Source organism: Synechococcus sp. Minos11, assembly GCF_014279855.1.
Classification (GTDB): domain Bacteria; phylum Cyanobacteriota; class Cyanobacteriia; order PCC-6307; family Cyanobiaceae; genus RCC307.
Genome location: NZ_CP047953.1, coordinates 2,212,837 through 2,266,279, shown reverse-complemented (window position 1 = coordinate 2,266,279; position 53,443 = coordinate 2,212,837). Strand labels below are relative to the sequence as shown.

At 60.8% G+C, this 53,443-nt stretch carries 55 protein-coding genes (2 of these 55 running past the window's edge); 27 read left to right on the top strand and 28 right to left on the bottom strand.

All coding sequences use genetic code 11. The features are described 5' to 3' along the window. Positions 1–220, bottom strand: partial view of a shikimate dehydrogenase gene (locus SynMINOS11_RS12690; protein ID WP_186548948.1) — the beginning only. It extends 677 nt beyond the left edge of the window; the window shows 220 of its 897 coding nt (coding positions 1–220); its start codon is at positions 218–220; its stop codon lies off the left edge, out of view. A gap of 91 nt (positions 221–311) precedes the next feature. Here SynMINOS11_RS12690 and dnaK point away from each other — a divergent pair, with 91 nt between their 5' ends. Further along, a complete protein-coding gene (gene dnaK, locus SynMINOS11_RS12685; protein WP_186548946.1) occupies positions 312–2,216 on the top strand; it encodes a molecular chaperone DnaK in 1,905 nt (634 codons plus the stop codon). Positions 2,217–2,282: 66 nt separating this feature from the next. On the opposite strand, the gene pstS is transcribed toward dnaK, so the two are convergent. The 3 genes from pstS to psbQ form a co-directional block, all read right to left on the bottom strand. Then, positions 2,283–3,275 carry a phosphate ABC transporter substrate-binding protein PstS gene (gene pstS / locus SynMINOS11_RS12680; RefSeq protein ID WP_186548944.1) on the bottom strand — a complete coding sequence of 331 codons (993 nt, stop codon included), beginning with the start codon at positions 3,273–3,275 and terminating at the stop codon, positions 2,283–2,285. Positions 3,276–3,340: 65 nt separating this feature from the next. Further along, entirely contained in the window at positions 3,341–4,318 is a 978-nt protein-coding gene (locus tag SynMINOS11_RS12675) for an NAD(P)/FAD-dependent oxidoreductase (protein ID WP_255445422.1), read from the bottom strand. A gap of 59 nt (positions 4,319–4,377) precedes the next feature. Next, on the bottom strand, positions 4,378–4,848 hold the full coding sequence (psbQ, locus tag SynMINOS11_RS12670) for a photosystem II protein PsbQ (protein WP_255445421.1): 471 nt from the start codon (positions 4,846–4,848) through the stop codon (positions 4,378–4,380). A gap of 86 nt (positions 4,849–4,934) precedes the next feature. Between psbQ and SynMINOS11_RS12665 the strand changes: the two genes are divergently transcribed. Genes SynMINOS11_RS12665 through SynMINOS11_RS12655 form a run of 3 tightly spaced genes read left to right on the top strand, consistent with a single transcriptional unit; the run spans position 4,935 to position 8,727 of the window. Further along, positions 4,935–6,527 (top strand): GMC oxidoreductase, encoded by a 1,593-nt coding sequence (locus tag SynMINOS11_RS12665; protein ID WP_186548942.1) that lies wholly within the window; start codon positions 4,935–4,937, stop codon positions 6,525–6,527. A gap of 39 nt (positions 6,528–6,566) precedes the next feature. Continuing rightward, positions 6,567–7,421, top strand: coding sequence for a formyltetrahydrofolate deformylase (purU, locus tag SynMINOS11_RS12660; RefSeq protein ID WP_186548940.1), 855 nt, complete (start codon positions 6,567–6,569; stop codon positions 7,419–7,421). Positions 7,422–7,434: 13 nt separating this feature from the next. Further along, positions 7,435–8,727: an O-antigen ligase family protein gene (locus SynMINOS11_RS12655; RefSeq protein WP_186548938.1), complete on the top strand. Its 1,293-nt coding sequence runs from the start codon at positions 7,435–7,437 to the stop codon at positions 8,725–8,727. Here SynMINOS11_RS12655 and SynMINOS11_RS12650 read toward each other — a convergent pair. Further along, on the bottom strand, positions 8,645–10,225 hold the full coding sequence (locus SynMINOS11_RS12650) for a B12-binding domain-containing radical SAM protein (RefSeq protein ID WP_186548936.1): 1,581 nt from the start codon (positions 10,223–10,225) through the stop codon (positions 8,645–8,647). The two genes, SynMINOS11_RS12655 and SynMINOS11_RS12650, sit on opposite strands and share 83 nt — an antisense overlap. Before the next feature lie 115 nt (positions 10,226–10,340). Between SynMINOS11_RS12650 and SynMINOS11_RS12645 the strand changes: the two genes are divergently transcribed. Next, positions 10,341–11,162 (top strand): hypothetical protein, encoded by an 822-nt coding sequence (locus tag SynMINOS11_RS12645; protein ID WP_186548934.1) that lies wholly within the window; start codon positions 10,341–10,343, stop codon positions 11,160–11,162. Here the strand turns inward: SynMINOS11_RS12645 and acnB are convergent. Continuing rightward, the gene (acnB, locus tag SynMINOS11_RS12640; RefSeq protein ID WP_186548932.1) at positions 11,159–13,762 is read right to left on the bottom strand and encodes a bifunctional aconitate hydratase 2/2-methylisocitrate dehydratase; all 2,604 of its coding nucleotides are present in this window, start codon (positions 13,760–13,762) and stop codon (positions 11,159–11,161) included. The genes SynMINOS11_RS12645 and acnB overlap by 4 nt on opposite strands. A 93-nt stretch (positions 13,763–13,855) precedes the next feature. Between acnB and SynMINOS11_RS12635 the strand changes: the two genes are divergently transcribed. Both SynMINOS11_RS12635 and SynMINOS11_RS12630 read left to right on the top strand, forming a co-directional pair. After that, entirely contained in the window at positions 13,856–14,911 is a 1,056-nt protein-coding gene (locus tag SynMINOS11_RS12635; protein WP_011936919.1) for a 3-deoxy-7-phosphoheptulonate synthase, read from the top strand. Positions 14,912–14,994: 83 nt separating this feature from the next. Beyond that, positions 14,995–15,324, top strand: coding sequence for a hypothetical protein (locus SynMINOS11_RS12630; protein ID WP_011936918.1), 330 nt, complete (start codon positions 14,995–14,997; stop codon positions 15,322–15,324). Here SynMINOS11_RS12630 and SynMINOS11_RS12625 read toward each other — a convergent pair. The 5 genes from SynMINOS11_RS12625 to SynMINOS11_RS12605 all read right to left on the bottom strand — a co-directional run bounded on the left by SynMINOS11_RS12625 (position 15,321) and on the right by SynMINOS11_RS12605 (position 21,028). After that, on the bottom strand, positions 15,321–15,959 hold the full coding sequence (locus SynMINOS11_RS12625) for a diacylglycerol/polyprenol kinase family protein (protein ID WP_186548930.1): 639 nt from the start codon (positions 15,957–15,959) through the stop codon (positions 15,321–15,323). The genes SynMINOS11_RS12630 and SynMINOS11_RS12625 overlap by 4 nt on opposite strands. Position 15,960: 1 nt before the next feature. Then, positions 15,961–16,929 carry a sigma-70 family RNA polymerase sigma factor gene (locus tag SynMINOS11_RS12620; protein WP_043737528.1) on the bottom strand — a complete coding sequence of 323 codons (969 nt, stop codon included), beginning with the start codon at positions 16,927–16,929 and terminating at the stop codon, positions 15,961–15,963. Positions 16,930–17,154: 225 nt separating this feature from the next. After that, positions 17,155–19,287, bottom strand: a complete 2,133-nt coding sequence (ppk1, locus tag SynMINOS11_RS12615) for a polyphosphate kinase 1 (RefSeq protein ID WP_186548928.1) — start codon at positions 19,285–19,287, stop codon at positions 17,155–17,157. A gap of 33 nt (positions 19,288–19,320) precedes the next feature. After that, the gene (locus SynMINOS11_RS12610) at positions 19,321–20,535 is read right to left on the bottom strand and encodes an MFS transporter (RefSeq protein WP_186548926.1); all 1,215 of its coding nucleotides are present in this window, start codon (positions 20,533–20,535) and stop codon (positions 19,321–19,323) included. A gap of 1 nt (position 20,536) precedes the next feature. Beyond that, positions 20,537–21,028 (bottom strand): nucleoside deaminase, encoded by a 492-nt coding sequence (locus SynMINOS11_RS12605; RefSeq protein ID WP_186548924.1) that lies wholly within the window; start codon positions 21,026–21,028, stop codon positions 20,537–20,539. Positions 21,029–21,078: 50 nt separating this feature from the next. Between SynMINOS11_RS12605 and moaC the strand changes: the two genes are divergently transcribed. Both moaC and SynMINOS11_RS12595 read left to right on the top strand, forming a co-directional pair. Next, positions 21,079–21,570: a cyclic pyranopterin monophosphate synthase MoaC gene (moaC, locus tag SynMINOS11_RS12600; RefSeq protein ID WP_043738505.1), complete on the top strand. Its 492-nt coding sequence runs from the start codon at positions 21,079–21,081 to the stop codon at positions 21,568–21,570. Further along, complete coding sequence (locus tag SynMINOS11_RS12595) at positions 21,563–22,816, top strand: molybdopterin molybdotransferase MoeA (protein ID WP_186548922.1); 1,254 nt, start codon at positions 21,563–21,565, stop codon at positions 22,814–22,816. Before moaC ends, SynMINOS11_RS12595 begins: the two co-directional genes overlap by 8 nt. A 1-nt stretch (position 22,817) precedes the next feature. Here SynMINOS11_RS12595 and SynMINOS11_RS12590 read toward each other — a convergent pair whose 3' ends face one another. Both SynMINOS11_RS12590 and SynMINOS11_RS12585 read right to left on the bottom strand, forming a co-directional pair. After that, positions 22,818–23,264, bottom strand: a complete 447-nt coding sequence (locus SynMINOS11_RS12590; protein WP_043738501.1) for a molybdenum cofactor biosynthesis protein MoaE — start codon at positions 23,262–23,264, stop codon at positions 22,818–22,820. A 4-nt stretch (positions 23,265–23,268) separates the two neighbouring features. Beyond that, complete coding sequence (locus tag SynMINOS11_RS12585) at positions 23,269–23,517, bottom strand: MoaD/ThiS family protein (RefSeq protein ID WP_186548920.1); 249 nt, start codon at positions 23,515–23,517, stop codon at positions 23,269–23,271. Positions 23,518–23,554: 37 nt separating this feature from the next. Between SynMINOS11_RS12585 and moaB the strand changes: the two genes are divergently transcribed. Genes moaB through hrpB form a run of 3 tightly spaced genes read left to right on the top strand, consistent with a single transcriptional unit; the run spans position 23,555 to position 27,291 of the window. After that, positions 23,555–24,058: a molybdenum cofactor biosynthesis protein B gene (gene moaB, locus SynMINOS11_RS12580; protein WP_186548918.1), complete on the top strand. Its 504-nt coding sequence runs from the start codon at positions 23,555–23,557 to the stop codon at positions 24,056–24,058. Continuing rightward, positions 24,055–24,768: a sulfite exporter TauE/SafE family protein gene (locus SynMINOS11_RS12575; RefSeq protein WP_186548916.1), complete on the top strand. Its 714-nt coding sequence runs from the start codon at positions 24,055–24,057 to the stop codon at positions 24,766–24,768. The genes moaB and SynMINOS11_RS12575 overlap by 4 nt, the downstream gene beginning before the upstream one ends. Before the next feature lie 3 nt (positions 24,769–24,771). Next, positions 24,772–27,291, top strand: a complete 2,520-nt coding sequence (gene hrpB / locus SynMINOS11_RS12570) for an ATP-dependent helicase HrpB (protein WP_186548915.1) — start codon at positions 24,772–24,774, stop codon at positions 27,289–27,291. On the opposite strand, the gene SynMINOS11_RS12565 is transcribed toward hrpB, so the two are convergent. The 3 genes from SynMINOS11_RS12565 to SynMINOS11_RS12555 form a co-directional block, all read right to left on the bottom strand. Next, positions 27,249–27,620: a hypothetical protein gene (locus SynMINOS11_RS12565; protein WP_186548913.1), complete on the bottom strand. Its 372-nt coding sequence runs from the start codon at positions 27,618–27,620 to the stop codon at positions 27,249–27,251. The genes hrpB and SynMINOS11_RS12565 overlap by 43 nt on opposite strands. Positions 27,621–27,690: 70 nt before the next feature. Continuing rightward, positions 27,691–28,743: a GTP 3',8-cyclase MoaA gene (moaA, locus tag SynMINOS11_RS12560; protein WP_186548911.1), complete on the bottom strand. Its 1,053-nt coding sequence runs from the start codon at positions 28,741–28,743 to the stop codon at positions 27,691–27,693. Next, positions 28,740–29,309 (bottom strand): molybdenum cofactor guanylyltransferase, encoded by a 570-nt coding sequence (locus SynMINOS11_RS12555; RefSeq protein ID WP_186548909.1) that lies wholly within the window; start codon positions 29,307–29,309, stop codon positions 28,740–28,742. The genes moaA and SynMINOS11_RS12555 overlap by 4 nt, the downstream gene beginning before the upstream one ends. Before the next feature lie 209 nt (positions 29,310–29,518). Here SynMINOS11_RS12555 and SynMINOS11_RS12550 point away from each other — a divergent pair, with 209 nt between their 5' ends. Both SynMINOS11_RS12550 and SynMINOS11_RS12545 read left to right on the top strand, forming a co-directional pair. Further along, positions 29,519–31,078 carry a NarK family nitrate/nitrite MFS transporter gene (locus SynMINOS11_RS12550; RefSeq protein ID WP_186550887.1) on the top strand — a complete coding sequence of 520 codons (1,560 nt, stop codon included), beginning with the start codon at positions 29,519–29,521 and terminating at the stop codon, positions 31,076–31,078. A gap of 65 nt (positions 31,079–31,143) precedes the next feature. Beyond that, positions 31,144–33,363, top strand: coding sequence for a molybdopterin oxidoreductase family protein (locus SynMINOS11_RS12545; protein ID WP_186548907.1), 2,220 nt, complete (start codon positions 31,144–31,146; stop codon positions 33,361–33,363). Here SynMINOS11_RS12545 and SynMINOS11_RS12540 read toward each other — a convergent pair. After that, positions 33,344–33,799 carry a nitrate reductase associated protein gene (locus tag SynMINOS11_RS12540; RefSeq protein ID WP_011936900.1) on the bottom strand — a complete coding sequence of 152 codons (456 nt, stop codon included), beginning with the start codon at positions 33,797–33,799 and terminating at the stop codon, positions 33,344–33,346. The two genes, SynMINOS11_RS12545 and SynMINOS11_RS12540, sit on opposite strands and share 20 nt — an antisense overlap. 241 nt (positions 33,800–34,040) lie before the next feature. Between SynMINOS11_RS12540 and SynMINOS11_RS12535 the strand changes: the two genes are divergently transcribed. Continuing rightward, a complete protein-coding gene (locus tag SynMINOS11_RS12535) occupies positions 34,041–34,244 on the top strand; it encodes a hypothetical protein (protein ID WP_186548905.1) in 204 nt (67 codons plus the stop codon). Here SynMINOS11_RS12535 and SynMINOS11_RS12530 read toward each other — a convergent pair. After that, entirely contained in the window at positions 34,235–35,296 is a 1,062-nt protein-coding gene (locus SynMINOS11_RS12530) for an anthranilate phosphoribosyltransferase family protein (RefSeq protein WP_186548903.1), read from the bottom strand. The genes SynMINOS11_RS12535 and SynMINOS11_RS12530 overlap by 10 nt on opposite strands. A 194-nt stretch (positions 35,297–35,490) precedes the next feature. Between SynMINOS11_RS12530 and cynS the strand changes: the two genes are divergently transcribed. Further along, on the top strand, positions 35,491–35,973 hold the full coding sequence (gene cynS, locus SynMINOS11_RS12525; RefSeq protein WP_011936897.1) for a cyanase: 483 nt from the start codon (positions 35,491–35,493) through the stop codon (positions 35,971–35,973). A 49-nt stretch (positions 35,974–36,022) separates the two neighbouring features. Here the strand turns inward: cynS and SynMINOS11_RS12520 are convergent, their stop codons facing one another. From SynMINOS11_RS12520 to SynMINOS11_RS12505, 4 genes are all read right to left on the bottom strand, one after another. Continuing rightward, complete coding sequence (locus SynMINOS11_RS12520) at positions 36,023–36,766, bottom strand: hypothetical protein (protein WP_186548902.1); 744 nt, start codon at positions 36,764–36,766, stop codon at positions 36,023–36,025. A gap of 3 nt (positions 36,767–36,769) precedes the next feature. Further along, entirely contained in the window at positions 36,770–37,651 is an 882-nt protein-coding gene (locus tag SynMINOS11_RS12515; RefSeq protein WP_186550885.1) for a formate/nitrite transporter family protein, read from the bottom strand. 57 nt (positions 37,652–37,708) lie between these two features. Next, positions 37,709–37,843, bottom strand: coding sequence for a ferredoxin--nitrite reductase (locus SynMINOS11_RS12510; RefSeq protein ID WP_186548900.1), 135 nt, complete (start codon positions 37,841–37,843; stop codon positions 37,709–37,711). A gap of 81 nt (positions 37,844–37,924) precedes the next feature. Continuing rightward, positions 37,925–39,472: a ferredoxin--nitrite reductase gene (locus SynMINOS11_RS12505; RefSeq protein ID WP_186548898.1), complete on the bottom strand. Its 1,548-nt coding sequence runs from the start codon at positions 39,470–39,472 to the stop codon at positions 37,925–37,927. Between the two features lie 402 nt (positions 39,473–39,874). On the opposite strand from SynMINOS11_RS12505, the gene SynMINOS11_RS12500 reads away from it, so the two are divergent. From SynMINOS11_RS12500 to SynMINOS11_RS12460, 9 genes are all read left to right on the top strand, one after another. Next, a complete protein-coding gene (locus SynMINOS11_RS12500; RefSeq protein ID WP_370586168.1) occupies positions 39,875–40,501 on the top strand; it encodes a hypothetical protein in 627 nt (208 codons plus the stop codon). Next, a complete protein-coding gene (gene cobA, locus SynMINOS11_RS12495; RefSeq protein ID WP_186548894.1) occupies positions 40,498–41,310 on the top strand; it encodes a uroporphyrinogen-III C-methyltransferase in 813 nt (270 codons plus the stop codon). The genes SynMINOS11_RS12500 and cobA overlap by 4 nt, the downstream gene beginning before the upstream one ends. Positions 41,311–41,501: 191 nt before the next feature. Continuing rightward, positions 41,502–42,692 (top strand): agmatinase, encoded by a 1,191-nt coding sequence (speB, locus tag SynMINOS11_RS12490; protein ID WP_011936890.1) that lies wholly within the window; start codon positions 41,502–41,504, stop codon positions 42,690–42,692. Between the two features lie 4 nt (positions 42,693–42,696). After that, complete coding sequence (locus tag SynMINOS11_RS12485) at positions 42,697–43,098, top strand: hydrogenase maturation nickel metallochaperone HypA (RefSeq protein ID WP_011936889.1); 402 nt, start codon at positions 42,697–42,699, stop codon at positions 43,096–43,098. A 30-nt stretch (positions 43,099–43,128) separates the two neighbouring features. Continuing rightward, positions 43,129–43,827 carry a hydrogenase nickel incorporation protein HypB gene (gene hypB, locus SynMINOS11_RS12480; RefSeq protein ID WP_186548893.1) on the top strand — a complete coding sequence of 233 codons (699 nt, stop codon included), beginning with the start codon at positions 43,129–43,131 and terminating at the stop codon, positions 43,825–43,827. 35 nt (positions 43,828–43,862) lie between these two features. Then, the gene (locus SynMINOS11_RS12475) at positions 43,863–44,861 is read left to right on the top strand and encodes an ABC transporter substrate-binding protein (RefSeq protein ID WP_011936887.1); all 999 of its coding nucleotides are present in this window, start codon (positions 43,863–43,865) and stop codon (positions 44,859–44,861) included. Next, on the top strand, positions 44,861–45,679 hold the full coding sequence (locus SynMINOS11_RS12470; protein ID WP_011936886.1) for an ABC transporter permease: 819 nt from the start codon (positions 44,861–44,863) through the stop codon (positions 45,677–45,679). The genes SynMINOS11_RS12475 and SynMINOS11_RS12470 overlap by 1 nt, the downstream gene beginning before the upstream one ends. A gap of 3 nt (positions 45,680–45,682) precedes the next feature. Next, positions 45,683–46,450 (top strand): ABC transporter ATP-binding protein, encoded by a 768-nt coding sequence (locus tag SynMINOS11_RS12465; RefSeq protein WP_186548891.1) that lies wholly within the window; start codon positions 45,683–45,685, stop codon positions 46,448–46,450. Further along, positions 46,450–47,505, top strand: a complete 1,056-nt coding sequence (locus SynMINOS11_RS12460) for an aromatic ring-hydroxylating oxygenase subunit alpha (RefSeq protein ID WP_186548889.1) — start codon at positions 46,450–46,452, stop codon at positions 47,503–47,505. The genes SynMINOS11_RS12465 and SynMINOS11_RS12460 overlap by 1 nt, the downstream gene beginning before the upstream one ends. On the opposite strand, the gene SynMINOS11_RS12455 is transcribed toward SynMINOS11_RS12460, so the two are convergent. Genes SynMINOS11_RS12455 through SynMINOS11_RS12445 form a run of 3 tightly spaced genes read right to left on the bottom strand, consistent with a single transcriptional unit; the run spans position 47,460 to position 49,106 of the window. Continuing rightward, a complete protein-coding gene (locus SynMINOS11_RS12455; protein ID WP_186548887.1) occupies positions 47,460–48,299 on the bottom strand; it encodes a sugar phosphate isomerase/epimerase family protein in 840 nt (279 codons plus the stop codon). The two genes, SynMINOS11_RS12460 and SynMINOS11_RS12455, sit on opposite strands and share 46 nt — an antisense overlap. Then, positions 48,296–48,469, bottom strand: a complete 174-nt coding sequence (locus tag SynMINOS11_RS12450) for a hypothetical protein (RefSeq protein ID WP_186548885.1) — start codon at positions 48,467–48,469, stop codon at positions 48,296–48,298. The genes SynMINOS11_RS12455 and SynMINOS11_RS12450 overlap by 4 nt, the downstream gene beginning before the upstream one ends. A 22-nt stretch (positions 48,470–48,491) precedes the next feature. Continuing rightward, positions 48,492–49,106, bottom strand: a complete 615-nt coding sequence (locus tag SynMINOS11_RS12445) for an alpha-ketoglutarate-dependent dioxygenase AlkB family protein (RefSeq protein ID WP_186548883.1) — start codon at positions 49,104–49,106, stop codon at positions 48,492–48,494. Between the two features lie 64 nt (positions 49,107–49,170). On the opposite strand from SynMINOS11_RS12445, the gene SynMINOS11_RS12440 reads away from it, so the two are divergent. Beyond that, positions 49,171–49,647 (top strand): redox protein, encoded by a 477-nt coding sequence (locus SynMINOS11_RS12440; RefSeq protein WP_043738487.1) that lies wholly within the window; start codon positions 49,171–49,173, stop codon positions 49,645–49,647. On the opposite strand, the gene SynMINOS11_RS12435 is transcribed toward SynMINOS11_RS12440, so the two are convergent. The 3 genes from SynMINOS11_RS12435 to SynMINOS11_RS12425 are packed head-to-tail and all read right to left on the bottom strand — an operon-like array spanning position 49,609 to position 52,870. Further along, positions 49,609–50,505 (bottom strand): transglutaminase family protein, encoded by an 897-nt coding sequence (locus tag SynMINOS11_RS12435; protein WP_186548881.1) that lies wholly within the window; start codon positions 50,503–50,505, stop codon positions 49,609–49,611. The genes SynMINOS11_RS12440 and SynMINOS11_RS12435 overlap by 39 nt on opposite strands. Continuing rightward, complete coding sequence (locus SynMINOS11_RS12430; RefSeq protein WP_186548879.1) at positions 50,496–51,446, bottom strand: alpha-E domain-containing protein; 951 nt, start codon at positions 51,444–51,446, stop codon at positions 50,496–50,498. Before SynMINOS11_RS12430 ends, SynMINOS11_RS12435 begins: the two co-directional genes overlap by 10 nt. Next, positions 51,431–52,870: a circularly permuted type 2 ATP-grasp protein gene (locus tag SynMINOS11_RS12425; RefSeq protein ID WP_043737518.1), complete on the bottom strand. Its 1,440-nt coding sequence runs from the start codon at positions 52,868–52,870 to the stop codon at positions 51,431–51,433. The genes SynMINOS11_RS12430 and SynMINOS11_RS12425 overlap by 16 nt, the downstream gene beginning before the upstream one ends. Positions 52,871–53,039: 169 nt before the next feature. Between SynMINOS11_RS12425 and SynMINOS11_RS12420 the strand changes: the two genes are divergently transcribed. Continuing rightward, positions 53,040–53,443: the 5' portion of a hypothetical protein gene (locus SynMINOS11_RS12420; protein WP_011936876.1), read on the top strand. The gene runs 109 nt beyond the window's last position; 404 of the gene's 513 nt are visible here — the first part of the coding sequence; its start codon is at positions 53,040–53,042; its stop codon lies beyond the right edge, outside the window.

Sequence of the window (53,443 nt, the reverse complement as noted above, 5' to 3'; positions counted from 1 at the left end):
TGGTGACGCTGAGGCCGCGGCAGCCCATGGCGGCCAGGCCCTCGATGGCTTGCTGCAGCCGATCGGGGGCCACAGCAAAGGCGAGATAACGCCAGTTCAGCCCGAGCTCAGCGATGGCTGCGTTGTGCATCACCGGTGAGAGGGAGTGGTGGATGGGTTGGCCAATCACCCCCAGCAGCTCAGTGGAGGCATTGATTGGGGCTGCAGCTGTGGAGTTCATGGGCGGCCGTTGTTCGGGAACCACACCTCGTCGGGAGGGGGAACTGCTGACGAAGATGCAACAAGTTTGAGAGGTCTAACGAGGAGTTCGTATGGGCAAGGTCGTCGGCATTGATCTGGGTACCACCAACAGCTGCGTATCGGTGATGGAGGGCGGCAAGCCCACCGTGATCGCCAATGCGGAAGGGTTCCGCACCACCCCCTCGGTGGTGGCTTACACCAAGAACCAGGACCAGCTGGTGGGGCAGATCGCCAAGCGCCAGGCGGTCATGAATCCCGACAACACCTTTTATTCGGTCAAGCGCTTCATTGGTCGCCGGGTTGATGAGGTCAACGAGGAATCCAAAGAGGTGAGCTACGGCGTTGAAAAGGCCGGCTCCAATGTGAAGGTCAAGTGCCCGGTTCTCGATAAGCAGTTCGCACCGGAAGAAGTATCAGCTCAGGTGTTGCGCAAGCTGGCGGAAGACGCCGGCAAATACCTCGGCGAAACCGTGACCCAGGCGGTGATCACCGTTCCCGCCTACTTCAACGACTCCCAGCGTCAGGCCACCAAGGACGCCGGCAAGATCGCTGGTCTTGAGGTGCTGCGCATCATCAATGAGCCCACGGCAGCGGCTCTGGCCTACGGCCTCGATAAAAAGAGCAACGAGCGCATCTTGGTGTTCGACCTCGGAGGCGGCACTTTCGACGTCTCGGTGCTGGAGGTTGGTGATGGTGTGTTTGAGGTGCTCTCCACATCCGGTGACACCCACCTCGGCGGGGATGACTTCGACAAGGTGATCGTTGATCACCTGGCGGACACCTTCAAGTCCAATGAAGGCATCGACCTGCGCCAGGACAAGCAAGCCCTGCAGCGCCTGACCGAGGCGGCTGAAAAAGCCAAGATTGAGCTCTCCAGCGCCACCCAAAGCGAGATCAACCTGCCGTTCATCACGGCCACTCCTGAGGGTCCCAAGCACCTGGATCTGAACTTGACCCGGGCCAAGTTCGAGGAGCTTGCCGCCAAGCTCATCGACCGCTGCAAGGTGCCTGTTGAGCAGGCTCTCAAAGACGCCAAGCTCGCCTCCAGCGAGCTCGACGAGATCGTGATGGTGGGTGGTTCGACTCGGATCCCCTCCGTTCAGGAGCTGGTCAAGCGCGTCACAGGCAAAGACCCCAACCAAACCGTGAACCCCGATGAGGTGGTGGCCGTTGGCGCCGCCATCCAGGGCGGTGTGTTGGCTGGTGAGGTCAAAGACATCCTGCTGTTGGATGTCACCCCGCTGTCATTGGGTGTGGAAACCCTCGGCGGTGTGATGACCAAGATGATCAACCGCAACACCACGGTTCCCACTAAGAAGACCGAGACCTACTCCACCGCTGTGGATGGTCAGACCAACGTGGAAATTCACGTGCTCCAGGGTGAGCGCGAGATGGCCTCTGACAACAAGAGCCTCGGCACCTTCCGCCTGGATGGCATTCCCCCGGCTCCCCGTGGCGTGCCCCAGATCGAGGTGACTTTCGACATCGACGCCAATGGCATCCTCAGCGTGACCGCCAAGGACAAGGGCAGCGGCAAGGAGCAGACCATCTCCATCACCGGTGCCTCCACCCTCAGCGACAACGAGGTGGAGAAGATGGTCAAGGACGCTGAAGTCAATGCCTCGGTCGACAAGGAGAAGCGCGAGCGCATCGACCTCAAGAACCAGTCCGAGACCCTCGTCTACCAAGCTGAAAAACAGCTCAGCGACCTTGGCGACAAGGTGTCGGCTGATGACAAGAGCAAGGTGGAAGGTTTCGCCACCCAGCTCAAGGAGGCGATCGAAAAAGACGACTTCGAGACCATGAAGAGCGTCCAGGAAGAACTGCAGCAGGCGCTGTATGCCGCTGGTGCTGCTGTGTATCAACAGGGTGCTGATGGTGCTGCGGCCGCCGCCGGTGGCAGCAATGGCGCGAGTGCCGATAGCAGCGCAGCAGGTGATGACGTCATCGACGCTGAATTCACCGAGACCAAATAGATCTCACCGTTCCATTAAGAAAGCCCCCCAGACAGGGGGGCTTTTTTTGTGTTGTGCCGAATCGGCCTATTGGATGGTCTGAAGGGCCTCTTTGGCCTTGGTCACCACTTCATCTGGCAAGGTCACGTAGCCAATCTCTGGTGCCTGTTGCTGAGCGTCAGGGGAGAGCGTGTATTCAAACGCTGTCTGCAGAGGTTTGAGCTTGTCGCCGTTCCCTTCTTTGTAGAGAAGGATCCAGGTGAAGGTGACGATTGGATAGCCCTTGGCAGGGTTGGGATTGCTGCCTGTGAGGTCAGGGCCCAGATCAATGGAGGCAAGTGCCTCACTTTCACTTTCTGCCGTGGGCTTCACGACCTCGCCGGAGGCATTGGTGAGGGCGGCTGCTTGGAGTGCTCCTTTGACGTAAGCCACTTCCACGTAGCCAATGCCGCCTTCCAGTTGGCCTAACTGTGCGGCGACACCTTCATTGCCTTTGGCGCCAACACCGGTTGGCCAGTTGATCGTTTTGCCTTTGCTTGGACCATTGGCCCAGGCAGGACTGATCGCGGCCAAGTGGGCTGTGAAGTTGGCGGTGGTGCCTGAGCCATCGGAGCGATGAACAACGGTCAACTTCTGGTCGCCGCAACCCAGATCTTTCCAATTGGTGATTTTGCCGAGGAAGACATCGGCCAGCTGTTGTTGATCGAGTTTCAAATCACAGCCTGGCTTGTTGTAAGCCACGGCAATGGCGCCAGCCGTCATGGGCAGTTGCACCACGCCCCGCTTCACTTGCGCAATTTGTCCGGGCTTCATCGGCACGTCACTGGCACCGAAGTCCACCGTTTCGCCGATGAACTGACGCACTCCGGCGCCTGATCCCACGGACTGGTAGGCCACCTTGACGCCTTCTGGCTTCTGAGCCAATTGTTGGAACCAGCGGTTGTAGATCGCAGCGGGGAAGGAGGCGCCGGCTCCGGTGAGCTTGCCGCCACTACTACTTCCGGTGAATAAGGAGCACCCCGTGAGGCTGAGAGCGGTGAGGCCGCCGGCTGCTGCCAGCGCAAGAAATCTGCGGGCCATGAAGCGATGAATGATGACCAATGCAAGGTTTAGAAAGCGCGCTTTAAGCGCTCGCAACCATTGAATTAACCCTCGGCAATTTGTTCTGCTGCCCATTCAGCGCTGGCCGGAGCCAACAGGATGCCGTTGCGGTAATGACCGCTCACCACCAGCAGACGGGGTTGTGGTTGCTCCAGCACCGGTGCCGGTTGGCCGCTGGGGCGTGCCCGCAGGCCCTGCCATTGGCGCAGCACTTGGGCATGTTGCAGCCAGGTTGGCGCTGTGCCCTTCAGGCTCTGCAATTCAGCCAGTGCTGGAGCCGACGCCTCGGCCCCAGGCTCCACGGTGGCCCCCAGCCAGAGCCGCCGGTTGGGCCGCGGCACCAGGTTGATGCCTTTCCAAATCAGGCAACCGTTCCATGCCGGTGGTTCGCTGCCTAATTGCAGCTCCAAGGCCTGCCCCAACACCGGCTCCATGGGTAGGGAGCGGCCTAGTGATTCCAGTAACTCGCTGCTGCCGAGGCCTGCAGCGATCACGAGCCAGTCACAGCTGAGTTCTGAGCCATTGCTGAGCCTGAGATGCCAGGGCCCACGGCCCTTGCCATCGATGCCTGTGACGCTGGCCTGCGACCACTCAAGGCCTTGCTCAGCAGCTGAGAGCTGCAGCTGCTGGATCCATTGCATTGGATCGAGCTGGCCGTCACCGCCCGACCAAACCCCACCGAGCACCCCATCCGGTAGTTCGGGGAGGGCTGCTTGGTTGACCCGCTTGTTGAGATCGGCAGGGCTCAGCAGTTCCAAGCATTGGCTCTGCTGAACCATCCGTTGCTGGTGCTCCCATTCCTGGGGCTCGGATGCCAGCAGCAGCAAGCCACGCTGGATTGGTAGCTGGAGTTGCTCCTGCCAGTGCAGCAGCAGCTGCATTGATCGGCGCCGCAAGCGCCAGCCGCGGCCGCTGCGGCGTTGATACACCTCTGCCATCAACAGCCCGAGGGCTGCGGCACTGCCTTGGGGAGCCGTGGCTGGAGCAATCAGCTGGACCTGGTGGCCCTGCTGTTGCAGCAACCAAGCGCAGCAGTGGCCAACGAAGCCACCGCCAATGACGGCAATTCGGGCTTGGGCGCTCAGCTCAGGGCTTCAGCGGGGATCATCTCGGCGTAGGCACCAAAGCCGCTCGCCACCCGGCTGTATTCCTTGGTTAGGCGTGAGCCGTCCTGCAGGCGGGCCGCTTCATCGAGCTCAGCCAGAGCGGTTTTGAGCTCAGCTGCGCGCTTGTCAGCTTCCTTGCGGTCCTGGGGCAGCAGGCGCTGGTTGATGTAAAGCATTTCGCGGCCGAGGGGCTGCATGGGGCCGCGAATCAGGTTGCGGGTGAAGACCCAATCCCTCTCGTTCACCAAGGTGGCCAGTTCGGGCAGGCGATCCTTGGCTTCCATGAACTCTTCAGCCTGACGGCGGATCACCGCCATGTCTTCAGGGCTGATGGTCTTGGCCGCTTTGCCCTTGGCCTCAGCTGGAGAGATGAAGCCAACACAAAGCAGAAGAACCAGTGCCACGGCGGCGAGTCGACGCAGCAGAGAAGCCAAGGCGGAGGCCATTGCAGGGGATCTGAATCAGGCGGAGTGTAGGAGCCGCCTCTGCCGATCTGGCTTGCGGCAGCATCAGGTGTAACAGCGACCGAGGCGTGGCACGCCGCTTTGATCCAACCCTCACCTACGACGCCGTGGTGGTGGGTAGCGGTGCCACAGGTGCTGTGGCCGCTCAGACCTTGGCGGAGCAGGGTCTGCAGGTGTTGGTGCTTGAGGCCGGGCCGGAGTTATCGGCGCAGCAGGCGCTCGGCTCAGAACCACGCAACATCGCGCGCCGCTTCCAGCATTTGCTAGCTGGGCGCCATCGCCTGCAAAGCCAGCATCCGGGCTACTGGAAAAACAACCCGGATCTCTACATCGATGAGCAGCTGAATCCCTACACAACCCCTGCTGAGCAGCCTTTCCTGTGGACCCGGGGCCGCCAAGTGGGCGGCAAGAGCTTGAGCTGGGGCGGCATCACCCTGCGCCTCTCCGAGCGGGAGTTTGCCCAGGGTTGGCCTGTGGCCCATCACGATCTGGCCCCTCACTACAGCGCCCTGGAACAGCAGCTCGGTGTTTGGGGCCACCGCGATGGGCTGGAGCTGCTGCCCGATGGCGATTACCAGCCAGCGGCTGCGTTCACGCCGGGTGAGGTTCACCTCGGCAAGACCTGCGCTGCTCTGGATCTTCCCTTCATCGCTTCCCGCGGCTTTGCCCGGCATCGGCCCAGTCGTGATGGTCCGTGGCCCCGTTTTTCAGCGCAAGGGGGGGCGCTGCAAGCAGCCCTTGCCAGCGGCCGGGTGACATTGCGCAGTGGTGCCTTGGTGTCGCAACTGCTGCTCAATCCCGCGCAAGATCAAGCCGAAGGGGTGCTGTTTATTGATGCTGCCACTGGAGCCATCGAGCGGGCTTCAGCTCGCTTGGTGGTGCTCTGCGCTTCGACGATTGAAACCATTCGGTTGCTGTTGCTCTCCCGCGACGACCATCAATCCGGCGGTTTGATCGATCCCCAAGGGCTGTTGGGGCTGGGTTTGATGGATCACGTCTCGGTGGCGCGATTCTTTGCGCTGCCGGCTCAACCCCCTGCTCCAGCGGGCACGGGTTTATCGGGGGCAGAAAGTTGCTTTATTCCCAACACTGGTGAGGGCTATGGACTCTGGTGCGCCGTGCAACGGTTCGATCCACCAGCTGTGTTGCAGCGTCAGCCTGACACCGCCTTGGGCTTTTTGATCGGCCACGGCGAGGTGCAGGCCGATGGGCGTAATCGCGTTGTTCTCGACCCCCAGGCCCGTGATGCTTGGGGCTTGCCGGTGCCGCACATCGCCATGGGTTGGCGTCAGCCCGAACAGCAGTTGCTCGAGCAAATGCTGGAGCGCATCCACACGGTGGTGGCCGCAGCCGATGGCATGGTGCGGCCGATTGAAGAGCTGTTGCATCTGCCCTTGGTGGAGCCATGGGTGCGCACCAGTGCGGCAGGTTCCCAGCGGCCAGGGCCACCCGGCTACTACATCCATGAGCTGGGCGGCGTGCCGATGGGCTCAGATCCCGCCACATCCCTATTGGATGAGTGGAACCGCTGGCGTGGTTGTTCCAATTTGCTGGTCACCGATGGCGCCAGCTGGCCGTCGTCGGGGTGGCAGAGCCCAACGCTCACTTCGATGGCACTGACGCGGCGGGCTTGCTTGCAGGCAGGGCAAGCAGGTCTCTGAGGCTGGCGTTAAAACGGGGTCCCGTGCCATTCCTTCGCCATGGTTGCCCCAACGGCAATCCTGCAGTTGATCTGCCCTGATCGCCCTGGTTTGGTCAGTGAGTTGTCGGGTTGGGTGTCCGCCAATGGCGGCAACATTCGCCATGCCGATCACCACACTGACGGCGGTGCGGGTTTGTTTCTCAGCCGTTTGGAGTGGGACCTCGAAGGCTTTGGCTTGCCGCGCTCCAGCCTGCCTGAGGCGGTGCAAGCCCTCTCAGCCCGGTTGGGCGGGGAGGGGCAACTGCACTTTTCCGATCAGCAGCGCCGGGTGGCGCTGTTTGTCAGCAAGCAGGACCACTGCCTGCTGGATCTGCTCTGGCGCACCCGCGCTGGGGAGTTACCGATGCAGGTGCCGCTGGTGATTAGCAATCACCCCGATCTGCGTGCCATCGCCGAAGACTTTGGGGCCCGCTTTGAGTTGGTGCCGGTGAGTGCAGCCAGCAAGCAACAGGCTGAGCAGCGGCAGCTCGAGCTTTTGGACGAGGAGGGGATTGATCTGGCGGTTTTGGCCAAATACATGCAGGTGCTCAGTGGCGATTTCCTGCGTCGCTTTGGCCCGGTGATCAACATCCACCATTCCTTTTTGCCGGCCTTCACCGGGGCTCAGCCCTACCACTGCGCTTGGGAGCGAGGGGTCAAGTTGATTGGCGCCACAGCGCATTACGTCACCGAGGAGCTCGATGCCGGCCCGATCATCGAACAGGCCACGGTGCATGTGAGTCACCGCGATGAGGTCCATGATCTGATTCGTAAAGGGCGCGATATGGAACGCCTCGCCTTGGCGCGGGCCCTGCGTCAGCATCTGCACCATCAGGTGATGGTCTATCGCGGCCGCACCGCTGTTTTTGATTGAGTAACTCAAACCTTTGCCGTTGATCGAGCGCCTACAGCAGCACCGCCCGTCGGTGGCCACTCGCTCGGGTTGGCTGGCGTTTCAGCTCGGCCTCTTCTTGCTGGCCAGCAGTTTGTTGCTGGCCGTGATCCCCTTGTTTTGGGCCCTGCTGGAGGGCACCCGCCATCACCGCCCGCGCTGGTGGCGTGATCGGGTCAACCTCTGGTTGGTGGCGGTGGCGGTCCTGATGACCTGCGCAGCTCCTTTTGCCCGCAGCGGCTGGCTGGCCTGGCCGGGTTTGGTGAATTGGCTGCCTTTTTTCTGGGGTTTCTGGGGTTTTCAGCCCTATCTGATGACCCCGGCAGCCCGGCGCCGCATCACCCAAGTGCTGGTGGCTGGCACCGTGCCGGTGGTGGTCACCGGTCTGGGTCAGTTGTTGCTCGGTTGGAGCGGTCCCTGGGAGGTGCTCAATCGTTTGGTGATTTGGCATATGGACCCCGGTGGTCTGCCGCCAGGTCGGCTCTCGGGCCTGTTTGATTACGCCAATGTGGCCGCGGCCTGGTTGGCTTTTAGCTGGCCATTGCTCTTGGCGGTGGCCGTCAGCATCGGGCGGCAGTGGTGGGGCCGCTGGAGCTGGAAGCAGCCCACGGTGCTGCTGCTGGTGGTCTCGCAGCTGGCGGCCCTCTATCTCACCGATTCACGCAATGCCTGGGGTGCTGCTGTTGTGGCGGTGCCGTTGGTGTTGGGTCCAGCCCGCTGGATTTGGTTGTTGCCGGGGCTGTCGCTGTTGCTGCTGCCGGTGTTGTTGGCGGTGTTGCCTGGGATCCCTGAGCTGCTGCAGTTGCCGGCGCGGGCCATCGTGCCGGAGGCGATTTGGGGCCGGCTCAGTGATCTGGCCTTCAGCGAACGCCCCTTGGCCTCCACCCGCCTTGGCCAATGGTCGGTGGCCGTCAGCCTGGTGGCCGATCGCCCTTGGCTGGGTTGGGGTGCAGCGGCGTTCAGCCTGGTGTACCCAGAGCGGGCCGGCGTCTGGCATGGCCATCCCCACAACCTGCCGTTGGAGTTGGCCATCAGCTTTGGTTTGCCGGCAGCTTTGATGATTGTTGGCTTGGTGGTGTGGTTGCTTGTGCGCTCACTGCAGCGCGGCATGTTTGGCGCTGATCCGTTTGAGCGGGGCTGGTGGACAGCGTTTGTGATCTTGGCGTTGCTACACGCCACGGATCTGCCCCTGTATTCCGGTCAGATCAATGTGGTGGGTTGGATTCTGTTGGCAGGGCTGCGGACAGCGGCTTGGCCCCGTCCGTCAGGGCTTCGGCCTGATGTTTAGCCAAGGTTGATTTCGGCAGTGGGCCCTCCAGGTGCTCCCAGGGCAGCACCCGATCGCTGCTCCAGCAGCTGTGAACCACGTCGTCCCATGGCGGTAGATCGCCTTTGAGCTCTTTGTAGGCCCGCTTCCAGCTGCCTTGGCTGTCGCTCTTGCCGCGCACGGCTGCAATCACAGGCGCCAGGCGCCGGTCGCTGCGGGAGAGCAACGCTTGGATCACGCTCCAGCCATAGCTCTCCGGACGCAGATCGATGCCCTTGGGTTTGAGCCGTTTGGCCAGCAGCTTGAGGCGCTTTTCGGCTTCAGGCCGCACCCCCTGCCATTGGAACGGGGTGTGGGCTTTGGGCACAAAGCTGCTCACCCCCAGGCTGAGCCGCAGTCCCGGGGTGGCTTTTTTCAGCGCCAGCAGCAGCGATGCCGTGGCTTCGATGTCGTCGTCGTTTTCGCTCGGTAAGCCAGCCATGCCATAGAGCTTCAGGGCACTGAGCCCCCCTTCTTTGGCGTAGCGGGCCGCGGCGTAAATCTCGCTTTCGCTGAGCTTTTTGTTCACCACCTGGCGCAGCCGTTCGCTGCCGCTCTCGATGGCGATGGTGATTGATTTGCTGCCGCGGCTCGCCAAGCTGGCGGCCAAGTGCGCCGTCACCGTGGCGGCGCGCACTGAGCTCACGCTGATGCGTGTGTCGTCGAATTGCGGCTGACTCAGCCACTGCAGCAGCTCATTGAACTGCGGGTGCTGGGTCACCGATGCCCCGAGCAACCCCAGACGCTTGGTGGCGCCAAGCCCCTTCTCCACCGCAGGAATCAGGCCGTCATCGAGGGAGGGGGTGCGAAACGGGAGGGTCAGGTAGCTGGCCAGGCAGAAGCGGCAGAGCTCCGGGCAGCTGCGCACCACTTCCACCATGTGAATCGAAGGCCAGGCGGACTCTGGGGTGATCACCGTGGAGTGGCTGAGGGTGTTGCCGCGCCAGGTCTGCTTGCTGATCCGCGCCGGCACAGCGCTATCGATTGGTTCAATGGCCTGGAGCTGGCCGTTGGCGTCGTAGCGCGGGGCATAGAGCCCGGGCACATAGATCCCCTCCACCTGGGCGAGTCGCTTGAGCTGTTGTTGCCGCGGTGCCCCGCGCACCTCTTGCAGGGCGTCGATGAAGGCTGGCAGCAGCAATTCGCCGTCACCAAGCAGCACCACATCAAAGAAGGGGGCCAAGGGTTCAGGGTTGGCGGTCAGCACCGGCCCACCGCCAAACACGATCGGATCGTCATCCCCGCGTTCTGTGCTCCACAGCGGGATGCGCTGCTGCTCCAGCAGATCGAGCAGCACCGGGCCATCCAGCTCCCAGCTCAGGGACAGGCCAAATAGATCGCAGTGGCGATGGGGTGGGTCGCCTTGATCGGTGAACAGGCGCCGCACATCGAGATCACTGCGGCCGGCCAGGCTGGCCCAAACCACCTGATACCCCAGGCTGGTGATGCCCACCGAGTAGGTGCTGGGGAAGGCCAGCACAGCGCGTAGGGCACCAGCCGCCGGTTGGGCTGGTTCAAACAGCAGCGTTTCCTGGTTCAGGCGCGGAAGGCTGTGGTGTTCCCATCATCCCTGCGATCGGTAGGCTGCTGCGCCGATGGTCTGGCTGCGGATGTTCATCGCCGATCGCCTGATCTATGTGGAGCTGCCCAAGACGGCCTGCACCCACATCGGCAAGCTTTTGGCCTTGGTCGTTCCCGGGGAGCAGCGGGGTAAGCACAACAAACCCAGCCAGGCGGAGTTCGATCGCAGGCCGGTGTTTCTCGGTTCCGTCCGCAATCCCTGGGCCTGGTACGTCTCGCTGTGGGCTTACGGCTGCCAGCAGGAGGGAATGCTCTGGGAAGCCCTCACCCACGGGCGCGGCAGTGTGCGGGGTTTGGGTTGGCGCGCTGCGCCGATCTATGCCGGCAGGCGTTGGCTGCACAGCCTGCGCCAGCGCCCAGCCGAGTGGCAGCGGCTCTACAGCGATGTTCAAGACGTGCAGGCTTTTCGCATTTGGTTGCGTTGGCTGCATGAGCCCGCCCGCCGTTGGGACAGCGGCGAGCGCTTGGCCTTGCATGCCTGCGCTGATCGGGTGGGTCTGCTGACCTACCGCTACCTCGATCTCTTCTGCCGCGGCAGTTTTCGCTCCATCGCTGATCTGGAAAGCCTGCGCGCCTTTGATGCCACTGCCAATTACCTCGATCACGTGATCCGCACCGAGCACTTGGAGCAGGACCTGTTGATGGTGCTGGAGCGCTTGCAGATCGCTGTGAGCGATGAGCAGCGCAGCCAGATCCTGGGGGGCGGGCGCAGCAATCCGTCCCGCGGCAAACGCAGCCGCTGGCAGGACTACTACGACCAGGCCAGCATCGAGCTGGTGGCCCAGCGGGACCGCTTCATCACCGAACGCTTCGGCTACAAGTCGCCGACGCTTTAGGCCTCTGCCAGCAGCTTCTCCTCTTCGGCTTGGCTCAACACCCGGCCTTCATCGGCGAATCCCTGCACCTGATCGAAGTTCAAGTAGCGGTAGAGCTCAGCGCTGTTGGGATCAATCCGCTCAGCGGCGACCGCCAGGTATTCCTCGCGGCTGGGGATGCGTCCCAGTTGGGCGCAGACCGCTGCCAACTCGGCGCTGCCCAGATAGACCTGGGCGCCATTGCCGAGGCGGTTGTTGAAGTTGCGGGTGCTGGTGGAGAACACGGTGGTGTTGTCTTCCACGCGCGCTTGGTTGCCCATACAGAGCGAGCAACCCGGCATCTCCATGCGTGATCCGGCGGCTTCGAAGGTGGCGTAGTAGCCCTCGGCTTTTAACGTCTCCTCATCCATGCGGGTGGGGGGGCAGACCCACAGGCGCGCAGTGTTTTGCCCCTGACCTTTCAGTACGGTGGCTGCGGCCCGGTAATGGCCGATGTTGGTCATGCAGGAGCCGATGAACACCTCATCGACTTTGTCGCCAGCGACGTCGGAGAGGGTTTTGACGTTGTCGGGGTCGTTGGGGCAGGCCACGATCGGCTCGGTGATCGTGTTGAGGTCGATGTCGATCACAGCGGCGTAGTCGGCATTGGCATCGGCTTCCAGCAATTCAGGGTTGGCCAGCCAGTCCTCCATGGCTTTGATGCGGCGCGCCAGGGTGCGGGCATCGCTGTAGCCGCGGGCAATCATGTTTTTGAGCAGGGCCACATTGCTGCGCAAGTACTCGCTGACGGTGTCGACACTGAGCTTGATCGTGCTGCCGGCGCAAGAGCGCTCTGCCGTGGCGTCGGTGAGTTCGAAGGCCTGCTCCAGCTTGAGATCGGGCAAACCTTCGATCTCCATGATGCGGCCGTTGAAGACGTTCTTCTTGCCGGCTTTCTCCACCGTCAAGAGCCCCTTCTCGATCGCCACATAGGGAATCGCATTCACCACATCACGCAGGGTGACGCCGGGCTGAAGTTCTCCGCTGAAGCGCACCAACACCGATTCCGGCATGTCGAGTGGCATGGCGCCGATGGCCGCGGCAAAGGCCACTAAACCGGAGCCTGCGGGGAAGGAGATGCCGAGGGGGAATCGGGTGTGGCTATCGCCGCCGGTGCCGACGGTGTCGGGCAGCAGCATGCGGTTGAGCCAGCTGTGGATGATGCCGTCGCCAGTGCGCAAGGACACCCCGCCGCGGTTGCTCATGAAGTCGGGCAACTCGGCGTGGGTTTTGAGGTCCACCGGCTTGGGATAGGCCGCGGTGTGGCAGAAGCTCTGCATCACCAGATCAGCGGAGAAGCCAAGGCAGGCCAGCTCCTTCATCTCATCGCGGGTCATCGGCCCGGTGGTGTCCTGGCTGCCAACGCTGGTCATCAACGGCTCGCAGCTGGTGCCAGGGTGCACACCCGGCAGTCCGCAGGCGCGGCCCACCATTTTTTGCGCCAGCGTGAAGCCCTTGCCGCTGTCGGCGGGAGGCGTTGGGCGGATAAACAGCTCGGAGGCCGGTAGACCCAGTTGGCTGCGCACCTTGTCGGTCAAGGCGCGACCAATCATCAAAGGAATGCGGCCGCCTGCGCGCACCTCATCGCTGATGGTGCTGGGCTTGAGATCGAAGCGGGCCACCACCTCGCCGTCGCGCTCGATCGTGCCGGCATGGGGACGGATCGTGATCACATCACCGCTGTTGAGCCCGGTGACGTCGCATTCGATCGGCAGAGCGCCGGAATCTTCTGCTGTGGTGAAAAAGATGGGAGCGATTTTGCCGCCCAAGATCACGCCACCACTGCGCTTGTTGGGCACATGGGGGATGTCGCTGCCGGTGTGCCACAGCACCGAGTTAATGGCTGATTTGCGGGAGCTGCCGGTGCCCACCACATCACCCACGTAGGCCACTGAATGGCCTTTGGCTTTGAGGGCTTCCAGCTGCTCCAAGCCGCCGGGCATGCGGGTCTCGAGCATCGCTGTGGCATGCAGCGGGATGTCAGGACGCGTGGTGGCGTGGGTGGCAGGGGAGAGATCGTCGGTGTTGGTTTCCCCCTCCACCTTGAACACCGTGACGGTGATGGACTCGGGCAGTTCGGGCTTGGCCGTGAACCACTCCGCTTCAGCCCAGCTATCGATGACCTGTTTGGCGTAGCTGTTGCCAGCGGCCAGCTCGAGAACGTCGTTGTAGGCGTCGTAAACGAGCAGGGTGCGGCTCAGGCCTTCGGCGGCGGCAGCCGCCAGGCTGTTGTCGGTGTTGCTGAGCAGCCTGATCAGGGCCGCCACGTTGTAGCCGCCAATCATCGTGGCCAGAAGCCGTGTGGCTTCCAGCGGGGTGACCAAGGGGCTGCTGCGCCGGCCTTCGGCCACGGCACTGAGCCAGTCGGCTTTGACGTAGGCCGCCTCATCCACACCCGGTGGAATGCGTTCACTGAGCAGATGCAGCAGCGTCTGCTCCTCCCCAGTGGGAGGTGTTTCCAGCAGTTCTGTGAGGGCTTTGGTCTGCTCAGCGTCGAGAGCTAGGGGGGGCACACCAAGGCCTTCTCGCTCAGCGGCGGCGGCGCGGTAAGCCGGCAGGAACGCGTCAGGGATAAGGCTCATCGGTACGGCGTCAGCGACAAACTCAGCAAACCATTGTCTGATTTGCCGGGATGGCGGCGGATCTTAGGCTGAGCGATGCCTAGGTCTTGCCCGATGCTCCCCACCTCCGATCTGCATGTGGTGGAGACCCGCCCGTTGGTGGCCCCGGCCATCCTGCACAGCGATCTGCCGTTGTCGGATCGGGCCAGTGAAACGGTGCGCCAGACCCGTCAGCGGATCCAACGCATTCTCCGCGGCGAGGATCCGCGGTTGCTGGTGATCGTCGGCCCTTGCTCGGTTCACGATGTGGCCGCCGCAGAGGAATACGCCGGCGCGCTGGCCCTGATCCGTGAACGTCTCAAGGACAGCCTTGAGATCGTGATGCGGGTGTACTTCGAGAAGCCCCGCACCACAGTGGGCTGGAAGGGTCTGATTAATGACCCCCATCTCGATGGCAGCTACGACATCAACAGCGGCTTGCGCCGGGCCCGTTCGCTGCTGCTGCAACTGGCTGAGCGGGGCCTGCCGGCGGCCACGGAATTGCTGGATCCAATCGTTCCCCAATACATCGCTGATTTGGTGAGCTGGACGGCCATTGGTGCCCGCACCACCGAAAGCCAAACCCACCGCGAGATGGCCTCGGGGTTGTCCATGCCCATTGGATTCAAGAACGGCACTGATGGCGGGGTGACCGTGGCCATCAACGCCATGCAGGCCGCCGCTCGGCCGCATCATTTCTTGGGGATCAACCGTCAGGGGCACGCTTCGATCGTGTCCACCACGGGCAATCCCGATGGTCATCTGGTGTTGCGCGGTGGTGGCGGCCAGACCAACTTCCACGCTGAAGCGATTGCCTCTTTCGCCGCTGAACTCAAGGCAGCGGCGTTGCCTGATCGGGTGATGGTCGATTGCAGCCATGGCAACTCCAACAAGGACTACCGGCGCCAAAGCGAGGTGCTCACAGCCGTGGCGGATCAGGTGCGCCAGGGCTCCAAGTCGGTTCTGGGCGTGATGCTCGAAAGCAATTTGGTCGAGGGCAATCAAAAACTTCCCGCTGACCTCAGTCAGCTGGCCTATGGCCAGAGCATCACCGATGCCTGCATCGATCTCACCACCACCGAGCAATTGCTCGAGCAGTTGGCTGCGGCGGTTCCGGTTCCGGTGGCCTAGGTCTTTGATGGCTTGTAGCGACAGTCACGGTCTCTTGTTTTTCTCTGCTTAATCTCAAACAGCTCTCCAGGAGGCCTTCCGTTATGGCCCTGTTGTTGCAGTTTTTTGGCATCAGCGATTCGCTGAATTTGTTTCGTTTGGAGCAGGGTCAGCCGGCGGGCCCTGTGTTTGCAGGTTTTCGGCCCTGTCAGCTCGATCGCTTGCTGGGGTGGGGCCAACAAGCTGCCGAGCAGCGCTGTTGGGATCCGCAGCTCGTGCATCAAGCCTTGCTCAAGGGTTGGTTGGAAAAAGAGGAGCTCATTGCCCAGTGGCAGCGGATCTTGGGTCAAGCACCCGCCGACAGGCTGTTGGTGGCTGGTTTGGGAACGCCCCAGGATTGGCAGTTGCGCTGCGAAAAGATGTTTGAGGCCTAAGCACCAAGCCAGTAGGCCATCGCGGCAACGCCCATTGGCACGCTGAAGTTGTCGAGGCCTCCCCAGCTGATTTGCTCCAGCAAGGTGGCTGCCGCGCTGAGGGCGATCAGGGTTGGCCAGCTGAGATCGCGCAGCAGCAAGCTCAGCACCAGCAAGCTGACGATGGCCATCACGCTGGTTCCGATCAGTGATTTGGTTTGTCCCATCACCTGCCAACGCGGTGATGAGAGTGAGGAGCCCAACAAGCCAGCGGCTCCATCGCCGAGGACCATCACCAGCACACAAGCGCTGACCAGATCAGCCCGTTGCGGCCACCAAAACCACACCAGCAAGGTGATGGAGAGCCCGTAGGCGATGGTGCCGATGCTGCGCCGACCAACATCTTCCACTTCCGGCACGAGCCGGAAGCGGTGATTGATCAGGGCGATCAGCGTCGCCAGTCCAGCCGCGGGTAGGGCCCACGCATGCGGAATCTGCAGAGCCCAGGCCAGCGGCACAGCCAGGCCAGCACCGATGTGCACCAGCTTGCGGCTGAGTTCCTTTTGCAGTGGCCAAATCAGCCGTGCGGTTTTGGCAGCAACCAGGACCAACGCCAGCCAGAGGGCGACCCAAAGCAGGTTGGCGGCAGCGCTCAACTCAGGCGGCCTGTTGCTGATTGGTGATCAGTCTGAGCTTGAGGATGGCTTTGGCTTCCAGCTGCCGCACCCGCTCGCGGGACACGTTGATCTGACGACCAATTTCGGCCAGCGTTTGTGGCTCGGCACCTTCGAGGCCAAAGCGCAATTTCAGGATTTTTTGTTCCCGCTCGTTGAGCTGGGTAATCCAGGTGCCTAGATGTTCTTTTTGAATGCGCCGGTCCATGCTTTCCATGGAGTCGTTGCAGGACGGGTCAGGGATCAGTTCACCCAAGGTGCTGCGGTCTTCCTCGCCGCGGGCGTGTGCATCGAGCGATGCACAAGGGGCGCTCTGACTTAGAAGTTCTTCCAGTTCATCGGGCTCCATGCCCATGGCGTGGGCGAGTTCCAAGCGGTTGGGTTGACGCCCAAAGCGGTGGGTGAGCTCCCGTGTGATGCGGCGCATCTTGGAGAGTTTTTCGCTGATGTGAATCGGCAGGCGAATGGTGCGGGCGCTGTTATCAATGGCGCGCGTCATGCCCTGGCGGATCCACCAGTAGGCATACGTTGAAAACTTGTAGCCCATGGCCGGGTCGAATTTGTCGACCGCACGCTCGAGACCAATGGCCCCTTCTTGCACTAAGTCCAGAAGCTCCAGGCCTTGGTTCTGATATTTCTTGGCGACGCTGACCACCAGGCGCAGGTTGGCGGCCATCATGCGGTCGCGGGCGCGGCAGCCCATGCGCACCTGCTGGCGCTGCTTGGGAGTGCGCTCCTCAGCGGGAATTTCGCTGAGTTGCTTCATTTGCTGGACCTGGTGGGCCAGCTCGATTTCTTCTGCGGCGGTCAGCAGCGGCACTCGGCCGATATTGCTGAGATACCAGCCAATTGAATCAGTACTAAGGCGGCCTGAGCCGCGATTAGATGAACGCGAGGCACTGCGATTCCGAGGCTTAGGCGCCTCAGATCGGTGCTCCAGTGGTGTCCCCATCACCCTGGTCTCCGAATTTAATTTGGCCAGAACATAGCACTGCTTCGGCCGCTTAATTGGTGCTATTAGGAAGACAATCTGGATTTCCAGAAAGCAACTGGATCAGCGTTTCTGATCGTTAAGTAATTGATGCATTGATGTGGTGTTGATGCTTTGTCTCTAAAGCTTCAAAACTCTTTGGTTTTAGTGGCAAATCGTTTGCAATGTGTGTGGATGGCCACAGTTTTAGTGGTCTTGGCCCTGTACGGAGCGCCATGTGTCCATGAGCTCGAGTTGTGAGTTGCGTTCTTCCTCTTGTGGCTGCCGCTGTGTGAACTGACCGTCGCTGCCCATATCCCAGGCGCCGCGGTTGTCATTGAGATAGGTCTGCATCAAAACTTCGAGTTGTCGGCGTAGAACTGGGTCCTCGACAGGCGTCACCGCTTCAACGCGCCGGTCGAGGTTGCGTCCCATCCAGTCGGCACTGCCGATAAACACCTCGGACGCTCCGGCATTACCGAACCAGAAGACTCGCGAGTGTTCGAGGAAGCGACCAATGATGCTCACCACGCGCACGCTCTCGCTTTGGCCGGGAATCCCTGGTCTGAGGCTGCAGATGCCTCGAATGATCAGTTCAATCTGCACTCCGGCTTGGGAGGCCTCATAGAGCAGGGCAATGATGCTCGGATCCACCAAGGAGTTCATCTTGGCGATGATGTGACCGCCGCGGCCTGCCTTGGCATGGTCGATTTCACGGCGGATCAGGGCCTCCATTCCCGCGCGCAGGCTGACGGGAGCGACGAGCAGTTTGCTGAATGTCTGTTGCTTGGAGAAACCGGTGAGGTAGTTGAACAACTCCACCAGGTCTCCCCCCAATTCAGGCCTGGCACTCAGCAAACCGAGATCGGTGTACAAACGTGACGTTTTGGAGTTGTAGTTGCCGGTACCGATGTGCACGTAGGAGCGCAACTCCTCTTTTTCGCGTCGCAACACCAGGGTGATTTTGGTGTGGGTTTTGAGCCCGATGACCCCGTAGACCACATGCACACCAGCATTTTCAAGCTGGCGGGCCCATTGAATGTTGTTTTCTTCGTCGAAACGGGCCTTGAGCTCCACCAGGGCCATGACCTGTTTGCCATTCTCAGCGGCGCGGATCAATGAACTGATCACGGCCGAGTCTTTTGAGACTCGGTAGAGGGTCATTTTGATGCCGAGCACATCAGGATCATCGGCCGATTGATTGATTAATTCCTCAACCGATGAGGAGAACAGGTCATAGGGGTGATGCAGCAGAACATCGCCGCGTTTGAGCACAGCAAAGATGCTTTCAAATTCCTCTTCTGGGATCGACCCATCGGCCAGCAGAGCTTTCTGCGCCCGCGCCAATGGCGCTGCAATGCGGGCCTTTTGGGGCTGGTCTTTGAACTTCGGCAGCGGCACGCCGGTGAGGGCGAACAGGTCATCAAGGCCCAGCGGCCCACTGATTTGGTAGACGTCCTCTTGCTCGACCGCCATGCCTTCCATCAGCAGGCCGATCACATCGCTTGGCATGTCATCGGCGACCTCGAGGCGCACCACCTCGCCGCCCATGCGGCGCCGGCGCAGACCCTCCTGCAGCGCATTCATCAGGTCGTCAGCTTCCAATTCCCGCAGCTCCAGGTCCGCGTCGCGGGTGACCCGGAAGGTGTAGTGGGCCTCCACGCTCATGCCGGGGAACAGCAAGCCCAGGTTGTTGGCCACCACCTGCTCCAGGGCGATGGCGGTGTAGAGCAAGCCCTCTTGACCAGCCAGCTCAAGGGGCATCTTGATGAAGCGCGGCAGATTCTTTTGGGGCACTTTCACCCGCGCAAATTGCTGCTCACCGGTATCGGGGTCCCGAATCAAGGCAGCGATGTTGAAGCTGAGGTTGCTGATGAAGGGAAACGGGTGGGCCGGATCCACCGCCAGCGGCGTCAGCACCGGAAAGATGGCGCTGCGGAAGTGCTGGTTGATCCAAGCGCGCTGCTCGCCATTGAGCTGGTGGTAATCCAGCACCTGCACGCCGTGTTCAGCCAGTTGCGGCCGCAGGGTGTCGCGGTAGTGCTGTTGCTGCTGCTCCAGCAGTGGCCGCAACTTGGTTTGGATCGCCACCAATTGCTCCAGCGGGGTGAGGCCGTCGACGCTTGGGGTCTCGATGCCGGCTTCCACCTGTGACTTCAGCGAAGCCACCCGCACCATGAAGAACTCGTCGAGGTTGTTGCTGAAGATCGCGCTGAATTTGGCCTGCTCCAACAGCGGCGTGCGTGGGTCCATGGCCTGGGCCAGCACCCGCTGGTTGAAATCAATCCAGGCCAGTTCTCGGTTGAGGTAGAGCTCGGGCGCGAGTTCGACCGACGTCATGGGATTGCTGCAGGAATGCTTGCGGCTCGGAAACTAGCCAGCTTGTTTAAAGCTTCCGTTAGCGCTCAAGGCAGCCACGCCGATCAGGAAGGCAGCGGCCAGCAGGAACGGGCTGCTGTGACCCACAAGCTCGTAGCTGAATCCCATCAGTGGCGGCCCCAGGAAACTGCCGAGGCTCTGCAGACCTTGCAGGCTGCCGAGAGCTGCACCTTGGCCGCCACTGCTGAGGCGACGCGACACCAGACTGCGCAGCGATGGCGTCACCAACCCAGTGCCAAAGGCCAGCAGGGCCACTGCTGGGTAGACGACGCTTTGACTGCGGTCCACCGGGGCCAGCGGAATCATCAGGCAACCCACCAGCACCAGGCCCAGGCCCGCCAGGGTTAAGCGCTGCTCGCCAAAGCGTTTGACCAGAGGGCCAATCAAACCGCCCTGCACCACGGTGGCCACAATCCCCACGATCAAAAATGCCGTGGTGGCAGGGCCAGGTCCCCAGCCGAATTTCTGTTTAAAGAACAGCACCAACACGGCCGTGAAGCCGTTGAAGGCCAAGAAGAAGAGGAAAAAGCCCAAACACAGCCGGCTCACCCGCGGGTTGCTGAACACACCGGAGAGTTGGGTGAAGGGATTGAGGGCCCGTTTGCGCGGCAGCGGTTGGCGTTGATCCAGTGGGTGTGTTTCAGGCAGCAGCCGCAGCACCAACAGCAGGTTCACAACAGCAATCAGCAGTGCGATCCAGACCGGCAGCGTGACGCTCCACTGGCTCAAGATCCCCGCGAAGGCCGGCCCGAGGATGAACCCCAAGCCAAAGGCCACACCGATCAAGCCAAAGGCTTTGGCTCGGTTTTCAGGGGTGCTGATGTCAGCCAGCACCGCACCTGCGGTGGCTGCTGTGCCGCCACTAAAGCCATCGAGAAGGCGGCCGCCAAACAGCAGCAGCAGCGGCCAAAGGCTGCCATCGGGCCACGGCAGTTCCAAGGTCAGTCCAAACACCCCAAGCCCAATAACGGTTCCTGCCACACAGGTGGCAATCACCGGGCGCCGGCCAAAGCGGTCACTGAAGGCGCCGATGAGGGGGGTGGCGATGAACTGAGCCAGGGCGTAACTGCCGGCCAGCAAACCCAAGGTGGTGCCGCTGCTGGTGAAGCTGGCTAGCAAAAACGGCAGCAAGGGGAAGACCAGGCTTTCGCTGACCCGGTCATTGAGCAGGGTGACGAAAACGCAAAGCAGGGTGGAGGGACGCTTCAACTCAGGCGCTCTCCGGCTGAGCCATGCCGCGCTCCTGACGAACCGTTTGCCAGACCTCAATGGCTTGCTGGCGCAGCAGTTGCTCCGGTGCCATCGCTTGCTGCTCTGGCGGCAGGTTCATTTCTTTGATGGCTTCCGAGTCGTCGTAGAAGTCGCTGTAGTCCTCCCAGCCGGCGCCGTAATAGATCTTGCGGATGCCAGCCCAGTGGGCAGCGCCGTAACACATGGGGCAGCAGCGGCTGCTGGCATAGAGCACGCAGCCACTGAGGTCCCAGGTCCCCAGTGCGCGGCCAGCGGCACGAATGGCGTTGATTTCAGCGTGCGCTGTGGGGTCGCTATCGCCGTTGACGCTGTTGCCTTCCGCGGCAATCACAACTCCATCGCGCACGATCACAGCACCAAAGGGTTCGCCGCTGCGTTCTTCCAGGGCGGTTTGCCGCGAGATCTCAATGGCCTGGGCCATGAACTGTTCGTGCTGGTCGGCGCTCGACATCACCAGGGCTCAGGAATGACGCAAGCTTGGTGCATCAGCAGCTCAATCGGATGGTCGAGCCCAGCTTGAGCCACCTCAACGCCAGCGGTGAGGTGCACATGGTGGAGGTGGGTGATCGAGCCAGCACTGAACGTTGCGCCACCGCCGAAGGCTGCATTGGCATGCAGCCCGAGGTGCTGCAGTTGGTGCTGCAGCGGCGTGCGCCCAAGGGCGATGTCTTGGCGGTGGCTCGCATTGCTGCCATTCAGGCGGCCAAGCGCACCTGGGAGTTGATCCCTCTCTGTCATCCGATTGCATTGACCGGCCTTGAGGTCAGCATTGAATCGCTGGCGGATGGCAGTGGTTTGCGGCTGGAGGCATCGGCTCGCACCGTTGGTCAAACCGGCGTTGAGATGGAGGCGCTCACGGCGGTGCAGGTGGGCTTGTTGACCCTCTACGACATGCTCAAAAGTGCTGATCCGGCCATGACCATCACGTCCGTGCGCCTGCTTAGTAAGGAGGGAGGCCGCAACGGCCGCTGGCAACGCTCGAGTGATGGCTGAACCCTTTCCAGCCGAAGGCTTGCCCTTAGAGCAAGCTCGCCAGGCCGTGCTCGCAGCATTGTCGGCCGCGCCATTGGTGGAATCGCTGCCTCTGCAAGAGGCGTTGGGGCGCTTGAGCGCTGCACCGGTGTTGGCGGCTGAGTCGGTGCCTGGATTTCGTGCCTCGATCCTCGATGGCTACGCCATCAGCACACCGGAGCCGCCAGCGTCTGGAACGCGTTGGCAGCTGGTGGGCCGCTCAGCGCCCGGGGCCCCCTATGGCGCTGAGCTTGGCGCCGGTGAAGCAATTCGCATCCTCACCGGTGCACCACTGCCAACTGGGGCTCAGCGGGTGTTGCCCCAGGAGCAGGTGCAGTGCCCTATGGCCTCCACGCTCGAGCTGGTTGAGGCGGTGTCAGATCAGCCGTGGATTCGCGCGGCTGATGAGGAGGCCAGTGCAGGCCAGCAGCTATTGGCTGCCGGCACCCGTTTGGGCGCAGCGGAACTGGCTCGCTTGGCATCGTGTGGAATCAGCCAGCTTGCGGTGACTGTGCGGCCGCGGCTGGGGCTGTTGATTACCGGGGATGAGTTGATTCCCCCGGGAGAACGCCGGCCCCCGGGAGCCATTTGGGAGAGCAACGGCACCCTGCTGGAGTCGTTATTGATTCGGCTGGGTTATCCCGTGGCCCAGCGCCGAGTGGTGGCCGACGATCCGGCAGCATTGCGGTTGGCCTTGCAGGAGCTGGCCGCTGGCTCGGATGTGGTGGTGAGCACTGGTGGGGTTTCTGCCGGTGACAGTGATTGGATTCGCCCCCTGCTGGCCGAGCTCGGTGAGGTGGCGTTTTGGAAGTTGTTTCTCAAGCCAGGCCGCCCGTTTGCCTTTGGCTCGCTGCAAGGGCCCAGCGGCCAAGCCATCCCCTTCTTTGGTCTGCCTGGCAATCCCGTGGCCGCAGCGATCACAGCCTTGCAATTGCTGTGGCCCGCCCTGCAACAGCTGGAGGGAGCCAAGCCCCAGCTGCTACCCCGTTTTCAGCTGCCGTTGGCCCAGGACCTGCGCCGCCGCGCCGGCCGGCCGGAGTTAGCCCGGGCTCGCTTGCACGTGGATGGTTCTGGCGTGCCCATGGCTTGGCTGGAGGGCAGTCAGGCCTCCTCCCGCATTGGCTCGTTGCAGGAGGCGGATCTGCTGTTGGAGTTGCCAGCTGAAGCCACGCAGTTAGCGGCGGGAACGTTGGTGTGGGCGCAACTGCTGCGGCTGCCGATCTTTTGAATCAAAGCGGCGTGTTGCCCTCGATCCAGCGGCGGTCACCAGAGCGGCTGATCTCCTGTTTCCAGAACGGCGCGTCGTGCTTGATGGCTTCCAGCAGCGCTTGGCAGCAGCGCTGGGCTGGACCGCGGCGATCAGCGCTCACGGCCACCAGCACCAGGGTTTGATTGGGTGTCACCCGGCCAATGCGATGGCGAATCAGCACGGCGCGTACGCCGTGGCTAGCGGCTGCATCGCTGGCTAAGTGCTGCAGCTGGCGTTCGGTCATGCCGGGATAGTGCTCCAGCTGCATGGCTTCGAGCTCCTCAGCGCTGCTGCCTTGGCTGCGCATGCGGCCAATGAAAATACCGGTGGCCGCGTTGCTCTGGTGGTGCGGCCATTGCTGCAACTCAGCCAGTGGCTCGAAAGCGTTGCTGCAGAGCGCCACATCGATCGGGATGCTGCTGGCCATGGCGTCAGCCACCACTGATCGGCGGCAGGAAGGCCAGCTCATCGCCTTGTTGGAGCTGTTGGCGCGGACTTTCAAATTCTTGATTGATCGCGACGCGTGTGCCGTCGGGAATGGCGTCTCCAAAGCCCAAGGCTTGCCACACGCTTAGGGCATCGGCGCCACTGGTGAGCGGCCATGATCGCTGGTCCCAGCCAGCCTGTTCACGCAGAGCGGCAAACAACCGCACAGTGATGCTGCCTGAGCTTTGCTGCATCACGGCAGCCTAGGAATGGGTAAAGCACCCCTTGGCGATGGGACTTGCAATCGCACTGCTGACGGTGTCCGATACGCGCAGCTTGGCCGACGATTCCAGCGGCGATGCCCTGCAGCAGGCCCTACTCGCCGCAGGCCATCAGTTGCAGGAGCGCGAGCTGGTGCCCGATGACCGTTATGCGATTCGGGCGGTATTGAGCGCTTGGATTGCTGATCGAGCGGTGCAGGTGGTGATCAGCTCAGGTGGCACCGGGCTCACCGGTCGCGATGGCACGCCAGAAGCGGTGGCTCCGCTGCTGGATAAAACCATTGATGGCTTTGGTGAGCTGTTCCGGGTCCTGTCCTTCGAGACCATCGGCACCAGCAGCTTGCAAAGCCGTTGTTTGGCGGGGACAGCCAACGGCACGATCATTTTTGTGTTGCCGGGTTCCCTCGATGCGGTGACCACGGCCTGGGAGCGTTTGATTGCAGCTCAGCTGAATCCAGACACCCGCCCCTGCAATTTGGTGCAGCTGTTGCCCCGCCTGCGGGAACCGTCGTGATCGCCTTGTCGCTGGCGGTGGTGGCGTTTCTCTATGGCGCTGTTGGCCATGCCGGTGCCACCGGTTACATCGCTGTGTTTGCGTTGGCCGGCCTCGCCCCTGAGCAGATCCGGCCCACGGCTTTGCTGCTCAACGTGGTGGTGGCGAGCTTGGGAAGTTGGCAGTTTTGGCGTGCTGGTCATCTGCAGTGGCGACAGTTTTGGCCGCTGCTGCCCCTGGCGCTGCCAGCGGCTTTTTTGGGGGGATGGCTGGATGTGCCAACCCGAGGTTTGCGGGTGCTGTTGGGCGTGGTGCTGCTGTCGGCCGGCGTTCGTTTTCTGCTGCGTCCGCAGGATCCCGAGCAGCTCGCTCCTCCCGATCGCTTCAGCCTGCTAGCCACCGGTGGTGGTTTGGGGTTCATGGCTGGCCTGACCGGCACTGGAGGTGGTGTGTTTCTGAGCCCTTGGATGGTGTTGCGGCGCTGGTGCGGCACCCGCCAAGCCGCGGCGGCATCGGCGGTGTTCATCTTGATGAACTCGATCGCAGGGCTCTTGGGTTTTTGGCGCTCAGGCCAACCGCTGCCGGCTGTGCCATGGGCGTGGTTGCTGATCGTGCTGCTAGCTGGTGGCGCCGGTGCCTACGTGGGTAGTCATCGCTGGGCCGTTCCCACCATTCGCCGTTTGCTGGCCCTAGTCACCGGGTTTGCGGGCAGCAAGTTGCTGCTGGGTTGAGCCATGGCTTCTTCTGCTTCGCTGCCGATTGAGCCGTTGTTGCCGCAGCTGCTGGAGACGTTGCGCGTCCATGGCCGGCTGGTGCTGCAGGCCCCGCCTGGAGCGGGCAAAACCACGCGAGTGCCGTTGGCCTTGGCCGCGGCTGAGCCTTGGAGCCAAGGCCGGGTGCTGGTGCTGGAACCGCGGCGCTTGGCCGCCAAGTTGGCTGCGCGCCAGATGGCCCGCAGCCTGGGGGAAGCCGTTGGTGAAACGGTGGGCTATCGCGTGCGGCTCGATAGCTGCGTTGGTCCCAACACCCGCGTGGAGTTGGTGACCGATGGGCTCTTTTTGCGCCTGTTGCAAGAGGACCCAGCCCTGAGCGGCGTCAGTGCGGTTCTGTTCGATGAAGTGCATGAGCGGGGCATTGGTAGTGATCTGGCCTTGGCGCTCACCTGGCAGGCCCGCCAGCTGCTGGTGCCCGATCTCGCTGTGGTGGCGATGTCAGCCACCCTCGATGCCGAGCCATTGGCGCGGTTGCTCGATAACGCTCCGGTGCTCAGCAGTGAGGGCCGTGCTTTCCCGGTGGAAACCATCTATGCCGAGCGGCCAGCACCGGATCAACCCAGTCCGCGAGCGATTGCGGATCAGGTGCGCCCGGCGATCCGGGAGGCCTTGGCAACGCAGCAGGGCAGCGTTTTGGTGTTTCTGCCTGGTCAGGCGGAGATCCGTCGTCTGATGGAGCAGCTGCAGGACGCCCTGCCGGCAGACGTGGAGCTCACGCCCCTGTTTGGTGATCTCGATGCGCGCGCCCAGGACGCGGCGGTGGCCGCCGCGGCGCCAGGTCGCCGCAAGGTGGTGCTGGCCACGGCCCTGGCGGAAAGCAGCCTCACCATCGATGGCATTGAGGTGGTGATTGATGCGGGCTGGAGCCGGGTGTCGCGGTTTGACCCCAGCACCGGTTTGGCGCGGTTGTTGACCGAAAAAGCAGCCGTGGCCCAAGCCGATCAGCGCCGCGGCCGCGCGGGTCGCCTGGGGCCAGGTGTTTGCTGGCGGCTGTGGACTGCTGTGGATCAACAGCGCCGGCCGCTGCAACCGCAGCCTGAAATTCTCAGCAGTGATCCCGCTCCATTGGCATTGGAGTTGGCCCTTTGGGGCTCAGCTGAGGGGGAGGAGTTGGCGTTTCTTGATCCGCCGCCTTCAGGTCCTCTGCAGCAGGCCCGGGTGTTGTTGCAGGAGTTGGGCGCCTTGCAGCCCAATGGCCAACCCACCCCCCGCGGCCGAGCGATGGCGGCTTTGGGCTTGCACCCGCGCTTGGGGGCGATGGTGTTGCGCGCCGCTGATCTTCAGCTGCCGGCCACTGCGTTGAAGCTGCCGCGGTTGTCAGCCGAGCAGCGCCAGGCCTTGGCCTGTGTGATGGCGGCGCTGCTTGGCGAACGGGATCCCTTGCGCCAAGACGCTGTTGGTGCCGACCTTTGCCTGCGGCTTGATCTGCTGGAGCAGCGAGGCCGAGCTGGCGCGATTGCACCCATCCGCCAGCTGGCGCTGCAACTCCGCCGTCAGCTGCGTTTGCCCAAAAGTGTTCCTTTGCTGCCAGAGGGCTGGGCTGCGTGGGTAGGGATTGTGTTGGCCTTGGCCTATCCCGACCGTTTGGCGTTGCCGCGGGCTCAGGAGCGCCCTGGCGTGATGGTGCTTAGCTCTGGCCGCGGCGCAGCTCTGGAGCCGCAGGATCCCCTGGCCGCCAGCGAAGCCTTGGTGGCGGCCCATCTCGATGGCGACCGGCGTCAGGCCCGCATCTGGTTGGCAGCACCGCTGCCCCGCGCGGCCTTGGAGTTGTTGCAGCCCGAACAGCTCCTCGATGACGATGTTGTGGAGTGGGACGACGAACGCCAGCAGGTGATGGCCTGCCGGCAGCGCCGCCTGGGTGCGTTGCTGCTTAGTGATGCCCCCCAGCCTCAGCCGGATTCAGCGGCTGTGCAGGCCGTGCTGCTGGAGCAGCTGCAGCGCCGCGGTTTGCAGTGGCTCGGCTGGACGCCAGCACAGCTGCAGTTGCGCGGCCGGCTGGCTTTTCTGCATCAGCTCGATCCTGAGCTGTGGCCAGCGGTGGATGAGGCGAGCCTGCTGGCTGAGCTGGAGCTGTGGCTTGGCCCGCACTTGGAGGGCGTACGCAGCGCGGCGCAGCTGCAGGCCATTGATCTGCAGGGGGCCTTGCTGGATCGCTTGGATTGGCGTGCCCGCAGCCAACTCGATGCGTTGGCCCCGTTGCGTTGGACCTTGCCCAGTGGCCGCCATGGCCGCATTGACTACAGCGGAGAAGAGCCGGTGCTCAGCAGCCGGCTCCAAGACTTTTTTGGCCTGCAGCAGACGCCCCGTCTGGCGGGTGGCCGCCATGCCGTGCTGGTGCATTTGCTCTCACCGGCTGGCCGCCCGGCTGCTGTGACCCGAGATTTGGAGAGTTTTTGGCAGCAGGGTTACCCGCTGGTGCGCAAAGACCTGCGGGGTCGTTATCCCAAGCACCGCTGGCCGGAGGATCCGACGCAGGCTTGAGCCGGCCGTGAAGGCTGGCGGCGCCTTGTTGGGAAGATGCGGCTGACCCAGGGGCTGCGGCGATAGCCCTGGCGCTGACTCAAATAGAGCTCGTCGGCAGCGATCAAATCAGCAGGATCGTCGAGATCCACTCCCCCATAGAGGAGGTGCAGCAAACGATCCGGCTCGATCTCGAGGGCGGCTGCTTCATCCCAAAGCCGCTTGCTGCGCTTGGGATTGGCAAAGACAAATTGGGCGCGGGCAATGTCTTTGCAGAGCCGCATGACCAGTTGCTGTTCCTTGCGTTGCTGGGAGGTGCTGCTGCCGCGGCAAAGGGAGGAGGGAAGCATCAACCGTATCTTTTGCTACAGCTTGATCGGCTCAGGCGCCAATTGGCATCGGTGTTCTCACCTAAATCCTTCAGCCGCCTAAATAAGCCATCTCCGCTGGCTGTCTGATTTCCCCTTGGCGTTGCTCGCGCTCTTCGCTGTAGCGATCGGTGCGCTGCTGCCAGATGGCCTTTAGAGCGGCTTGAAGTTCGTCAGTGCTGCTGTCTGTCCCAAGGAATGGGCGCAGATCATGGCCCTGCTCGGCAAACAGGCAGGTGTAGGCCATGCCTTCAGCGGTGACCCGCAGGCGGTTGCAGTCGCGGCAGAACGGTTGGCTTATTGAAGCCACTGCAGCGATGTGTCCTGCCCCATCGCGGTAACGCCAGCGGCTGGCGGTGCCGTGTTGGGGCCGCCCTAACGGTTCCAGTGGCCAACGCTGTTGCAGTTGGCTGAGGAGTTCGCTGGCGGGCACCACCTCAGCTGCTGACCAGCCGTTGCGGTTTCCCACATCCATGTATTCGATCAGCCGCAGCTCCACGTTCTGCTGGCGCGCCAATTCGGCCAGGGGAAGCAGTTGATCGTCGTTGTGGCCGCGTTGGATGACGCTGTTGAGCTTGATGGCACCGGATTCGGCGTGAAAGCCAGCGGCTTTGGCCGCAGCAATGCCTTGCAGCACGCGTTGCAGCATCTGCTCGCCATGGCGCTCGCCCCCTTGCAGGCCGGCCATGCGGCTCACGCTGGCCCCGGTAGCCCCATCGAGGCTGATGGTGATGCGATCGAGGCCCGCTCGTTTGAGTTGCTCGGCTCGGCAGCCGTTAAGCAGCGTGCCATTGGTGGTCAGGGCCACCTCCTGCAGCTGCTGCAACGGGTCGTGGCGGCTGTTGCGGCCCTGCTGAATCGCCAGCAGCAGCTCATCCAATTCAGGGGCGAGTAGCGGTTCTCCCCCGGTGAGCCGCAGGGTGGTCAAGCCCAGCTCGCAGCAAGCACGGATCAGTTGCAGCCGTTGGTGCAATGCGAGGCGCGTGTCTTCGCCGCCATCGGGCTGGCAGTACGGGCAAGACAGGTTGCAGCGGGCCGTCAGCGACAGCCGCAGCACACCCAATGGCCTGTGGTGTTGATCCATCAATCGCCCTGGAGTTGTCATTGGGGTCGATTGCAGTTGCGCAGTTGCCCTGGCGGCAGGCTCACGGCTCGGTAGTCGATTTGGTTGAGCCAGGCCATCCAACTGTTGTGACCGGCGGCGAGTGTTTCCAGCATGGATTGGCGTTGTTTGCTTCCCCCCGGATAAATACCCAGCAGGGGCTGCAGGCGTTCGCCGTCGTGGGCCACAGCTGCTGCACTGGGTTGCTGCTGCCAGCTGCTGATGAGTTGTCGTAAGCCATCAGCTTGCAGTTCCGGCATGTCCACTGGTGCAACCAGCAGGGCTTGCTGCTGATCGGCAGGAAACACCGGTGCAATGGCTTGAAGCGGGCCTGCTCCTGGTGTGGCATCGCGCTGCACGCTCACCCCTTGGCTTGTTTGCAGCAGCTGTTCATGGCTGCGGTGGATGGTGAGCACCAGCACCGGTAGATCCAAGCTGTTGAGCAGGTCCGTGATGTGCTCCAACCAGGTGCCGCCAGCGGCATGGGGAAGCAAGGCCTTATCCCGGCCCATGCGCCGGCTGGCCCCACCGCTGAGAACAACGGCCTTTAGTGCAATTTTGGTAGTCATTACAACAGTTTGATGATCAACACTTCGCGGATCCCGGTGAAAACGTTCTGCATGAACCACTTGATGTTTACTTTGTATCATTAAGTACTTTTAAGAGGCCTACAAGCTGATCCAATAGCGGGGTGGGCGACTTGTTTTGGTAACGCCCTAAATCCGCTGCCCGAGCATTCCATTTTGAGCTCAGGGTCTGTTTATTCACCTTGACTCTCATGCTTGGCGACCTTTGGTCGTTCCAGGGGAGATATCGCACGCTGCATCTCACCTGGTTCGCCTTTTTTCTAACGTTTGTTGTTTGGTTTAACCTGGCTCCCCTCGCCACCACGGTGAAGGCTGACCTGGGTTTGACTGTTGGCCAAATCCGCACCGTGGCGATCTGCAACGTTGCGCTCACCATCCCGGCGCGCGTGCTGATCGGGATGCTTCTCGACAAATTCGGTCCACGGCTGACCTACTCCACCTTGCTGGTGTTTTCGGTCATCCCCTGCTTGATGTTTGCGTCCGCGCAGGATTTCAATCAGTTGGTGGTGTCTCGCCTGCTGCTTTCCATCGTTGGCGCCGGCTTTGTGATCGGTATCCGCATGGTGGCCGAATGGTTCCCGCCCAAAGAAATCGGTTTGGCTGAGGGTATCTATGGCGGTTGGGGCAACTTTGGCTCCGCTTTCTCCGCTTTAGCTCTGGTTGGTGTGGCCGGTTGGCTGTCCTTCTCGGGTGGTTTTGAGCTGCCCACCGGTGCGGTCTTGAACTGGCGTGGTGCCATTGCCCTAACCGGCATTATTTCGGCTGTTTATGGCGTCATTTATTACTTCAACGTTAGTGATACTCCGCCTGGAAAGGTGTATCAGCGTCCGGAAAAAACAGCTGGTCTTGAAGTCACTTCCATGCGTGATTTCTGGGGTTTGCTTGGCATGAACGTGCCTTTTGCGGCCATTCTTTGTGTTCTCTGCTGGCGCCTTCAGAAGGTTGGATTCCTCAACGCTTCCACCTATCCGTTGGCTCTCTTGGCAGTTTTGGTGTGGTTTGCCTTCCAGACCTGGGGGATCGTTCGCACCAACCGTGAGCTGATCATGGGCACCAAGGAATACCCCAAGGAAGACCGCTACGAGTTCAAACAAGTGGCGATCCTTGAGCTCACTTACATCGTCAACTTTGGCTCTGAGCTGGCGGTGGTCTCGATGCTTCCCACCTTCTTTGAAACCACCTTTGACCTGCCCAAGGCCACTGCTGGAATCCTGGCCTCTTGCTTTGCTTTTGTGAATCTGGTCGCTCGCCCTGCTGGTGGCTTGATCTCCGATCGCCTGGGTTCCCGTAAAAACACCATGGGCTTCCTCACCTTCGGCTTAGGTGTTGGTTATCTGATCATGAGCATGATCAAGCCCGGCACCTTCACCGGTTCCACCGGCATTGCTGTTGCTGTGCTGATCACGATGCTGGCGTCCTTCTTTGTGCAGGCGGGTGAAGGAGCCACCTTTGCTTTGGTGCCTCTTGTGAAGCGTCGCGTCACCGGCCAGGTGGCTGGTTTGGTGGGCGCCTACGGCAACGTTGGCGCAGTGACCTACCTCACCATCTTCAGCTTGCTGCCCATGTGGATGGGTGGTGGCGCTGAGCCCACAGCTGACATCATCGCTTCTTCCAACAGTGCCTTCTTCCAGGTGCTCGGCGTGGCTGGTCTGGTTGTGGCCTTCTTCTGCTTCTTCTTCCTCAAAGAGCCGAAGGGTTCCTTTGCGGAACTGCATGAAGGTGAGGCTGCTCAAGTTCAGCCTGCTTCCTAAGCAGTTGCTAGTTCCTGCCCAGGGTCGAAAGATCCTGGGCTTTTTGTTTTTTAAAAGCGCTTGCCGTGGCTGATTCGGTGACCAGTCAGTGTCCTTACTGCGGTGTTGGCTGCGGTTTGGAATTGCTGCCTCCCGCGCAACCGGGCCGGCCCGTTCGTCGTGATGGCGAGGGCCATCCCATGTGGTCCGCCCGTGGTGATCGTGCCCATCCCTCAAGTCAGGGCCAGGTCTGCATCAAAGGGGCCACGGTTGGCGAGACCTTGGCGGGTGGACGACTCAGTCAGCCCCTGTATCGCTCCTCAATGGAGGACCCGTTCGAGCCCATCACCTGGGACAACGCGTTTGATCTCTTGGCGGGACGCATCCGCAGCACCCTGGCGAGCAAAGGTCCTGGGGCGATTGCGATGTATGGCTCCGGCCAGTTCCACACCGAGGACTATTACCTGGCGCAGAAGCTTTTCAAAGGCGCCATTGGTTCCAACAATTTCGATGCCAACTCGCGCTTGTGCATGAGTTCAGCGGTGGCTGGTTACACCCGCAGCCTTGGTTCTGATGGCCCGCCGTGTTGTTACGAGGATCTCGATCACTGTTCGGTGGCCTTTCTGATTGGCACCAACACCGCGGAATGCCATCCAGTGTTGTTTCAGCGTTTGTTGAAGCGCAAAAAGAAAGATCCCAAGGGCCTCACGATTGTGGTGGTGGATCCAAGGGCGACGGAAACAGCCAAGATCGCCGACCATCACTTGGCGATTGCACCAGGGACAGACCTGATGTTGCTGCACGGATTGGCGCGCTTGATCCTCAAAGATGCTGGCTTCAATGCCGACTTCATTGATGAGGCCACCGAGGGCTTTGCAGCGTTCTCTCAGGCGGTGGAGTCCTGGACACCGCGGCGGGTTGCTGAGGCCTGCGGCATCACTGAAAAGCAACTCAGGGCGGTGGCCCGGTTGTGGTGCCGCAAGCCAGCGGTTCTGAGTTTGTGGTCGATGGGCGTCAACCAGCGCCGTGAGGGCACGGCAGTCGTTGGCGGTTTAATCAACCTGCATCTGCTCACCGGTCAGATCGGCCATGCCGGAGCTGGACCGTTTTCCTTGACCGGCCAACCCAACGCCATGGGTGGCCGCGAAGCCGGCGGCTTGGCCCATCTGCTGCCCGGTTATCGGCTGGTGGGCAATGCCGACCACCGCGCTGAGGTTGAGCGGGCCTGGGGCTTTCAGCTTGGATCGATTGCGGCTCAACCTGGCTTGGCTGCTGGCGAGCAGGTGGAGGCGATGGAGCGTGGTGAGCTTGATCTTTGGTGGGTGGCGGCCACCAACCCCTTGGTGAGCATGCCGGAGTTGGACCGGCTTAAGGCAGCGCTGCGCAACTGCCCTTTGGTGGTGGTCAGTGACGCCTACGCCGATACCGAAACCTCCCACTACGCCCACTTGCTGTTGCCAGCGGCGCAATGGAGCGAGAAAGCCGGAGCGATGACCAATTCAGAGCGGCGCATCACCTATTGCCCGGCCTTCCGCCAACCCCATGGCGAGAGCCGCGCCGATTGGCAAGTGTTCGCTGAGCTCGGTCGCCGGCTCGGCTTTGAGCAGCAGTTCAGCTACGACTCCGCTGCTGAGGTGTATGCCGAATTTGCGGCTCTGAGTGCTGGCCGTTTATGCGATGTCTCTGGCCTCAGCCATGAGTTGCTATCTGAGCACGGACCCCAGCAGTGGCCGTTCCCCAGTGGCAGTGAACCCACCACAGAATCCAAGCGGCTGTACAGCGATCACCGCTTTGCCACGCCATCGCGGCGGGCCCGTTTCATGGCTGAGCAGCCATTGGGTTTGGCCGAACCACCCTGTGAGGCTTACCCCTTGGTGCTCACGGTCGGCCGCTATTTGGGCCATTGGCACACCATGACGCGAACGGCCAAGGTCGAGCGCATTCAGTCGATGCATGCCGAACCTCGCCTTGAGGTGCATCCCGACGATGCCAAGCGTTTTTCCCTTGAGGCCGATGGCATTGCGGCGATCACCTCACGCCGCGGCACGCTCACAGCTCGCATCACCATCACCGACCGCATTCGCTCGGGTTCGGTGTTTTTGCCGATGCACTGGGGATTCACCCAGGAGCATGCCTGTGAAGCCAATGCCTTGATGCACGGTGAGGCCTGTCCGATTTCCAAGCAGCCAGAGCTCAAGGCCACAGCCGTGGTGGTGGCTCCGGCGGTTTCGGTGATTCGTCCGCAGGAGCAGACGAGCCATCGCTTGCAAGCCTTACGTCGCTTGTTTAGCCCAGCACCTCGCTGAAGGCGGCCGGCAGGTTGTGGTGATCGTGGCCTGGTCGGGCCAGCTTGCAGAGGGCAAAGCGTTCCAGTTCATCGAGCTTTGACCAGGCGTTGGCATCGAGCTCAACTCCCTGCTTTTGAGCAGCATCGATCAACTCAGCAGGAATGCGATTGGGCTGTTGCCACGGCTCACTGCAAGCTGGAGGCAGGTTTTTGGCCATCCCATCAGCCATTGAGCTGGTGCAATCACGCAGATGATCACGCAGTGCATTGAGCTGCTGGTGCTCATCAGGCCAATCCACAAGTTGTTGGCGTTGTTCCTGACTCAGCGCCAACCAGTGGTTCAACTTCAGCTTGAGGCCGATGAGATCGAGTTTGCGGCGAACACAGAGAGGGATGCAGCGCCAGCTACCGATGAAATCGTGCTCAAAGGCAAAACAGTGGCTGGCTTGATTCATCGCAATTTGGTGTCGGTTGTGGCTTATTGATGTTCCGTTTCCTGACAGTTTTAGCTTCTCTTTGAAGCATTAATCATGCGTCTGGCAATTGCCATGGGTCTACTTCTTGGAGCTTCCCACGGTTGGTTTGCTGTTGATCAACACATGGTTCAGGCGGAGCCCGCTTTTGTGTCGATTTATACCGACTCTTGGGTGAACTGAAGAGCTTTTTTCATAGTGAAGTCATCAAGATTTAATTTTGATGGCAGTACAAAGTGCAGCGACGGTCGGTTCAGGCCGTCATCCCATCACCATCGCCGCTGGCTTTCTTGGAGCCTTTGTCGTTGGTTCTTTGGCAGTTCAACTGGTGAGAACGGCTGATCCAGTGGCTGTTTCGCCATCCCAGGTGGTGGCTCCGGTGACCGCCCATGCCGCCAGCCTTTGGCAGCCGCTGGCTCAGCCCTGAGCCAAGGCAGCCTGCACGGCGCCCAAGTGATTGAGGGCTTGGCCTGAGTTCAGCAGTTCTCTGGCGTGCTCAAGCCCTTGCTCCAGGCTGTCTTCACAGCCCGCCTGCCACAGATAAGTGCCGGCGTTCCAGAGCAAGGCGGTGGCTAGCTCGCCCTGCCCGCCCAGAGCTGCTCTGGCCTGATCGCTCCAGACATCGAGCCCTTCCCAGAGCTGGTCATGGCCGTAACAGCCATGGTCACGGGGGTGAAGGATTTGGCGCTCCTGCTGGTTGTTGCTGCAGCGGGCGGTGACGCAGGCTCTGCTGATCGGTAGATCCGTGCTGCCCTCCAAGCCCTTCACAGTCATTACGTCGGGCTCATCGGCGAGCTTGAGTGCCTCCCAGGCCCTGGCTTCGGTTGGGGGGTGAACAAAGCCGCTCACCAGCAGATGCTCGCCCTGGTGGGCGGTCCACAGCAGCTCGAGGCTGGCAACAGGTGGCCGTTTGCCGAGATCCTCTCGGTAAGGAATCAGGCTTTCAGCAGCTGGAAAGTGGTCGGGTTGATGCACCAGGGCCAGGTTGGTGGCATCTAGGCACTGCTGGAGCGTTTCTAAGTTGCGGCCTGTCCAGTTCACTTCCAGGGAGCTGAAGAGTTCAGCGCTGCTGACGCCATATTTCACAGGCATACGCCCAGCACCTTGCAGCACAACAGGAAGGCCTGCCGCCGCTAAGAGAAGAGCCGTGAGGGGATAGATCGGTGCGGTGCGGCTGCGGCCATCAAATGGCATGCCAAAGCTGATCGCCTTGGTGGTGGTGCTGAGCTTGGGACCGCGCTGCCGATAAACATCGAGCATGCCGGTGAGCTCTTGGGGCTCAGGCCGGCGGATGCGGTGGGCGATTAAAAAGGCGCCGATTTGGGCTGGTGTGGCCTCCTCATCAAGGATCAGTTCAAGCGCGTGGCGAGCTTCTTCGCGGCTAAGTCCTTTGCTGGTGTGCTCACCGCTGCCAACTTTGCGCAGGTAGGTCTTAAACGTTTCCCGCCCACTGGCCGGCGAGCTTGGCTGTGCGGCCATGACTGCTCCCTCGGCGCTGCGGCGATCCTGAAGAGCCGAGGGGGCCTGTTGAGTATCAACGGATACCAATGGCTTCTTTGCCGGGTAGCAAGCGTTGCTGTTGGGATGATTAATTTGCCTCAGATTCATGACTGAAAAGCGGCAACTTTTCAGAACGCTTTTTCTTTTAGAACCTCTAATTTGCCCTTTCAGTCATGACTTTGACCCCTTCGCTGACGCCAAGCCTGGCGGCGCCATCAGCTGATACCGTCACGGCCACACTCTTGGCTGCCAAAAAGGCGAAAGGTCTCACATTCACTGAGCTTGGTTCTCTGCTGGGCCGTGATGAGGTGTGGGTTGCCTCTCTGTTTTATGGCCAATCCACAGCCTCAGCTGCTGAAGCTCAGCAGCTGGCTGAAGCCTTGAATCTTGATCCGGCGATCACCGAGGCGCTGCAGAGCTATCCCACCAAAGGCTCGCTGGAGCCTGTGATCCCAACGGACCCGCTCATCTATCGCTTCTACGAGATCATGCAGGTCTATGGTATGCCGATGAAAGATGTGATCCAAGAAAAGTTTGGTGATGGCATCATGAGCGCCATTGATTTCACCCTCAACATCGACAAGGTGGAAGACCCTGCTGGTGATCGTGTCAAGGTCACCATGTGCGGCAAGTTCTTGCCTTACAAAAAGTGGTAACTATCTCAGCGTAGATAGCAAAGTAAGCGGCCAAATAATGGCCGCTTTTTTATTGGGCCTTCAGTTGGCGTTGCAAGGACTCTTTGAGGCGCGTTTGTTGTAAGTCCTGGGTCAATTGCTCCAGCAACTGGCGGCTTGATTCACTTTGAATGCAGCCCAGGGCTTGGATCGCCATCTCAGCAACGCCTGGCAGGGCATCCACCGTGGCGCAGGCGGCGATCCGCTGGAGGATTTCGGGTTCATCGCGTCGTTGCAGCAGCCGCAAGGTGGCGATCACAACCTCGGCTCGCAGATCGTCGAGCAGGGGTTCGCACAAGCTCAGCAGTTGCTCGGTGGAGATCCTGCGGCAGCGAAATGTCAGCAATTCGATTCCAGCTAAGCGGTGCTGCTGGCTTGGTGCGTTTAAGGCGTTGGTGATGATTGATAGATCAATCCCATTGCCCCAACACCCCAGGGCTCGCAGCACCTCCGGCTCGAACTCACCCGCTTGCGGAAGCCATTGCAGCAGCTGCTGTTTGGCGTCGGGGTGATGGCAAATGCTGAGGGCTCGAATCAGCGCTGATTGGAGTCCCAGTTGTTGGCAGAGGGGCCCGATCAGCTCAAAAGCTTGAGGCCCTGCCATGCCCAAGCGCTCGCCGATGGCGAGTGCAAGGGCAGGGTCGGAAACCTTGGGCAGCAGTTCTGCAAGTTCTGCAGGGCTGAGTGGTTGGCGCCTCCACTGAGCGAGACGCTTGGACAGTTCCAGTTCCTGGTCAGGCGTCAACAGCTCAGCAGGGGCGACAACAGTCAGCATCGATCAGCGGGCGCCGAGTTCAGCAGCCAGCTCGCGCTCGAGCTTCTCGTCTTTTTCACGAGGCAGAACGTTGTCCAGCTTGGTGCGGTGGGTGCTGTAGAAGAGCATCCCGATGAACACCATGCCGCCCACAATGTTGCCGAGGGTGACAGGCAGGAAGTTCCAGAAAATCACCTTGGTGAAAGGAACCCCAGAGCCAAGGATCGGACCAGCGGTGTGCAGGAACTGATTCACAACGATGTGCTCCATGCCCATCGTTTGGAACGCGGTGATGGGCAGCCAGCAGGCCAGCAGTTTGCCGGGAACGCTTTTGCTCACCAGGGCCAGGGTCACGCCGAGGCAGACCAACCAGTTGGCTACAAGACCGCGCAGGAACGCGAGGAAAAATCCGAGGCTGCCGAGGGCTTCGTACTTCTTCTCAACGTTGAGGATGTTGAGGCTGATGATTTTTTGGGCCACTTTTTGCCACATGCCGCCATCAGCGGCAGGGTCAATCGTGCCGCCACTGGTGAGGCTGATGGCCATGATGATCGCCACCACCAGGGTGCCGATGAAGTTGCCGATCCACACCCAACTCCAGTTGCGGAAGGTGGCGCTCCAGGTGCTCTTGCCGGCCCAGGTGGCCATGGGCAGCAGCGCGAAGTTGCCGGTGACCAGCTCCATGCCGAACAGCACGATGCTGACGAAGCCAAAGGGGAAGAGCACGGAGCCGAGGAACGGCATCTTGCTCTGAATTCCAACGGTCAGGGCCAAGATCACGGCCAGGCCAAGAATGGCTCCGGAATAGAAGCCGCGGAGCAGCAGGTTCTTGACACTAACGGTGGCTTTTTTACCGCCGGCGGCAATCATGCCGTCGACGAGCTCATTGGGTAGGACGTAGTCCATTTGTGAGGCTGTAACGCTCATGGTGTTGAAGTCAGATGGTTAGTCGTGGCTCTGGTCTCAGCCGCTGATGCTGTTCATGAGCTTGGAGAAGGCGTCGTTGCCTCCTTCCGGTTTGTTGATGGCGGGTTTGTCTTTGCCACTGGTGCTGAACCAGTTGACCAAACGACTGAAGAAATCAGCTTTTTGAGCCATGGTGAGTGACGTTGAGGTGGGCGGGTGATCAAAACTCAGCGGGGCTTCAAAAGATCAGCGCCGCCACTGATTTCGACCTGATCAAGCAGCCTTGGGTTTGGCTCCGAATTGTTCAATCAGAATTTCTTTCAGTGCTGCACGCACTTCTGTGGCGGGCACACCTTTGCGATGCAATTCACCAACTTGCGGGTTGGCCCCTTGGGAGCCGCCGATGGTGATGTCGTAGCCCTCAACCATCCCTGATTCACCACGGGTTTTGGTGCCAGTCAGGCCAATGGCTCCCATGTAGGCCTGGCCGCAGGTGTTGGGGCAGCCAGTCCAGTGGATCTTGATCTCCTCTGGCAGGTGCAGCTCTTGATCCAGCTCAGCCGCTGCTGCCAGGGCTTGGTCTTTGGTGTTGGTCAGCGCAAAGCTGCAATAGGTGTTGCCGGTGCAGCTCACGGTGCCTGCCGCCAGGTGGCTGGGCTCGAGCGGGAATTTCTGCAGCAGTGGGTCGCTCTTGAAACTCTCGAGCTGGCCGCTGGGAATGCCGGTGATGATCACGTTTTGATCCTCGGTGAGGCGCACATCACCGCTGCCGTAACCCTCCGAGAGGCTGGCGAGATCTTGGAAGTCTTCGGCCTTGAGGCGGCCGACAGGAACATGCAGCCCGGCGTAGTTGAGCTCGGCCTGTTTCTGCTGATGGATCCCGTAGTGGGAGCGCGGTGTTGCATCAAACACTGAGCCCGGGTCGGGAGTGAGTGGGCCAAAACGCTCGGCGACAAGCTCGCGGAATGTTTCCAGGCCAACGGAATCCAGGTACAAACGGAACCGGCCTTTGGGGCGCTTGTCCCGTTCACCGTTATCGCGCCAGAGAGTCAGGACCGCTGCCGTCATCCGGCAGATTTCATCGGGCTTCACCCAGGCATTGAGGGGGATGGCATAGGCGTTCATCTGTGAGGAAAGAATCCCCCCGATCCAGACGCCAAAACCCATCACGCCATCGCGTTCCACCGGGTGGAAGACGATGTCGTTGTGCAGCAGAAAGTTGTCGCGGGAGCCGGCAACGGCCGTGTTCCACTTGCGCGGCAGATTCGAGAACTCAGGGTTGCCTTCGCCGTTGCTGGTTAGGAAGTTCTGCAACTCCAGGGTGTAAGGGCGCGTATCGACAATTTCCTCAGGGTCGATGCCAGCAATCGGGTTGCCAGTGACGTTCCGCGGGTTATCGAAGGCCGATTGGATGGTGTTGAGGCCAACAGCCTTCAAGCGCTCGAGGATGTCGGGCAGGTCTTCCAGCAGCACACCACGCAATTGGATGTTCTGGCGGGTGGTGATGTCGGCACTGCCGCTATCGCCGTAACGGGCAACGATGCTGCCGATGGCGCGCAACTGCTCTGCATTGAGGACCCCATTGGGAACCCTCAGGCGCAACATGAATAGCCCCGGGGTTTTGGGGCGCCAGAACATGCCGTACCACTTCAGCCGCAACTGAAGATCGGTTTCATCGACGTTCTCCCAGCCAACACGGGCGAATTCTTCGATTTCACTACCAACGAGCAAGCCATCTTTGTTGGCTTTGTTTTGCTCGATCTTGTTGAGTTTTTTGCCCTCAAGCCAACTCGGCAGGGGCTTTGCCGGTGTTGCCACCATAGTTCTGAAGCGAAATGTGAGTGTTGGAGTTCAACTCTCAGGCCGCTTCAGAATGAAAGGCACGGCTTGATGTTGTGACTACTTAATGGATTGAGCCCGCTGGAGGAAGTAACCGTTGCTACGAAACTTCGTTCAGTATTGACGGCCGATTTCTCCCAGCATGCGCACAGCTCCATGGCGCAGCATTTGCCACACCTTGGACATGGCCGCGAAATCGGCATCAAGTTCGCTCTGCCAATCACCGTGATGAGCTCGACGCTCACGGCGTCGCTCTGGGGGACGGGAGTAGCTAGTCCGTCGTTCAGTCGTTCTGACGCGGCTGGAGCGTCGTGACCGTGGCAGCGCTCGTGGCGATGGCATCGTGATGGGATGGCGCAGCGAACCAGGAGTTCATCAGCTGAGGTGGCCCTTCAGTGGTGGCCGTTGTTACAGGGCCAGGCTGCGGCTGGGCCTTGGCCTCTGTTGGTGGTCGTGCATGGCCATGGCGGAGGGGCTGTTCCTGCTGTGCTGCAATCCCTGCTCGATGAGCTCGCTCAAGCCAGGGGCGCCGCGGTGTGGGTGCAGGCGTTAACAGCTGAACCCGTTGAATTACCGCCGCGTCAGAAGCTTTTGTTGGTGCCGTTGTTGTTAACGCCGGGAAGCCACGTGCGCGTTGATGTTCCGGCAATTCGCCAGCGATTGCGCGGTCTTGGCCATCATGTGATGGCCTTGCCTTTTTTGGGGGCTTGGCAGCCCTGGCTGCAGCATTTGCGCCAGTTGGGATGCGAAGCTGAACGTCAGGTGGTTGTTCATCACCCCCTTCGTCCGGGGATTGCTGACCGCTATCTGCACGTTCTTAGCCAGGAGCTTGGCCTTCCTTTGCGGAGTGCTGACACCTGTGATGCAGAGCTTGATCGGGTGTTGCCGCTTGCTTTGGCCCCCAATCGCATGACAGCCCACCTCAGTGCTCAGCAGGAGGGTGGTCTGGCTCTGCTAGAGCAACCTGCCACGCGACAATTTCTCTTCGAGCTGTTGTTGGACTTGCCATGACCACTGACACGCCCGGCATTGTTTATTTGGTGGGAGCAGGTCCTGGAGACCCTGAATTGTTGACGTTGCGGGCCCATCGTCTGCTGCAACGTTGTGATGCCTTGGTGCATGACTCCTTGGTGCCGATGGAGTTACTGGAGTTGGTTCCTGAGGGCTGCGAGATTCATCCGGTCGGCAAACGGCGCGGCCACCATTCCGTGCCGCAACCCAGCACCAATGCGTTGTTGCTGCAGTTGGCAGGGCGTTGCCGTTGTGTGGTGCGGTTGAAAGGGGGCGATCCTTTTCTGTTTGGTCGTGGTGGTGAGGAAGCCGCTTATTTGGCCAAGCGCGGTGTGCCTGTTGAGGTGGTTCCCGGGGTCACCTCCGGCATTGCGGCGCCGGCCTATGTCGGGATTCCGGTGACCCATCGCCGTGCCGGTTCATCGGTGACCTTTGTCACTGGCCACGAAGAAATTGATAAAGGCCGGCCAGCGGTGGATTGGCGCGCGTTGGCCGCTTGCAGTGATGGCCTCGTCATCTACATGGGCCTGCACAACTTGGCTCGCATCTGCGAGGAGTTGCAGGCCGGCGGACTGGCAGGAACCACGCCTGCCGCCATCATTCAGCAGGGCAGCGTGAATGGCCAAAAGCATCTGATTGCCACGCTGGAGGATCTCGCTGATGCCGCCGATGAGCAGGGTTTCAGTGCCCCGGCCATCGTTGTGATCGGTGAGGTGGTGGAGCAGCGAATCCCTGGTTGTGCGCCCATGCCAGCCCCTGTCACGATGCCGCAGCCCATAGCGCGCAGCCCTCAAAACGCCCCTGCTTAAACACTCAACAACGGGTATCGCCTGTTACCGCATTGGGGTCTATCGCAGCCGGAGATTGGATAGGCGGTTTGTGGAAACCAGCGCTCCAACCGCCCCGTCTGGGTGAGTGAGCCAACTGTTTCCAACCAGCTTTTCCGGTTCGTCGGTGGAACAAAAGCCTGGGAGACCGCACTCACTCGCACTCCCCTGCAATGACGTCCACAAGTGGCTCCCCTGGGGGCTTCGAGCGCAGCCATCCCAGTGAGGGGATGGCGGCCCTGGAAAAAGAGCAACGCCTGCCCCTCACCGGATGGCAGCAAGAGGTGGATCAGGCCAAGCGCCTGGGATTGGAAGCGGCCCACAGCATCGTGGACCGCAATATCTCCACCTTTTCTCGCGGTGAGTTGCCCCATTACGCGGGCATCAACACCTTCATGAAGGCGCCCTATCTCGAGGACGTGAACCGGGTCGGCGAATTTGACGTGGCGGTGGTGGGCATTCCCCACGATTGCGGCACCACCTATCGCCCAGGAACGCGCTTTGGGCCTCAGGGAATTCGCAGGATTTCAGCGCTCTACACCCCGTACAACTACGAGATGGGTGTGGATCTGCGCGAGCAAATCACCCTCTGTGATGTGGGTGATGTCTTCACCATCCCAGCCAACAACGAGAAAAGCTTCGATCAGATCTCCAAGGGGGTCGCCCACGTCTTTGCCAGCGGGGCTTTCCCAATCCTCTTGGGTGGTGATCACTCCATTGGTTTTCCAACAGTCCGTGGGGTTTGCCGACACCTCGGCGACAAGAAGGTGGGGATCATCCACTTCGATCGCCATGTCGACACCCAAGAGATCGATCTCGATGAACGGATGCACACCTGTCCGTGGTTCCATGCCACGAACATGGCCAACGCACCGGCTCAGAACCTGGTGCAGCTGGGGATTGGTGGCTGGCAAGTGCCCCGCGAGGGGGTGAAGGTTTGCCGTGAGCGCGGCACCAATGTGCTCACGGTCACCGACATCACCGAGATGGGTCTGGAGGCAGCCGCCCGCTATGCCATTGAACGGGCCACCGATGGCACCGATTGCGTCTACATCTCCTTTGACATCGACTGCATCGATGCCGGTTTTGTTCCAGGCACCGGTTGGCCAGAGCCAGGGGGGTTGTTGCCCCGCGAAGCCCTGAAGTTGCTCGAGCTGATCGTCCGCAATGTGCCGGTCTGTGGCCTGGAGTTGGTGGAGGTTTCCCCTCCCTATGACATCAGTGACATGACATCGCTGATGGCCGCGCGGGTGATCTGCGACACCATGGCCCACCTGGTGGTGAGCGGCCAGCTGCCCCGCAAAGAGAAGCCCAGTTGGATCAACCCCACTTGCAACATGCAGGTGGATCAGGCCTGGAGGTGATCCCATGCATGAGGTCGACATGACCAAGTGCCTGCTCCTGGCTCTTCAGCAATGGCGCGAGGAGCAGGCATCGCCTCAGGCGATGGTGGACACCATCCATTTGGATGTGGGCCGCTTCACCTGCGTTGAGCCTGAGCAGCTGCGCTTCACCTTTCAGGCGGCTGTCGCTGGCAGCTGGCTTGATGGCGCGCAGCTGCAGATCGAAGAGATCCCCTTTGTGGGTCGTTGCTTGGTCTGCAATGGCACCTACAGCCCAACTCCTGAGGGTGCTTACCGCTCTCCCTGCTGCGATCACCCTCTTGAGGAGATCGTCAGTGGCCGCGAATTGCGAATTCGCAGCATCGACTACCGCACGTCCCTTCAGAGCGCTGTTGAGTCACAAGCTCTATCGCTCCAGCGCGTCTGAAGGCAAAACAGTTCTCCAACCTCTCTTGTCATGCATTTGCCTTTAGAAGATCGCCTCGGCATGAATTTGCTGGCGGCCAATCAGCACCAAGCCGAGCACAACCGTGAGCACTTTGAGGCTTGGCAGGTGCTGGCCCTCAATGTGATGAGTAGCCCCGGGGCGGGCAAAACAGCATTGCTTGAGCGCTCCTTACCTCAGTTGGCTCAGGAGTGGTCCATGGCTGTCTTGGAAGGCGACATGACCACCCAATTGGATGCGGAGCGCTTGGAGGCTGTGGGCATTCCGGTGGTGCCGATTACCACCGGGCGCTCCTGCCATCTCGATGCCGCCATGGTCAGTGGTGGCCTGAAGTTGTTGCGTGAGCGGCTCAACCCAAATCAGCTGGATCTGCTGTGGGTTGAAAACGTGGGGAATTTGGTTTGCCCTGCTGAATTTGAAGTGGGTGAACATCACAAAGTGGCGCTTCTCAGTGTCACTGAAGGTGAGGACAAGCCGTTGAAGTACCCGCTGATGTTTCGCCAGGCTGATGTGGTCCTCATCACCAAGATTGATCTGCTGCCGTATCTGCCGGTTGAGCTTGAGACCTTTCGCCGCAACATCAACAGCATCAATCCCAAAGCCAGTGTAATTCCGGTGTCCGCTGTCACTGGTGAGGGCATCGATGTTTGGCATGCCTGGCTGCGATCGGCTCGCCAAAACACCTTGGAACCTGCTCTGGCCATGGCCTGAGCAGCGTTCTTGCGTGTTGTCCTTATTGCAGTGTCATGACCAAACAACTTCGAAATCTCTTATTTGCCGGCTTGGCGGTGGTGTTGGCTGTGGCTTGCTCCAAGCCTTCCACATCCATTGGCGGTGAGCCCATTGTTTTGGGTTACAGCAATTGGGCTGGTTGGTGGCCTTGGGCTATTGCCGTTGAGGAGAAGCTGTTTGAAAAGAATGGCGTCAATGTTGAGATGAAATGGTTTGACGGCTATGTCCAATCGATGGAAACGTTTGCCGCCGGCAAAATTGATGGCAACTCTCAAACTCTGAATGACACCATCTCCTTCTTGCCCGGAGAGAATGGCGGCGAAGTTGTTGTTCTGGTCAATGACAATTCAGCTGGCAATGATCAAATCATTGCTGATAAGGCGATCGAAACCATCACCGATCTCAAAGGCAAAACGGTTGCCGTTGAAGAGGGTGTTGTGGATGATTTCCTGCTGAGCCTGGCTTTGCGTGATGTCGGCCTCAGCCGTGATGACGTGATCATCAAGGGCATGCCGACCGATCAGGCTGCGACGGCATTTGCTGCCGGCAAGGTGGATGCCGTTGGCGCGTTCCCTCCTTACACCGGCACCGCCATGCAGCGTGACGGCGCCCATGTCATCGCCAGCTCAAAGGAATACCCCGGTGCAATCCCTGACTTGCTGACTGTCAGTGGTGATCTGATCAAAGAACGCCCTGAGGATGTTCAGAAGATCGTCAAGACCTGGTGGGATGTGCGCGAGTTCATGGCTGCCAACCCCGAAAAATCGGAGCAAATCATGGCCAAGCGTGCTGGCATCCCGACCGCTGAGTACGAGCAGTACAAGGCCGGCACCACCTTCTTCTCGGTCGATCAGAACCTGGAGGCCTTCAGTGATGGCGATGGCATGCAACACATGCCCTATGCCGCCCAGAAGATGGCTGACTTCATGGTCTCCGTGGGCTTCATTCCTGAAAAGCCCGACATGAGCAACCTGTTTGATCCCTCCTTCATCAAGACCATCGCTGCGTCCTAATGGTGGCGTCAGCAACGGATGGCGGGGGCGCTAAGCCCCTGCCATTGCTGTCGATTGGAGCCACTCCATCACCGTTGGTGCGCAGCGGTTTGCAGGTGTCTTCCCTGCTGATCCCGCTGTTGCTGTGGACGGTGATCAGTGCCCTGGAACTGGTGGACGGCAAATTTTTGCCGTCTCCAGCGGCGGTGCTGGAGTCGCTGGCCTCGATGGCACGGGAGGGGATCTTGTTCCAGGACATCGTGGCCAGCACCGGCCGGGTGTTTGCCGGGTTCTTCTTGGCCACGCTCGTGGCGGTGCCCTTGGGCATCTGCATGGGTGTGTATCCCGCGATCTGCGCCCTGTGTGAGCCCTTGATCGCGATGCTGCGCTACATGCCGGCCGCGGCGTTCATTCCCCTGTTGATCATCTATTTGGGGATAGGTGAAGAGCCCAAGATTGCGCTGATTTTTCTGGGCACTGTTTATTTCAACGTCTTGATGGTGATGGATGCCGTCAAGTTCGTTCCCAAAGAGTTGATTGAAACCACCCTCACCCTGGGTGGCCGCGGCCGTCAGGTGTTGGTGCAGGTGGTGGCGCGCTACAGCTTGCCCAGCATCATCGACACCCTGCGCATCAACATCGCCACCTCATGGAACTTGGTTGTTGTGGCCGAATTGGTGGCTGCTGAGGTGGGCTTGGGCAAACGCATTCAGCTGGCGCAGCGTTTCTTCCGCACGGATCAGATCTTTGCCGAGTTGATCGTGCTGGGCTTGATTGGCTTTGCGATCGATATGGGCTTCCGTCTGTTGTTGCGGTTGTCGTGCCGCTGGGCCCTGTAAACGATGGAATTGCAGGTCCGCCATCTCGGCAAAACCTTTGGCTCGGGTCAGCACAGCAAAGAGGTGTTGCGCGATATCAGCTTTGCTCTGCGCTCTGGCGAGTTTCTCTCGTTGGTGGGGAGTTCAGGCTCGGGCAAGAGCACGATCCTGCGCTTGATCGCGGGTCTTGAGCAGCCGAGCTCAGGCCAGGTTCGCGTGGATGGTCAAGCGGTTCAGGGTCCGGGTCCAGATCGCGGCATGGTGTTTCAGAAATACAGCCTCTTCCCGTGGCTAAGCGCGGCTGAGAATGTTGCCTTTGGCATGCGCTTGCAGGGCTTGCCGCAGCGCGACATCAACGAGCGGACCGCCTACTTCCTCGAGGTGGTGGGTCTGCAGGATGCAGCCAGAAAGCTGCCCCGTGAACTCTCGGGCGGGATGCAGCAGCGGGTTGCCATTGCCCGCACCTTGGCAACCAATCCAAAGGTGTTGCTCCTCGATGAGCCCTTTGGTGCCCTGGATTTGCAGATTCGTGAGGCCATGCAGGATTTTCTGCTGCAGCTCTGGCAGCGCACTGGCCTCACGGTGTTGTTGATCACCCACGATGTGGAGGAGGCCTTGGTGCTGGCTCAGCGGGTGCATGTGTTGGCGCCTCACCCCGGCCGAATTGTCAGCACGGTTGAGGTGGATCTCGACAAGAGTGATCTGAATCAATTGCGCTTGAGTCCTGCTTTTCTCGAGAAGCGCCGCACCTTGGCTGGGGTATTGCGGCAATTGGAGCCCGCGCTGGTCTGATGCCTGAGCTGGAGTTTCTTCCGGGCTGGCTTTATCAAGATCCAGCTATCGCCCAGTGGGAGCGCGATGGCTACGCCAAGCAGTGGTGGCACCCGCTGATTGCTGTTTCGCAACTGCAGCCGGGCCAAGCTTTGGCGCTGCAGTTGTTGGGTGAATCGCTGCTGCTCACCCGTGAGCGGGATGGTGTGGTGCGCTGTTTTCGCAACCGCTGCCCCCATCGCGGCGTTGAGCTGTTGCCCGCTGATGGCGCGGCCCTGGCTTGCCGCAAGTTGGTTTGCCCCTATCACGGCTGGACCTACAACCTTGAAGGCGAGCTGTTAGCGGCCGCCCGGGAAGATGGGTTTGTTGCTGCGCTGAGGCGGGCTGATTGGCCCCTTGAAGCGTTGCCAGCCCAGCAGGACGGGCCGCTGATCTGGGTGGCTTTGGCCGACTCGCCCATCCCCTTAGCCCAGCAGCTGCAGCTGATCCATGAGCAGGCGGGCGGGCAGTGGCAGGCGCCCTTGCAGCAGCAGGCCAGCAGCAGCCTCAGCCTGCAGTGCAATTGGAAAGTGGCGCACGACAACACACTTGACGACTATCACGTCGCCATTGCCCATCCCACGACGCTGCACCGTGAACAGGGCCCGGTGCGTGACTATCGCCACCTCATCACGGGCCTGGGCAACGCCTTGGTCACTCCGCATCCTGAAGGCGGATCGTTTTTCACCTTTGGGTTGCCCCCTTGGACCCATGTCTTGCTGTGGCCCGATGGGCGGATGGCCTTGCTGGAGTTTCTGCCCTTGGAGCTGAGCTCCTGTCAGCTCCAACTGCGCTTGTTTGCCAGTTCCAACCATCCCTTGGATGTTGAGATTTGGAAGCAGCAGTTGCTGGAGTTTTTGCAGGAGGACCGCCGTCTAGTCGAATCGGTGCAGCTGGGTTATCGCTGCGATTGGGTGCCAGGACCCGTGCATCAACTCGAGCAGCGGATCGTGCAGTGGCAGCAGCTCTATCGGCGCTTGCTGGCTGAGGCTCAGCTCAACCAGCCATCACTGCGCAGCCAGTCCGCCATCAATTGATTGATCGTGGCGACATCCGCCAGTGGCTCTCCGCTCTCTGGGTGAAGGGGCATGTAGCCATCAGGCCCAAATTCCGGTGTGAGTGTGAGCGGCTGCCCTGATTGGAGACGCTGCTGAGCAAACAGCGACCAGCACTGGGCATGGGCCACGAGAGCCTCCTGCCAGTTCGCGGCGAAGGGGTGGGGAACGCCAGCGCCCTGCTCATGGCCCACCCGGGCATGAATGTGATCCACGTGGCTGGCCATCGCCTGGATGGGGTGGAGTTCCGGGCTCATCAAGCGCTCGGCGACCACGCACCAATGGCTCACATCGGCGGTGAGCCGCAAGGTGGGATGGGCCTTGAGGATGTCTTCGATGGCCCAAGGATTGAACAGGCTGCGGCTGCGGTGCGTTTCCAAACTCACCGGCACTGGAGTGTGGTTGAGCAATTGCAAGCAGCGCTCGAGAAAGCTGTGCTGCTGCACCATGGGCCAGCAGTCGCTGCCTGTGATCAAGTTGATGCGCAGCGGCGCCAGCTCACAGGCCTGCTCCAACTTGGCTTCCAGCTCGGCGAGGTGGTGCTCGGGGCTGAGTTCGAGCCTGGGGGTGTAACCACCACCGGTGGTGATTTCAACGATGAGTTGCTGGCTCTGCTGGTTCAGCAGGGTTGTCACGTCTTCAGGTCGCCAGCCCTTGAAGCAGGGATGCTCAAGGTTGGCTTCGAGGCCATCAAAGCCGGCTTGCTGGGCGTAGCGACTGGCTGCTTCCAGGCTGCCGGGCCAACCCCAGAGGGTGTGAAACAGCAGCGTTTTCACTGCGGCTGAGTGAACAGCTCCGGCTGGATCCCGAGATAGATGGCTTCTTGGAACAGGGCTTGCTTGGCTTGGGCATCGCCGCGGTGATCAGCTTCGGCATAGCGAAGCCGCAGCGATGCGATCAGGCTTGTGAGCCGCGCTGGTGATTGATGGCTGCTGTGGCGGGCCATGACAGGGGTAATCACGACACCATCATGCTTGCTGCACCACCCGAAAGGTGAGATTCAGTCGGCACTGGTTCACCCGTAGGCGTTTGGGTAAGCCATGCAGCCAATGCAGTTGGGTCGGTGGATCCATCAGCAACAGGGCGCCGTGGCCCAGCTCGAGATCGAAAGCACTGCCCTGATGTCCTTTCTTGGGCTTGAAGCGAAAGGTGCGGCTGACGCCCAGTGACAGTGAGGCGATGGGAGCTGTGGGGTCTAGTTCCGGTTCATCGTCGGCATGGAAACCCATGGCGTCGCGACCATCCCGGTAGAGGTTCAACAGCAGTGAATTGAAGCGCCAGCCGCTGAGTTCATTGAGCTGCTCGCGGATCCGTTGGGCTGTTGGCGACCAAGGCTCAACCACATTGTCGAGGCCGGAGTAGCGATAGCCGCAGCCCGGATCAGCCATCCAGCAGGTGAGGCGCGGCAGGGGATGGCGTTTGCCGTAGAGCTGGATGGATTCCTGCTTCCAGGGAACGTCCTGCTGCAACTGCTCCAACCACAGCGTTGCTGTGGCGGGATCCACCCACGCGGGTGCATGCCGCAGCTGCAGCTTGGGTGAATCCGCGATGACAAGTTGCTCGGGTTGTATCAATGCCTGCATCGCGCCCTAACCAGTTTTGTCTGAATGAAAGAAATAACCGAGTGATCTGATGGGTCCTGTGCCCATGTTCGAGCTGATTCCTTATCAGCGCTTCCGTGATACTCCAGCGGTGCGGTTTTTCGACGTCACCATCGCCGATTCCAATGCCCGCGATTTGGTGGTGCATTCCGGACCGGCGGTGAGTCCTCCTGATGACAAGGAAACCGGGGCTTGGCAGTTTTATTTGCATCCTCATCAAGAGGACAACCTGTTGGCTGTGCAGGGCGGCCGCACCTTCTATCTGATCAATTTCCGTTGGAACTATCCGTTTCACATCGTGCGGCTGGAGGCCGGTGGCGACATCCTGCGGATCCCACCAGGAACCTTTCATCGCTCGATTTCCGACGAGGAAGGCTCGGTGGTGATGAATCAGGCCGTGCGTGAGGCCGATGCATCGGTGGCACGGGAATTTCGCGTCTACAACAGCGGCCGCATTCCCCGTTTGCTGGCCATCACCGCCAACTCAGCTCCGCTGCCCAAGCTCCACGGCGTTAGTTGGTGAGGTCTCCAGCTCGGTGGCTTCGATGCTCCAATTCAACTCGCTTTGGGTGTTGGCCGGCCCACTGAAACTTCCGTTGATAGCGGCGGTGAGCTCGGGTTTGGAGGAACTCACCAGCGGCACATAGCGCTCATCAATGGCCCCTTGGCCGCTGGGATCAAAGCCGCGCCAACCAGCCCCAGGGAGATACACCTCAGCCCAAGCGTGCAGGTCGTAGCGGTCCGGCTTGGGAATAGCGAAGTGATAGCCGCTGACAAAGCGGGCTGGCAGTCCGATGCAGCGGCAGCATTCGATCATCACCACCGCCAGGTCGCGGCAGGAACCGACCCGTTCGCGCAGGGTGCGTCCAGCCGACCAGGCCGGCCCGTGGTTGCGCTGGGTGTAGCTCACCCGTTCTTGGATGATCTCGATCAGTTGCTGCAGAAAGCGCAGGCAGTGGTTGTCGCTGCCGATCAAAGCGTCTTGGGCCAGGGCAATCGCGAGCGGATCGTGCTGGCCATTGGGCAGCCAACCCTGCAGATGGCTGTTCAGGTCGCTGTTCAGCTCACCAATTCGGTAGGGCAGTTGGGGTGGTTGATCCTCCAGGCAGAGATGCAGCAGTGGCGGCTCTGTGGTGATCACCTCGGATTCAGCAATCACATCGAGCCGGTCGGTGTTGCCAACGAAACGCACCTTTTCGATTTGATCGCCACTGGCGCATAACAGCGAAAAGCGATGGCACGGCTCGGGGTTGAAGCGCAGGTTGTGGCTGCGCAGCGCCTGAAAGCCCAACGGCCGCGGTTGCAAGCAGATCCGATGCGGTCCCAACAGCACCGGATGCTCGTAGGAATAACTCAGTTGATGCCGGATCCTTACGCGCATGGGGAGGTGGTGAAGTAGGTCTGCTGCAACTGGCCATGCACGGCATTGAGCTGGCTTTGCAGATGATCGATGCCTTGATGCAGGCCGATGTTGATGAGGTCCTCAATTGGCATCGTCGTCCAGGTGATTCGCAACGCCTCAAGGGCCTGGCGCAAGTCAGCTTGAACCGGGTTGGCGGTGCTGCGTTCGATGCGATCCACCGTGCTGATGATTTCCTCAATGCAGTAGCTCACCGAGCGGGGAAATTGACGGTTAAGCAGTACAAATCCGGCCACGCGCGCTGGTGTGATCTCTAGCGACTGCTTTCGCCGAAACATCTGATAGCCGCTGAGAGAGCGCAGCAGGGCGATCCATTGCAATTCATCGAGCGGCCCGCCCACGTCTTCCGGGCTTGGCAGCAGCAGGAAGTACTTCACATCCAGCATGCGGGCCGTTTTGTCGGCCCGCTCTATCAGGCAGCCGAGGTTGGCGAACAGCCAGCTTTGGTCCCGCTGCATCGTGCTGTTTTGCAGGCCATAGAGGGTTTGGCAGCTGCGCCGAATCTGTTGCAGTTGCTCGGGGAGGCGTTGCTGCCAGAACAGCGGGTCGTCCTGCAGCAGCAGGTGAAGCGCATTGAGCTCTTCAAACAGATCTGTGGGAAGGGTGTCGCGGATTTGGCGCGCGTTTTCGCGGGCAATCGCGATGCAATTGCTGATCGCGTTGGGGTTCTCCGGTTGCCGGGTGATGAAGGTGATCACATCGGTTGGGCTGGCTGTTGGATGCAGCTTTTCAAATAGACCCCGGTCGGCGCAGGCATCAATCAGTGAGGTCCATTGGCTGGGATTGCCAGAGGGGTTATCGAGCGAGACGCTCCAGCCCACCTCGAGAAAACGCACCAGATTTTCGGCGCGCTCGATGTAGCGGAAAATCCAGTAGAGGCTGTCGGCTACACGGCAGAGCATGGAACCACCCAGGTGTCTTTGCTGCCGCCACCCTGGGATGAATTCACCACCAAGGAATTGCGTTTGAGGGCCACACGGGTGAGCCCGCCTGGGGTCACCCAAGTGGATTGCCCGCGCAGCACATAGGGGCGCAGGTCCACATGGCAGGGATAGAGCTCCCCTTCGCTGAGGGCCGGAACCGTGGAGAGTTGCAACGTTGGCTGCGCAATGAAATTGCGGGGATTGCCAAGGATCTCCTCGCGGAACTGGGCGCGCTGCTCGGAGCTGGAGGCTGGACCGATCAACATGCCGTAGCCACCGGCTTCGGACACCGCCTTCACCACCAGCTGCTCCAAGTTGTCGAGCACAAAGGCGCGATCAGAGGGGTCAGAGCAGCGGTAGGTCTCGACGTTGGGAATGATCGTGTCTTCGCCGAGGTAGTAGCGAATGATCTCGGGGATGTAGGTGTAGATCAGTTTGTCGTCAGCGACCCCGGTGCCAGGGGTATTGGCAATGGCAACTTGGCCTGCGGCATAACAATCCATCAGCCCTGGAACACCCAGCATGGAATCAGGGCGGAAGCATTGGGGATCGAGGAAGTCGTCGTCGATGCGGCGGTAGATCACATCAACGCGGCTTAGCCCTGAGGTGCTGCGCAGCCAAACCTTGCCGCCTTCACAGGTGAGATCGCTGCCTTCCACCAGCTGAACCCCCATCAGGCGGGCCAAGTAGCTGTGCTCGAAGTAGGCGCTGTTATGAACCCCGGGCGTGAGGATCACCACATAGGGTTCCGGGCTCCAGGGTGCGAGGCCCTTGAGCATGCGCAGCAACTTGGAGGGGTAGTCATCAATGGGGGCCACCCGCTGCCGTTGGAACAGATCACCAAACAGCTGTTTCATCACCCGCCTGTTTTCCAGGAAGTAGGCCACGCCGGAGGGGCAACGCAGGTTGTCTTCCAGCACCCGCCAGGTGCCTTCACCATCGCGGATCAGATCCAGGCCTGAGATGTGGCACCAGCGCTGCTGGGGAGGCTTGAGCCCTTGCATTTGTGGCCGCCAACCGAGGCTGGATTCGATCGCCTCCAGCGGGATCACCCCGTCACTGAGGATTTGGCGCTTGCCATAGATGTCGGCGAGGAAGCAATCGATCGCTTCGAGCCGTTGTTTGAGCCCTTGATCGAGGCGCTGCCAGTCCTGTTGATCAATCAGCCGCGGCAGCGGATCAAACGGCAGGATCCGTTCACTGGCTTGGCTGTCGTTGTTGTAGAGGCGAAAGGTGGCGCCCAGGCGCTTGAGGAGTTGTTCGGCGCCGCGGTGGTCCTGGTTGAGCTGCTCCAGCCCGATGGCGCTGAGCCGGGCCATTAATTCACCGAGTGAGGAGCCTGAAGCCCGGGGTTGGTGCAGGTATTCGTCAAAGCCGCTGGAGGCGGCGTAGCTCTCAAACACAGGACGGTGCAGGGGGTATTGCCTGGATTGTTCCGTTTGGCCAACCCCTATCAAGGTCACGCTTGTTACCGAGCCAGGGCCTGGCTAGGTGGCAGTTTTCGGGTTTGTTACGAGCAACACCAAAAACACCACAATGGTCGCGGTTGCAACATCAGACGCGTGGGTCTAAGTGAGACCGTGCGTCTTCCTCGCGCTTGCTTCCGCTGTGGGCATCGGGCCGCCATTCGATGACGAGCAGTCCTTTTTGGAGCTCTTTAAGCGGGTCAGCACCGGCCTCGATGAAGAGTCGAAGCTGCCGCTCTCGCTCTGGTTGTTTGAAGATCCCGATAGCCCTGTGGCCTTGCCGGGTGCCGCGTGCCTGGACCTGCACGACTGCCTGCACATCCTGTTGAACCGGGGCTATTCCACAGCTGATGAGGCCTTTGTGGTGGGCTTTTCCATGGGTAATGACCGCCGTTGCCGCCGCTGGCATCAGCGTTTGTTGGCCTTGGTCTCCCATCACTTTTATCCGCCTGTCTATCGCCATAGCCGCCGCGACCTCTGGCAGTTCTGGCGTGGTGTTTGGCTCGGTCA

Excerpts from the sequence above, each read along its gene's own strand:
- dnaK (WP_186548946.1), top strand. The coding sequence starts at position 312 with ATGGGCAAGGTCGTCGGCATTGATCTGGGTACCACCAACAGCTGCGTA.
- pstS (WP_186548944.1), bottom strand. The coding sequence starts at position 3,275 with ATGGCCCGCAGATTTCTTGCGCTGGCAGCAGCCGGCGGCCTCACCGCT.
- psbQ (WP_255445421.1), bottom strand. The coding sequence starts at position 4,848 with ATGGCCTCCGCCTTGGCTTCTCTGCTGCGTCGACTCGCCGCCGTGGCA.
- purU (WP_186548940.1), top strand. The coding sequence starts at position 6,567 with ATGGTTGCCCCAACGGCAATCCTGCAGTTGATCTGCCCTGATCGCCCT.
- SynMINOS11_RS12645 (WP_186548934.1), top strand. The coding sequence starts at position 10,341 with ATGGTCTGGCTGCGGATGTTCATCGCCGATCGCCTGATCTATGTGGAG.
- acnB (WP_186548932.1), bottom strand. The coding sequence starts at position 13,762 with ATGAGCCTTATCCCTGACGCGTTCCTGCCGGCTTACCGCGCCGCCGCC.
- SynMINOS11_RS12635 (WP_011936919.1), top strand. The coding sequence starts at position 13,856 with ATGCTCCCCACCTCCGATCTGCATGTGGTGGAGACCCGCCCGTTGGTG.
- SynMINOS11_RS12630 (WP_011936918.1), top strand. The coding sequence starts at position 14,995 with ATGGCCCTGTTGTTGCAGTTTTTTGGCATCAGCGATTCGCTGAATTTG.
- SynMINOS11_RS12620 (WP_043737528.1), bottom strand. The coding sequence starts at position 16,929 with ATGGGGACACCACTGGAGCACCGATCTGAGGCGCCTAAGCCTCGGAAT.
- ppk1 (WP_186548928.1), bottom strand. The coding sequence starts at position 19,287 with ATGACGTCGGTCGAACTCGCGCCCGAGCTCTACCTCAACCGAGAACTG.
- SynMINOS11_RS12605 (WP_186548924.1), bottom strand. The coding sequence starts at position 21,028 with ATGTCGAGCGCCGACCAGCACGAACAGTTCATGGCCCAGGCCATTGAG.
- moaC (WP_043738505.1), top strand. The coding sequence starts at position 21,079 with ATGGTCGAGCCCAGCTTGAGCCACCTCAACGCCAGCGGTGAGGTGCAC.
- SynMINOS11_RS12595 (WP_186548922.1), top strand. The coding sequence starts at position 21,563 with ATGGCTGAACCCTTTCCAGCCGAAGGCTTGCCCTTAGAGCAAGCTCGC.
- SynMINOS11_RS12590 (WP_043738501.1), bottom strand. The coding sequence starts at position 23,264 with ATGGCCAGCAGCATCCCGATCGATGTGGCGCTCTGCAGCAACGCTTTC.
- SynMINOS11_RS12585 (WP_186548920.1), bottom strand. The coding sequence starts at position 23,517 with ATGCAGCAAAGCTCAGGCAGCATCACTGTGCGGTTGTTTGCCGCTCTG.
- moaB (WP_186548918.1), top strand. The coding sequence starts at position 23,555 with ATGGGACTTGCAATCGCACTGCTGACGGTGTCCGATACGCGCAGCTTG.
- hrpB (WP_186548915.1), top strand. The coding sequence starts at position 24,772 with ATGGCTTCTTCTGCTTCGCTGCCGATTGAGCCGTTGTTGCCGCAGCTG.
- SynMINOS11_RS12565 (WP_186548913.1), bottom strand. The coding sequence starts at position 27,620 with ATGCTTCCCTCCTCCCTTTGCCGCGGCAGCAGCACCTCCCAGCAACGC.
- moaA (WP_186548911.1), bottom strand. The coding sequence starts at position 28,743 with ATGACAACTCCAGGGCGATTGATGGATCAACACCACAGGCCATTGGGT.
- SynMINOS11_RS12555 (WP_186548909.1), bottom strand. The coding sequence starts at position 29,309 with ATGACTACCAAAATTGCACTAAAGGCCGTTGTTCTCAGCGGTGGGGCC.
- SynMINOS11_RS12550 (WP_186550887.1), top strand. The coding sequence starts at position 29,519 with ATGCTTGGCGACCTTTGGTCGTTCCAGGGGAGATATCGCACGCTGCAT.
- SynMINOS11_RS12540 (WP_011936900.1), bottom strand. The coding sequence starts at position 33,799 with ATGAATCAAGCCAGCCACTGTTTTGCCTTTGAGCACGATTTCATCGGT.
- SynMINOS11_RS12535 (WP_186548905.1), top strand. The coding sequence starts at position 34,041 with ATGGCAGTACAAAGTGCAGCGACGGTCGGTTCAGGCCGTCATCCCATC.
- SynMINOS11_RS12530 (WP_186548903.1), bottom strand. The coding sequence starts at position 35,296 with ATGGCCGCACAGCCAAGCTCGCCGGCCAGTGGGCGGGAAACGTTTAAG.
- cynS (WP_011936897.1), top strand. The coding sequence starts at position 35,491 with ATGACTTTGACCCCTTCGCTGACGCCAAGCCTGGCGGCGCCATCAGCT.
- SynMINOS11_RS12520 (WP_186548902.1), bottom strand. The coding sequence starts at position 36,766 with ATGCTGACTGTTGTCGCCCCTGCTGAGCTGTTGACGCCTGACCAGGAA.
- SynMINOS11_RS12515 (WP_186550885.1), bottom strand. The coding sequence starts at position 37,651 with ATGGACTACGTCCTACCCAATGAGCTCGTCGACGGCATGATTGCCGCC.
- SynMINOS11_RS12510 (WP_186548900.1), bottom strand. The coding sequence starts at position 37,843 with ATGGCTCAAAAAGCTGATTTCTTCAGTCGTTTGGTCAACTGGTTCAGC.
- SynMINOS11_RS12505 (WP_186548898.1), bottom strand. The coding sequence starts at position 39,472 with ATGGTGGCAACACCGGCAAAGCCCCTGCCGAGTTGGCTTGAGGGCAAA.
- cobA (WP_186548894.1), top strand. The coding sequence starts at position 40,498 with ATGACCACTGACACGCCCGGCATTGTTTATTTGGTGGGAGCAGGTCCT.
- speB (WP_011936890.1), top strand. The coding sequence starts at position 41,502 with ATGACGTCCACAAGTGGCTCCCCTGGGGGCTTCGAGCGCAGCCATCCC.
- SynMINOS11_RS12485 (WP_011936889.1), top strand. The coding sequence starts at position 42,697 with ATGCATGAGGTCGACATGACCAAGTGCCTGCTCCTGGCTCTTCAGCAA.
- hypB (WP_186548893.1), top strand. The coding sequence starts at position 43,129 with ATGCATTTGCCTTTAGAAGATCGCCTCGGCATGAATTTGCTGGCGGCC.
- SynMINOS11_RS12475 (WP_011936887.1), top strand. The coding sequence starts at position 43,863 with ATGACCAAACAACTTCGAAATCTCTTATTTGCCGGCTTGGCGGTGGTG.
- SynMINOS11_RS12470 (WP_011936886.1), top strand. The coding sequence starts at position 44,861 with ATGGTGGCGTCAGCAACGGATGGCGGGGGCGCTAAGCCCCTGCCATTG.
- SynMINOS11_RS12465 (WP_186548891.1), top strand. The coding sequence starts at position 45,683 with ATGGAATTGCAGGTCCGCCATCTCGGCAAAACCTTTGGCTCGGGTCAG.
- SynMINOS11_RS12460 (WP_186548889.1), top strand. The coding sequence starts at position 46,450 with ATGCCTGAGCTGGAGTTTCTTCCGGGCTGGCTTTATCAAGATCCAGCT.
- SynMINOS11_RS12450 (WP_186548885.1), bottom strand. The coding sequence starts at position 48,469 with ATGGCCCGCCACAGCAGCCATCAATCACCAGCGCGGCTCACAAGCCTG.
- SynMINOS11_RS12445 (WP_186548883.1), bottom strand. The coding sequence starts at position 49,106 with ATGCAGGCATTGATACAACCCGAGCAACTTGTCATCGCGGATTCACCC.
- SynMINOS11_RS12440 (WP_043738487.1), top strand. The coding sequence starts at position 49,171 with ATGTTCGAGCTGATTCCTTATCAGCGCTTCCGTGATACTCCAGCGGTG.
- SynMINOS11_RS12435 (WP_186548881.1), bottom strand. The coding sequence starts at position 50,505 with ATGCGCGTAAGGATCCGGCATCAACTGAGTTATTCCTACGAGCATCCG.
- SynMINOS11_RS12430 (WP_186548879.1), bottom strand. The coding sequence starts at position 51,446 with ATGCTCTGCCGTGTAGCCGACAGCCTCTACTGGATTTTCCGCTACATC.